The 57671-nt window shown below is 41.9% G+C and carries 47 protein-coding genes, 2 pseudogenes and 1 riboswitch (1 of these 50 only partly in view); of the genes and pseudogenes, 26 read left to right on the forward strand and 23 right to left on the reverse strand.

Features of this window, described 5'->3' with window-relative positions; all coding sequences use genetic code 11:
• On the forward strand, positions 1-182 hold a 182-nt coding region (locus RMY00_RS23630), incomplete at its 5' end, for a hypothetical protein (protein ID WP_322649870.1).
• An 83-nt stretch (positions 183-265) separates the two neighbouring features.
• Here the strand turns inward: RMY00_RS23630 and RMY00_RS23635 are convergent.
• Entirely contained in the window at positions 266-1885 is a 1620-nt protein-coding gene (locus tag RMY00_RS23635) for a glycosyltransferase family 39 protein (protein WP_322649871.1), read from the reverse strand.
• 499 nt (positions 1886-2384) lie between these two features.
• Between RMY00_RS23635 and RMY00_RS23640 the strand changes: the two genes are divergently transcribed.
• Complete coding sequence (locus RMY00_RS23640; RefSeq protein WP_322649872.1) at positions 2385-3548, forward strand: hypothetical protein; 1164 nt, start codon at positions 2385-2387, stop codon at positions 3546-3548.
• An 8-nt stretch (positions 3549-3556) separates the two neighbouring features.
• Here RMY00_RS23640 and RMY00_RS23645 read toward each other — a convergent pair whose 3' ends face one another.
• The 5 genes from RMY00_RS23645 to RMY00_RS23660 form a co-directional block, all read right to left on the reverse strand.
• The gene (locus RMY00_RS23645) at positions 3557-4873 is read right to left on the reverse strand and encodes a recombinase family protein (protein ID WP_322649873.1); all 1317 of its coding nucleotides are present in this window, start codon (positions 4871-4873) and stop codon (positions 3557-3559) included.
• Positions 4874-4959: 86 nt separating this feature from the next.
• Entirely contained in the window at positions 4960-5319 is a 360-nt protein-coding gene (locus tag RMY00_RS23650) for a VOC family protein (RefSeq protein ID WP_322649955.1), read from the reverse strand.
• A 171-nt stretch (positions 5320-5490) separates the two neighbouring features.
• Positions 5491-5751 (reverse strand): hypothetical protein, encoded by a 261-nt coding sequence (locus tag RMY00_RS36245; protein ID WP_416212096.1) that lies wholly within the window; start codon positions 5749-5751, stop codon positions 5491-5493.
• Positions 5752-5825: 74 nt separating this feature from the next.
• Positions 5826-7523 carry a tetratricopeptide repeat protein gene (locus RMY00_RS23655; RefSeq protein WP_322649874.1) on the reverse strand — a complete coding sequence of 566 codons (1698 nt, stop codon included), beginning with the start codon at positions 7521-7523 and terminating at the stop codon, positions 5826-5828.
• Positions 7474-8817 carry a P-loop NTPase fold protein gene (locus RMY00_RS23660; protein WP_322649875.1) on the reverse strand — a complete coding sequence of 448 codons (1344 nt, stop codon included), beginning with the start codon at positions 8815-8817 and terminating at the stop codon, positions 7474-7476. The genes RMY00_RS23655 and RMY00_RS23660 overlap by 50 nt, the downstream gene beginning before the upstream one ends.
• A 649-nt stretch (positions 8818-9466) precedes the next feature.
• On the opposite strand from RMY00_RS23660, the gene RMY00_RS23665 reads away from it, so the two are divergent.
• Positions 9467-11371 carry an adenylate/guanylate cyclase domain-containing protein gene (locus RMY00_RS23665; RefSeq protein ID WP_322649876.1) on the forward strand — a complete coding sequence of 635 codons (1905 nt, stop codon included), beginning with the start codon at positions 9467-9469 and terminating at the stop codon, positions 11369-11371.
• Between the two features lie 66 nt (positions 11372-11437).
• Here the strand turns inward: RMY00_RS23665 and RMY00_RS23670 are convergent, their stop codons facing one another.
• On the reverse strand, positions 11438-12610 hold the full coding sequence (locus RMY00_RS23670) for a homospermidine biosynthesis protein (RefSeq protein ID WP_322649877.1): 1173 nt from the start codon (positions 12608-12610) through the stop codon (positions 11438-11440).
• 242 nt (positions 12611-12852) lie between these two features.
• On the opposite strand from RMY00_RS23670, the gene RMY00_RS23675 reads away from it, so the two are divergent.
• Positions 12853-13737, forward strand: coding sequence for a ParA family protein (locus RMY00_RS23675; protein ID WP_322649878.1), 885 nt, complete (start codon positions 12853-12855; stop codon positions 13735-13737).
• A 282-nt stretch (positions 13738-14019) separates the two neighbouring features.
• A complete protein-coding gene (locus RMY00_RS23680; protein WP_322649879.1) occupies positions 14020-17403 on the forward strand; it encodes an amino acid permease in 3384 nt (1127 codons plus the stop codon).
• A 403-nt stretch (positions 17404-17806) separates the two neighbouring features.
• Here the strand turns inward: RMY00_RS23680 and RMY00_RS23685 are convergent, their stop codons facing one another.
• The 4 genes and pseudogenes from RMY00_RS23685 to RMY00_RS23700 form a co-directional block, all read right to left on the reverse strand.
• A complete protein-coding gene (locus RMY00_RS23685) occupies positions 17807-18955 on the reverse strand; it encodes a histidine decarboxylase (protein WP_322649880.1) in 1149 nt (382 codons plus the stop codon).
• 954 nt (positions 18956-19909) lie between these two features.
• Positions 19910-20098, reverse strand: a pseudogene (locus tag RMY00_RS23690) (HNH endonuclease); the annotation flags it as partial.
• A gap of 159 nt (positions 20099-20257) precedes the next feature.
• Positions 20258-23140 (reverse strand): isoleucine--tRNA ligase, encoded by a 2883-nt coding sequence (gene ileS / locus RMY00_RS23695; protein WP_322649881.1) that lies wholly within the window; start codon positions 23138-23140, stop codon positions 20258-20260.
• Between the two features lie 443 nt (positions 23141-23583).
• Complete coding sequence (locus RMY00_RS23700) at positions 23584-23964, reverse strand: endonuclease domain-containing protein (RefSeq protein WP_322649882.1); 381 nt, start codon at positions 23962-23964, stop codon at positions 23584-23586.
• 360 nt (positions 23965-24324) lie between these two features.
• Between RMY00_RS23700 and RMY00_RS23705 the strand changes: the two genes are divergently transcribed.
• The 7 genes from RMY00_RS23705 to RMY00_RS23735 all read left to right on the forward strand — a co-directional run bounded on the left by RMY00_RS23705 (position 24325) and on the right by RMY00_RS23735 (position 30853).
• Positions 24325-24693, forward strand: coding sequence for a Crp/Fnr family transcriptional regulator (locus tag RMY00_RS23705; RefSeq protein WP_322649883.1), 369 nt, complete (start codon positions 24325-24327; stop codon positions 24691-24693).
• Positions 24694-24831: 138 nt separating this feature from the next.
• Entirely contained in the window at positions 24832-25197 is a 366-nt protein-coding gene (locus tag RMY00_RS23710; RefSeq protein WP_322649884.1) for a Lin0512 family protein, read from the forward strand.
• Between the two features lie 612 nt (positions 25198-25809).
• Complete coding sequence (locus RMY00_RS23715) at positions 25810-27168, forward strand: Rieske 2Fe-2S domain-containing protein (RefSeq protein WP_322649885.1); 1359 nt, start codon at positions 25810-25812, stop codon at positions 27166-27168.
• A 246-nt stretch (positions 27169-27414) separates the two neighbouring features.
• Positions 27415-27753: a hypothetical protein gene (locus RMY00_RS23720; RefSeq protein ID WP_322649886.1), complete on the forward strand. Its 339-nt coding sequence runs from the start codon at positions 27415-27417 to the stop codon at positions 27751-27753.
• Positions 27754-28028: 275 nt separating this feature from the next.
• Positions 28029-29210, forward strand: a complete 1182-nt coding sequence (locus RMY00_RS23725; RefSeq protein WP_322649887.1) for an AbrB family transcriptional regulator — start codon at positions 28029-28031, stop codon at positions 29208-29210.
• 44 nt (positions 29211-29254) lie between these two features.
• Positions 29255-29947 (forward strand): phosphoribosylanthranilate isomerase, encoded by a 693-nt coding sequence (locus tag RMY00_RS23730; RefSeq protein WP_322649888.1) that lies wholly within the window; start codon positions 29255-29257, stop codon positions 29945-29947.
• 90 nt (positions 29948-30037) lie between these two features.
• On the forward strand, positions 30038-30853 hold the full coding sequence (locus RMY00_RS23735; protein WP_322649889.1) for a DUF1838 domain-containing protein: 816 nt from the start codon (positions 30038-30040) through the stop codon (positions 30851-30853).
• A gap of 3 nt (positions 30854-30856) precedes the next feature.
• On the opposite strand, the gene RMY00_RS23740 is transcribed toward RMY00_RS23735, so the two are convergent.
• Together RMY00_RS23740 and RMY00_RS23745 are read right to left on the reverse strand one after the other, a co-directional pair.
• Positions 30857-34333: a PAS domain S-box protein gene (locus tag RMY00_RS23740; protein ID WP_322649890.1), complete on the reverse strand. Its 3477-nt coding sequence runs from the start codon at positions 34331-34333 to the stop codon at positions 30857-30859.
• 129 nt (positions 34334-34462) lie between these two features.
• A complete protein-coding gene (locus RMY00_RS23745) occupies positions 34463-34780 on the reverse strand; it encodes a hypothetical protein (RefSeq protein ID WP_322649891.1) in 318 nt (105 codons plus the stop codon).
• Positions 34781-35048: 268 nt separating this feature from the next.
• On the opposite strand from RMY00_RS23745, the gene RMY00_RS23750 reads away from it, so the two are divergent.
• The gene (locus RMY00_RS23750; protein WP_322649892.1) at positions 35049-35852 is read left to right on the forward strand and encodes a nucleotidyltransferase domain-containing protein; all 804 of its coding nucleotides are present in this window, start codon (positions 35049-35051) and stop codon (positions 35850-35852) included.
• 63 nt (positions 35853-35915) lie between these two features.
• Here RMY00_RS23750 and glsA read toward each other — a convergent pair whose 3' ends face one another.
• A complete protein-coding gene (glsA, locus tag RMY00_RS23755) occupies positions 35916-36899 on the reverse strand; it encodes a glutaminase A (RefSeq protein ID WP_322649956.1) in 984 nt (327 codons plus the stop codon).
• Between the two features lie 888 nt (positions 36900-37787).
• Here glsA and RMY00_RS23760 point away from each other — a divergent pair.
• The 6 genes from RMY00_RS23760 to RMY00_RS23785 all read left to right on the forward strand — a co-directional run bounded on the left by RMY00_RS23760 (position 37788) and on the right by RMY00_RS23785 (position 44801).
• The gene (locus RMY00_RS23760) at positions 37788-38894 is read left to right on the forward strand and encodes a septal ring lytic transglycosylase RlpA family protein (RefSeq protein WP_322649893.1); all 1107 of its coding nucleotides are present in this window, start codon (positions 37788-37790) and stop codon (positions 38892-38894) included.
• A gap of 164 nt (positions 38895-39058) precedes the next feature.
• On the forward strand, positions 39059-40663 hold the full coding sequence (locus RMY00_RS23765; protein WP_322649894.1) for a bifunctional pantoate--beta-alanine ligase/(d)CMP kinase: 1605 nt from the start codon (positions 39059-39061) through the stop codon (positions 40661-40663).
• A gap of 816 nt (positions 40664-41479) precedes the next feature.
• Positions 41480-42082, forward strand: coding sequence for a superoxide dismutase (locus RMY00_RS23770; RefSeq protein ID WP_322649895.1), 603 nt, complete (start codon positions 41480-41482; stop codon positions 42080-42082).
• A gap of 138 nt (positions 42083-42220) precedes the next feature.
• Positions 42221-42427 carry a hypothetical protein gene (locus RMY00_RS23775; protein ID WP_322649896.1) on the forward strand — a complete coding sequence of 69 codons (207 nt, stop codon included), beginning with the start codon at positions 42221-42223 and terminating at the stop codon, positions 42425-42427.
• A gap of 87 nt (positions 42428-42514) precedes the next feature.
• Positions 42515-43651, forward strand: coding sequence for an AIR synthase related protein (locus RMY00_RS23780; protein ID WP_322649897.1), 1137 nt, complete (start codon positions 42515-42517; stop codon positions 43649-43651).
• A 463-nt stretch (positions 43652-44114) separates the two neighbouring features.
• On the forward strand, positions 44115-44801 hold the full coding sequence (locus RMY00_RS23785) for a PHP domain-containing protein (protein WP_322649898.1): 687 nt from the start codon (positions 44115-44117) through the stop codon (positions 44799-44801).
• Positions 44802-45048: 247 nt separating this feature from the next.
• On the opposite strand, the gene RMY00_RS23790 is transcribed toward RMY00_RS23785, so the two are convergent.
• From RMY00_RS23790 to RMY00_RS23800, 3 genes and pseudogenes are all read right to left on the reverse strand, one after another.
• Positions 45049-46512, reverse strand: coding sequence for a calcium-binding protein (locus tag RMY00_RS23790; protein WP_322649899.1), 1464 nt, complete (start codon positions 46510-46512; stop codon positions 45049-45051).
• A gap of 774 nt (positions 46513-47286) precedes the next feature.
• A pseudogene (locus tag RMY00_RS23795) lies at positions 47287-47589 on the reverse strand (ArsC family transcriptional regulator); the annotation flags it as partial.
• Positions 47590-47637: 48 nt separating this feature from the next.
• Positions 47638-48621: an AraC family transcriptional regulator gene (locus RMY00_RS23800; protein WP_322649900.1), complete on the reverse strand. Its 984-nt coding sequence runs from the start codon at positions 48619-48621 to the stop codon at positions 47638-47640.
• 209 nt (positions 48622-48830) lie between these two features.
• Here RMY00_RS23800 and RMY00_RS23805 point away from each other — a divergent pair, with 209 nt between their 5' ends.
• From RMY00_RS23805 to RMY00_RS23825, 5 genes are all read left to right on the forward strand, one after another.
• A complete protein-coding gene (locus RMY00_RS23805; RefSeq protein ID WP_322649901.1) occupies positions 48831-49232 on the forward strand; it encodes a cupin domain-containing protein in 402 nt (133 codons plus the stop codon).
• Positions 49216-49353 carry a hypothetical protein gene (locus RMY00_RS23810; protein WP_322649902.1) on the forward strand — a complete coding sequence of 46 codons (138 nt, stop codon included), beginning with the start codon at positions 49216-49218 and terminating at the stop codon, positions 49351-49353. Before RMY00_RS23805 ends, RMY00_RS23810 begins: the two co-directional genes overlap by 17 nt.
• Before the next feature lie 16 nt (positions 49354-49369).
• Positions 49370-49762, forward strand: coding sequence for a cyclophilin-like fold protein (locus RMY00_RS23815; RefSeq protein ID WP_322649903.1), 393 nt, complete (start codon positions 49370-49372; stop codon positions 49760-49762).
• A gap of 171 nt (positions 49763-49933) precedes the next feature.
• Positions 49934-50710 carry an SDR family oxidoreductase gene (locus RMY00_RS23820; protein ID WP_322649904.1) on the forward strand — a complete coding sequence of 259 codons (777 nt, stop codon included), beginning with the start codon at positions 49934-49936 and terminating at the stop codon, positions 50708-50710.
• Positions 50711-50868: 158 nt separating this feature from the next.
• Positions 50869-51876, forward strand: coding sequence for an aldo/keto reductase (locus RMY00_RS23825; RefSeq protein ID WP_322649905.1), 1008 nt, complete (start codon positions 50869-50871; stop codon positions 51874-51876).
• Between the two features lie 149 nt (positions 51877-52025).
• On the opposite strand, the gene RMY00_RS23830 is transcribed toward RMY00_RS23825, so the two are convergent.
• From RMY00_RS23830 to cobG, 3 genes are all read right to left on the reverse strand, one after another.
• Entirely contained in the window at positions 52026-52730 is a 705-nt protein-coding gene (locus RMY00_RS23830) for a precorrin-2 C(20)-methyltransferase (RefSeq protein ID WP_322649906.1), read from the reverse strand.
• A gap of 2 nt (positions 52731-52732) precedes the next feature.
• Complete coding sequence (locus RMY00_RS23835) at positions 52733-53359, reverse strand: precorrin-8X methylmutase (protein WP_322649907.1); 627 nt, start codon at positions 53357-53359, stop codon at positions 52733-52735.
• A 54-nt stretch (positions 53360-53413) separates the two neighbouring features.
• On the reverse strand, positions 53414-55018 hold the full coding sequence (gene cobG / locus RMY00_RS23840) for a precorrin-3B synthase (RefSeq protein WP_322649908.1): 1605 nt from the start codon (positions 55016-55018) through the stop codon (positions 53414-53416).
• A riboswitch (cobalamin riboswitch) is annotated at positions 54996-55120 on the reverse strand. (Overlaps the previous gene by 23 nt.)
• Before the next feature lie 162 nt (positions 55121-55282).
• Here cobG and RMY00_RS23845 point away from each other — a divergent pair.
• Both RMY00_RS23845 and RMY00_RS23850 read left to right on the forward strand, forming a co-directional pair.
• Entirely contained in the window at positions 55283-55699 is a 417-nt protein-coding gene (locus RMY00_RS23845) for a XisH family protein (protein WP_322649909.1), read from the forward strand.
• Positions 55687-56022, forward strand: coding sequence for a XisI protein (locus RMY00_RS23850; protein ID WP_322649910.1), 336 nt, complete (start codon positions 55687-55689; stop codon positions 56020-56022). The genes RMY00_RS23845 and RMY00_RS23850 overlap by 13 nt, the downstream gene beginning before the upstream one ends.
• A gap of 161 nt (positions 56023-56183) precedes the next feature.
• Here RMY00_RS23850 and RMY00_RS23855 read toward each other — a convergent pair whose 3' ends face one another.
• From RMY00_RS23855 to RMY00_RS23865, 3 genes are all read right to left on the reverse strand, one after another.
• On the reverse strand, positions 56184-56600 hold the full coding sequence (locus RMY00_RS23855; protein WP_322649911.1) for a hypothetical protein: 417 nt from the start codon (positions 56598-56600) through the stop codon (positions 56184-56186).
• Between the two features lie 18 nt (positions 56601-56618).
• Entirely contained in the window at positions 56619-57470 is an 852-nt protein-coding gene (locus RMY00_RS23860; protein ID WP_322649912.1) for an FAD-binding domain-containing protein, read from the reverse strand.
• 131 nt (positions 57471-57601) lie between these two features.
• Positions 57602-57671, reverse strand: partial view of a hypothetical protein gene (locus tag RMY00_RS23865; RefSeq protein WP_322649913.1) — the 3' end only. 326 nt of this gene lie beyond the right edge of the window; 70 of the gene's 396 nt are visible here — the last part of the coding sequence; its start codon lies beyond the right edge, outside the window — the gene reads right to left on this strand; it ends in the stop codon at positions 57602-57604.

Genomic DNA, 57671 nt, shown 5'->3' on the forward strand with positions numbered 1-57671 from the left:
CAAATGTGATCGCCCAACAAGCAAATGTGATCGCCCAACAAGCAAATGTGATCGCCCAACAAGCAAATGTGATCGCTCAACAAGCAAATGTGATCGCTCAACAAGCAAATGTGATCGCTCAACCTGACTTTTCACGGGATGTGGAAAAGGGGATAGACTTTTGCAAGAGGTCTAATATTTAATAACCAATGCCCCATACGCACTTGCCCTGAGCGAAGCCGTTCGCGTAGCGTCTCGCAGAGAAGGGATGCCCAATGCCCTACATTTACAGACGATTAATTTCTTTTGTAACTAACTTCCAGCCTTCAGCTTCGTCAATTAGCTTCATTGACTCTAGTTCGAGATTGTTGAAAGCAGATGCATGAAGGAGAAAGTAAGGTTGCCCGTTGTAGTGCCAATAATATTCGAGTTCGCCAACAGAAGCGGGAATGATGGTGCGATCGCTATAAAAATCCAACGAGGGACGATGATAAGGAAAAGATGTGTAAATTTTCCTCGTAGCTGGATTTGCCCGCACGATCATGGCGGCGACTGGTTTAACTGGATAAGCTTCAGATAATTCCCAAACCCAATAGTTAGATTTCATTAACAGTAGCAACGAAATATAACTTCCCCAAAACAAAATCTTCAGAAATTGCCCATCACCTCGTTCGGCCAAAATAGCTGCTAAAGTCATAGTTAAAGCTACTGCGGCAAAAATCAGTTGTAAGTCTGTTTTCGGTGTTGTACCCCAACTGAAATAAATACTACCAGCAGAAGCGGCTACAGCAAGTATCGCCAAACCAGCAACCCAAGCACGGGGATAAGATGAGAGTAAAGGCGAATTTTCTGTATCTGATAATTGGATACCAAAAGCTAAAGCTAAACTAGGATAAATTGGGAATAAATACCAGGGAACTTTGGTAATCATGAAAGAAATTACCAACAGATAAACCCCACTCCACGCCATTACTAGTTTTGCCCAACTAAGGTTGCGATTTTCCCAAGTTAAGCGGATAGTTTGCGGTAAGAATAATAGCCACGGCCATGTGTATTTGAGAAGTTCAATAACGTAGTACCAAGGTAGTTCAGGATTAGTTTCTACAAATGAGCCAATTCGGCCTGGTGATGGGTTTACAAGGCCAACTTGGGCGAAAGTGTAACCATAGTGAATTAATTGGGCACTATACCAAGTAGCTACAGGCAGAATACCAATTACGATTGCTATCCACAGATAGTAACAAGTGAGCAGTCGTGGCGTATCCCAAAACAAAAATATGATCGCGATCGCACCTAGTAATACGCCTAATAATCCTTGAGTAAGGCAAATTAGCCCAAAACTAATCCCAACACCAAGGCAATAGCGTAAATCTCGGCGCGATCGCAACACGCACAACATCATCACCATCAAAAAACTTACCATCGCCCCATCCAACATTGCCAACCGCCCATGACGCACCACCGGTAGCATTGTTAAATAAATCAACGCGCTATAAATAGCAGCCCAACGTTGGCGAAATATCTCACGAGCAATGCAATACAGTAAAGGTACAGATGTCGCTGTTAAAATTGCTCCAGGCAGGCGCGTTGTCAACTCATTTTCGCCTCCTAAAGAATAAGCCCAAGCAATTAGCAAATGCATCAAAGGCGGTTTGTTATGATATGGTTCACCTCCTAACGTTGGGTAAAGCCAACGCATTGATCCTGCTGGAGCATGCCAAATTTCACGAGCAACCTGTGCCACAGTCCCTTCATCCCAATCTCGCAACGGCAATCCTCCCAGATTGATGCTAAACAGTAACACTGCTGCCAATAGCAATATTATTAGCCATACCCAATCAATCCATTTGCCAACCGTGCGATGCTGTTTTTCTAGAGGACTCCAAATAAAGCTTCCTTCTTGCATATTCTATGTTAATCATTTTACTTTCTGGTTTGATTACATAGAGACATCTAGCGAATCTCCAATGTTGTCACCCAGTAACAACGTATTTATTAACAATTGCTAGTTTCCAAGATTAACTCAAGTTTCTCTAATTAGCCCTATTTTTTGAAAAATTTATATTGGTTACTTAAATAACATTTTAGCTAACAAATGATAAAAATAATACAATCAATAAATTATTTTTTACCTTTTTAACAGTCCGTAAATTAACTTGTATTTATTTGAATGTAACACTTAATTTAATTTTTATATACCTAAATTTTATCTAATTAAATTTTAATTCAGTTTAGTTAACGTTAAAACTACAAGCGTTTTTAATTAAACAATTTTCATAATTTTAAATTTAGTTAAGTAATGATGTAATTAAATTATCTATGTTATAAAATCTTATCAAAATATTTTTTAAAAGAATAAACTTCGATAAAATTATGGGAGTCTGTGAATGAATTTACCTGTAGTTGTGGATATTGCTATTGGTTTAGTTGTGATTTACTTGATTTTGAGCCTGATAGCTTCTGAAATTCAAGAGCTAATTTCTACATGTTTACAATGGAGAGCTAAACATTTAAAAAAATCAATTGAATTACTTTTAGCAGGTGGTAGCGAAACTGAAGACTCAGATATTACTAAAGCAGAAAACTTGGTAGATAAACTTTTTAATGATCCTTTAATTAATACCTTGAATCAACAAGCCAAGGGAAAAATGGAAACGCAGCTTCGGGGAATTAGCAAAAGTATCGATACAAACGGACTAGAAGAAAAACAAAGCGGCCCTTCATATCTTCCTTCAGAAACATTTGCAATTACTTTATTAGATGCCTTAAAAATTCCCCAGCTACTTAATCATGTTAAACATCCTAGTGAAGATGATAAAACTAATTTATCTATAATATTAGCATTATACAAAGAACTTAAAATAGGTGTTAATAATCAAGATAGTGAAGAATACAAAAAAATTAAAGCAATTTATGGAGATATTGATCAAAAGTTTATAGATTTTGTTAATAAAGATTTGCCGGATGATGTACCTGATAATTTAATTAAGAGTCTTAGCGTGCTTGCTCAACGGAGTAGAATAAAGATTAACGACCTCACCGAAGAGATGAATCAGTTTCAAAATGAAGTGGAAACATGGTTTGATCGCTCTATGGATCGAGCTAGTGGCGTTTATAAGCGCAATGCAAAAGGAGTTGCAATTCTAATTGGGATATCAGTTGCCATATTCACCAATACTGATACATTTCACCTAGTTAGTAGATTGTCCCAGGATTCGGCTATTCGCTCTACTATTACTCAAAGTGCAAGTCAACGAGCCGATTTTATCAATGATCCAGAAGCCAGAAGGCAAATTGAGAAACTTTTAGGAGATGCTTCTGTTCCCATTGGATGGCAGAATATCAATAAGCAGTTTGAGTTATTAGATGTTGAACACTCGAACAGCGAAAAGGTTGTCTTAATTAGAATTTGGCAGGGTTGGAAATTAATTTGCGGTTGGATTGTGAGTGGTTTAGCTATTGCGATGGGTGCGCCTTTTTGGTTTGATATCCTGAATAAACTTGTCAATGTGCGAAATGCAGGGCCAAAACCTGTTGCGTATACTAAGGATCGACCATCTCAGAAATAACGTTTCAATTAAAAAATAAAAATAACTTGGAGTTTTAATTCTTTATTCTCAACAGTAATGTTAATTTGCCTGATAAACTCTCGAAAGTAAAATCGTCGTTCTGTTTCCGATAAATCTAACCAAAATTGTGGTATAGAAACAGCTTGAGCAACAGAACGCAAGTTAACTGGGGGAAGAGTCGCTAACTTTGCTTCGAGTGCAGAAATTTCTGTGCGGAGTTTGTAAGCCCTTAACTTTGCTGTTTCAACATCTAAAATTCCAGTTTCAATTAAAGCGGGTAACTGAGCAAGTATTTCTTGCTGACGAGCGATCGCTTGTCCTAAACTATTCTTGATTGCATCCAACTGAGGAAAATTCATCCCCGCGACGGCTAAGGGTAAATCACGGCAAACGGTTTCAATTGTATGTTCTAAAACCTCTTGGTAGGGAATAGCCTTACACTTGGGGTGTTGAGGACAGCTAGTAGAACGTAAATAAAGATACTCCTTATCTTGGTTGCGTTGGGTAACACGAGTAACTGTTAGATGTGACTGACACTCAGCACAGACAACCAACCCAGCTAAAGAACGCCTAGCACTAGCAGTTCGGGGTGGTAAACGGCTGTTACGGCGTAAAAGTCGGTCAACTTGGGCAGCTTCTTCCTTAGAAATTATTGGAATATGGGTGTTAGAGATAATTTCACCATTTTGGTAAGCTGTATTGCCGCGATAAACTGGATTAGTCAGCCAGCGCCTTCCTGTGGTGACAGAGATTTTTTTGCCGTATTTTTTCGCCAAATAACGAACTGAACCGCGCAGCGAACCATAGAGTAAAAAGTGTTCAAAAAAATCTTTGACTACTGGTGAAGTACTACGATCAATAGTATATTGTCCTTTACCTCTGCGATAGCCGTAGGGAACTTTGCCCGGTGGCGGTGCAACCTCAAGACGATTACGGGCATGTCCTTGACGGATGCGACGGCTACGTTGCTGACGTTGGATTGCGTGTAGCAAATTCAGCAAGTCAGCGCCCAGAGGGTAATTTTCGGAAGTGTAGGGTTGTTCTGTGGCAATTATTGCTACTCCTATTACTTCGAGTTTATGTAAGCGATCGCTAATTTCCTCTACAGTATCCCCTAATTCTTCCAACCGACGAATCAACAGATAATCTGCTGGTTCAGTTTCGCAATCAGTAAATAATTGTTGTAATTGCGACCGCGTAGCCTGTGCAGAAGACTCTGGCTTACCCAAATCTTCATAAACCCGATCCACTTCCCATCCCCAATCACCCTGATCGGGAGCAGATTCTAGTAGCGGATTGGTGTAAGAGTAAGCAATTATTTTCATTAGTCATTAGTCATGAGTCACTTATCAGTAATTATTATTCTCTTCTGCTCCCCCTGCCTCCCCTACTCCCCACTCCCTACTCCCCTTTATTGCTGACTCAACTCGATAATATTTCCATCAGGATCTTGAATGAATAAAGCAGGGCGACCAGAAGCACTGGGTTGAATGGGATAATTATGATTGAGCAACTCTTGTTTAGCAGCGTCCAAGTTAGCGACTGAGAAAGCTACGTGAGGGTTGCGTCCCCATTTTTCGTTTGGGTTTTCGGTGGGTACAGTAGGTGCAACTATTAAGTGAATTTGATAGTTGCCGACTTGATACCATGCACCAGCGTATTTTAGGGAACGATCTATTTTGGATAATCCTAATACTTTGCCATAAAAGTGTTCAGAGCGTTCTAAGTCAGTCACGAGAATTGCTGTATGGAGACTTTGGGTAATCTGCATTGTCGGTAAGTGCGATCGCATTTATTTAAATTTTGACGTAGTTTTGGCATATACTTTGACCTCACTTCCATTCCTCTCCTAAAAGCAGAGAGGCTTTGAATCTTACTCCCCAACGCTAGTAGGGAAGGGGCCGGGGGTTAAGTCTGTATTGAATTCAACACAGAAGCGTTATTATATTGATGTGATCGCGCTGCTTGCCAATAAGTGCTGCCTTGCCGTTGAGTATTTGCATCGCCGTGTTATCTCAATGCAACCTCTTGCAATTTGATTGTATCGACTAACAATGTGATTGTATTGACTGACAATGCGATTGTTTTGGCTAACAATACGATTGTTTTGGCTAACAATACGATTGTATCGACTGACAATGCGATTGTTTTCGCTAACAATACGATTGTATCGACTGACAATGCGATTGTTTCGGCCAATAATGCGATTGTACCAACTTGCTACGCCTGCCTAATGAGTATGATATGGTCGCGCCCCTGTTAAATGCCATCACCCCATTATTCCGGTAATTTCTCTAACGCCTCCCGTGCGATCGCCCCCCAATATTCATCCTTATACTCAACATATATCTCCAACGCTGTCTGCAAATTAACCCTCGCCTCTGTGTAGTTTTCTTCTGCTTCTGCAAGCGTTCCTAAACAGTGGTAAGTGAGTGCTTGGGAATAGTGATCGCCAAATTCGATTTTGATAGCCAAAGCTTGTTGGTAATTGCGCCGCGCCTCCTCAAATTCCCGCAAATCTTGGGCAACTCTTCCCAACTGATGATAGGTACTAGCTTGGTTGTAGCGATCGCCATATTCGATTTTGATAGCCAAAGCTTGTTGGTAATTGCGCCGCGCCTCCTCAAATTCCTGCAAATTTTGGGCAACTATTCCCAAATGCTGGTACATTTTAGCTTGGTTGTAGTGATCGCCATATTCGATACAGATAGCCAAAGCTTGTTGGTAATTGCGCCGCGCCTCCTCAAATTCCCGCAAATCGTGGGCGACATATCCCAACTGGTGGTAGGTGCTGGCAGAAGAATAGCGATCGCCAAATTGGATATTGATAGCCAAAGCTTGTTGGTAATTACACCGCGCCTCTTCAAATTCCCGCAAATTTTGGGCAACCATTCCCAACTGGTGGTAGGTGGCAGCTTGAGAATACTGATCGCCGATTTGTTTCTCAATTTCTAGACGCTGTTGATAGAAAATTGTCGCCTGTGTAAATTGTCTCAAGTTTAGATAAGCACTCCCCAGTTTCAACAATGCAGCAGTTTCGCCGCGAGGACTCTGAAGTTGCTGTGAAATACTTAAAGATTTTTGATAATAAGTAATTGCTGTATCAAATTGCCTTTCCTGCCTATAAGAATCTCCTAATGTGTTGAGGACTTCAGCATGAAAGGTGGAATCTGGAAACTCATTAGCTATTTTTTCGGCTTCTTCTAAATATTCTCTAGCTTTGATAGGTTCTATCTTACTTAGATACGCAACTCCTAGCTGATGCAAAATATTACTACAGTTGCGTAGGTTTTCTCCTGTGGGATGATGTCCAGTAGGTTTATATTCCATTAGCAGGCGGTGTAATAAATCGATCCGCTCTTGCTTTTCTGGAGGTTCTAATCTGTCTATTATTATTTCAGTATTTTGAGTCTCATTAATTGCATAATCTTTAGTAATTTGAGGTGTTTTAAAACGAAACATCCCCGATTGCCAAGCCCAAAAATCAGGAGCAAACTTGGCTAACCGAGTCAGCGCATAATCTGGCAGAATAAACAGAATGGGATGAGGAACAGTTCTCTTATAAGCATCTCGGACAAAGTTGAGGTCTTGTAAAACTGGCGGATAGTCTCCATAAACGCCAATAGACTTTTCTAAACCTTGTACAACCAAGACTAATTTTTTATTAGATTCTATCTCAATAGTTGGTAATATCTTAAGAATTTCATCTTTAATAAATCGCAAATTTGCATCAGAAAAATTCAGATTCACAAATTGAATATTCCGACATTCAGGATTTGTCTTTAACGCCTCAACTAATATTTCTGCATCTGGGGGAAAATTAATTTCCACAAAACCGATGGTAAACTTTTCTGCAAAGTCTACAAAGGTAAGTAATTCAGCAAATACCTCTTGATTCAGCGCGATAAACGCCCCAATTTCTGAGCTAAGGTTGCGCTGCGAGTGCGGATTCGATAGCTTTTTGGAAGAATTCATTTTGCTTCACCACTGGATTCGGGTAATTCCATCGTTTATCGCCGTTGTATTCCAAAACTGAAGTGTTAAACAGCATTAACTGACCTATATCATCTTTGCTGACATTCTTGGTTATACACACTTGGGCTAAAAACGCATAATGTTCTTCGGGAATAAATCTTTCAAAACTAAATTGCTGTTGTTTCACAGCATAGATAATATCTTCAGCAATAATTTTGGGATGTTTACGAGTACTAGCAGTTTGGCAAGCAGTCCGCATCATCTGCATTAATTGGCGGACATGTCCTCCACTGGCTTTTGCTAAATCTAGCAATTCCTGGCGAGATTCAAATACAGCATCAATATCTACCCGCTTTTCGATAACACTGGCGACTGCTTCTAGTCCCGTTTGATTGTAGTTTAAATGGCAGCGATCGCGTTCAAATTCATAAATATTCACCATTGGGACAATATGAGGATTCCCATCAAACTGATTGAGTGGGTTTTTAGGCGAACAAAGCACAGAAATTGGAACTGTATAAATTATTGTGCAGTATAATTCTTGTAACTGAGCCGCGTAGTCAAAAAATAAATGTTCTGCGATCGTCGGTGGTACACGATCCATATTGTCAAAAATAATCAATAAACCCTTACATTCAGGGAATTTTTTTCGGAGTTTAACGTAGGCATCTCCTAATAAAAGATTAATATCTGCTTTGAGACGGGATAGGTCTTTTTCTAAAGTTTGGCGAATAGTAGTTTTTTGCTTATCAGAACCTTTAATTTGTGCCAGTAATTTGACCATCAATTTAGCAATAAATGGAGCTTCTGGTTTCAGAGTCGCTTCTCCCTGAATACTGACAGATTTTTCTACACTTTCTTCGGTTTCTTTGGTAATATCCTTAAACCAAGATTCAAAGTTTTGCAAAAGTTGAGAATCAAATTTTAAATCTAATTTACGCAACTCAAATTCTACTTGTTTTATGACGATTAAATATAAATCTGTATAATTAGCATCATTAATATCTGTTTCTTCGTTAACTTCTAAATAAATTACGTGGTATTGTTCTTCCCATTGCTTCTGAATACGTTTTAATTCTGTACTTTTGCCACAGCCACGATGTCCGGTAAACAAAATAGTGCTGAAATCTGCGGGTTCTTGAAAGTCTAAAATTGTACTAACGCTGTCTATTGCTGAAGTTTTGCGGACTGCTGATAAATCAACATAGTACCGCTCCATATCTGCACCCTCTAGCGGTTCAACATTACAAACTTGAAATGCAGCTTTGAGAGTATTAGCACGCTGTTGATTCATTGGGTTTTGACTAACTTTATAGAGGCGACTTTCTCCAGATTAAATTTTAGGCGATCGCAGTGTGACTTTACATTTAATAAAAGTTTACTTTTTAATTTATCAAGTCTTTGTAGTATATTATACTTTAACAAATCGCATAAAAATATAACTTTCAGCTTTACCCAGCACTGGATTGCACAAGAGTGATTTTGTTAAACTAGCGATCGCTTATAAACCGCACTGTTAAGTATAATTTACTAACTTGACTCAAAATTATACTTAATTGTCAATCCTCCAAAAGATAGAATACATGTTATTTACGCTTACTTGGTTAATTTTGATCGACCAAATTAAAAGGTTGCTCATGGTCATTTTCGCTCAACTACACTGGGTTATGTGAAAAAACAGCATAATTAATCAATTAATATCAATTTCAGTAAGACAATTGAGTATTAGTAACTTCTAAAAAATTTACCCAAACAAGCTTGTATATTGCTCAAACATTTGAAAGAATAACTAAAATAATCATCAATGATACTAAATTATTAATTATTATTTCTAATTTCTAAGTTATTAATTTCGATATGATGATTGCCTCATCGGCGAAAAAATTAACTTTGCTATTACTACTATTTAAAAATTATCTTTTTGAATTTAATACAAAAACTACATGGATCAAGTAATTACTGCAATGGCAGATGCTTTGTTTATAACTAATAATATAGGGAAAATAAAAAAAGTAAATCGTGCTGCTCAACAATTATTTGGTTTTAGTGAAGAAGAATTAATTAATAAACCAATATCATTAATAATTGATGAAGAGCAAGTTTTAATAGAAGCCATTCACCAGCATTCTTCTTTTCAGAAAAATCTTCAGAATTTAGAGGTAGTTTGCCGAACCAAGACTAGAGAAAAGCGGTTGATTGCTTTTTCTTGTTCAGTAATTCCGAAAAAAATAAAAGGATTAGAGGAGATTGTCTACATTGGTCGGGATATTACCGCTCGTCAGCAACGGGAACAACGGACAAGTGCCCAGTATGCTATCACTCGTGTATTATCAGAATCACAAACTGTAAAACAGGTAATTCCGAAAATTTTGCAGTCGATTTGTCAAAACTTAGGATGGGATTTAGGTGAACTTTGGGCACCAAGTCAATATATTGGTACTTCTATACAAGGAGATAGCCTTAATGCAGTATTAAGGTGTGTAGAAATTTGGTCAAGTCGAGTAATTTCTGCGCGAGAGTTTAAAGCAATCACCTGGCAAACTACATATACACCCGGTGTTGGCTTACCTGGCCGAATTTGGATCAGACGTTTGCCTTTGTGGATTCAAGATATTACAGAAGATGGAGACCAAAGGCGATCGCAACCTGCTGCTGAGGCTGGATTACATGCAGCTTTTGGCTTCCCCATCTTAGACGATAGTGAAATCTTAGGAGTGATGGTTTTCTTTAGCCGGGATGTACAACCAAAGGATAAAGAGTTATTGCAAATGGTGGGTTCTATTGGTAGTCAAATCGCCCAGTTTATCAAACGCAAACAAGCAGAAGATGCTCTTGTAGAAAGTGAAGAACGATATCGAGATTTATTTGAAAATGCTAATGATTTGATTCAATGCGTTAATGCCTATGGTCGTTTTTTGTATGTCAATCGTGCATGGCAAGAAGCTTTGGGATATAGCGAAGCTGAAATTGTGAATATGAATATTTTTGATATTATACATCCAGAGTTTAAACAAGACTGTTTGCAAAAGTTTTATCGGGTGCTGTCAGGAGAAAAGATCGGGCAAGTTAAAGCTGCATTCGTTACTAAAGACGGTCAAACAATCTTTATAGAAGGTAATATTAACTGTAAATTTGTTGAAGGTTATCCAGTTGCGACTCGCGGCATTTTTCGCAATATCACCCAGCGATTAGCAACAGAAGAAGCGCTACGCCATCAGCAGGAAGAAACCGAGCGTTTGTTGAGGAATATTTTGCCAGCAGCAATCTCCAAACCCTCGAAAGAAGTAACTAACATAGTCGAAGACGTTGCTGATGTCACAGTTTTATTTGCAGATATTGTCAGCTTTAGCGATATTGCTGCTTCTATGAGTGCAATTCAACTGCTAAACTTACTCAACTCGATTTTCTCAACTTTTGATCGCCTCACCGAACAATATGGTTTAGAGAGAATTAAAACCATTGGTGATGCTTATATGGTAGTTGGTGGTTTGCCCACACGCCGCCAGGATCATGCTCAAGCGATCGCTCAAATGGCACTCCAGATGCAAGCTGCGATCGCTCTATTTAATACTGAGAATAACCAAAACTTTAACATCCGTATCGGCATCCATACTGGTTCCGTAGCTACAAGAGTAATTGAATCTAAAGAAATTACGTATAATCTCTGGGGAGATACAGTAAACATCGCCCAATACATGGAATACCAAGGTATTGCTGGTAAAATACAAGTTACAGAAGATACTTATAAATTTTTGCGTAATGAATTTGTATTTGAAAAGCGAGGCGAAATCGAAGTTCAAGGCAAAGGGAAAATAACCACTTATTTGTTGATTGCACACAAGGGATGAGGGGCATTTGAAAGAGGTAATTTTTTATTCTCCCCCTTGCCCCCTGCCTCCCCTACTCCCCACTCCCTACGTATTCGGAATCAACCGCCCACAAGGATAAGTTGCTGTTTGCTTTTGGGCACTTTCAGCCACTGCTGTTGGAATTTGATCCGATGATTGGGTTTTGGCTGCTAGATAGTCTTTTTGCAGTTTATCCAAAATGGCTTCTCGCTTGTCGTATACACGCTTCAGTGGACGAGGTTCGCACTTGTTCAAGACGTATGCTGTCACCAATGGTAGAGCGATCGTGCTATCGGTATAACAAACAATTGTGTTAGGTAACTCTTCCGGGTCAATCTTACCCCAACTGACAGCTTCCGATGGAGTTGCTCCAGACAAACCGCCTGTATCGGGACGCGCATCGGTAAACTGCACAAAGTAATCGTGTCCTCGTTCTTCTAGCCCCAATACCTCGTGAAGTTGCGGTTGGGTTTGGAGCAAAAAGTTTTTGGGACTACCGCCACCAAGAATTACAGCTGCACTTTTACCTCCAGATTCACGGGCATTATATGCGATCGCAGCCGTTTCATTGACATCAATTGATGGATCTAACACCAACTGCGAACCTTCCAAAGCCAAAGCCGCCACATTCATCCCAATAGAGCTATCTCCTGGAGAAGACGTATATATAGGCACGCCATACTCATAAGCTGTAGCAAGCAAGCAGGAATTCTGTACACCCAACTGCTTTTCTACTTCCCGAACATACTTACCTAGTAAATGGTGAAACTCAGCAGTTCCCATCCGCTTCTGAAATGCTTCCCCTTGCAAAATTTTGCGGATGAAAGCATCAGTTTCTAGTAGCACATCGTAACCAAAGATAATGTCATAAATGCGAATAGTGCCTTCCTGGCGCAGTTTCACATCATCCAAAAACGGATTACCAGCAAAAAGTTCAAAACCCAAACCGTAGTGCATATCGTGGTAAAGATTTGCACCAGTGCTAATCATCCAGTCAATAAAGCCATTGCGAATTAAGGGTGCAAGTGCTGAAACCCCAAATCCTGCTGGCGTCATCGCACCGGAAAGGCTAACTCCCACCGTCACACCTTCTGTTAGCACATCACGACTCAATAATTGGCAGATTTCCCGCAATCGTGCTGAGTTGTAAGCGGTAAAGTATTGATCAATCAAATCCACCACATTGATATCATTTGATATAGGTGTAGGTGCGATTTTTTGACCCAGCTGTTTAGACATTTTGGCACTCCCGAACAGTAAACACGCCGAATCTAATAGTATCTAGCTTTCAACCAAAGTTACAGCAATTTTACTAGTGTAATACCGCGTAAATCCACCCACGGCACGAAGAAGAGGTCATTTCCCTCTGCCCTCTGCTTCTTCGTTGAGATTTTAAAAATATTAAATTTAATAAAAGATTTAATAGATCGAGACAGGTATACGCTACCTACATGGAAATGCGTCAACAGAGGACTCAACCAATGGGATATGTAATTGCTACTGCAAATATGAAAGGTGGCGTTGGTAAAACCACCCTCACTGTCAACTTAGCTACCTGTTTAGCTAAAAATCATGGTAAACGGGTGCTTGTCCTGGATTTAGACAGCCAAATTAGCGCCACACTCAGTTTGATGTCGCCTCTAGATTTTGCCAAGCGTCGTAAACAAAGTAAGACATTTAGGTATCTGATTGACCAAGTTATCAATCCAGAACCAGAAGCAAAATTGACAATTCAAGATATCATTCAATCCCAGGTTTGTAATCTTGCTGGACTTGATTTATTACCAGGAGATATCGACTTATATGATGAATTTGTTGTGTCAGAAATGCTACATCAACAAGCAACTGCTTTGGGTGAACAAGACTTTGAAACAATTTGGAATCGTTTTGAAAGAGTCTTGATAAATAATATTTTAAAATCTGTACGTCAAGAATATGATTTTATTCTCTTGGATTGTGCGCCTGGATATAATTTATTGACTCGTAGCGCTTTAGCTGCAAGTGATTTTTACATACTTCCTGCTAAACCAGAACCTTTATCAGTGGTGGGTATTCAACTGTTAGAAAGACGCATTGCCCAATTAAAAGACAGTCACGGAAATGAAACCAAAATAGATATAAAAATGCTAGGAATTGTATTCAGTATGTCTAGCGCTAACCTTCTCACTGGCAGATACTATAAACAAGTGATGCACCGCGTTGTTGAAGATTTCGGTGTAGAAAAAATTTGTAAGGTACAAATACCAGTTGATGTCAACGTTGCGAAGGCTGTTGATAGTTTTATGCCAGCTGTTTTAAATGCTCCCCAATCAGCTGGTTCAAAAGCGTTCTTTCAATTAACTCAGGAGTTGTTGCAAAAGCTATAGTTATAGCTCCAGAACTGATGATTTCAACGAAGAGGCAGGGAGCAGGGGAATGACTTTTGACTTCGCTGTACCCCTTCGGGGAAGCAAGCTACGTACAGCGTCCCGTAGGCAAAGGGCTGGCCCCATAATAACCCTATTAAAGGCTGCATGCCTCCTGCCTTCCTCGATATATAGTGGTAATAATTAAGTAGTTTTTCTGATAAGTCCAGCGTTTATACTGAAGCTATCTACAGTAATATTCGGCTATTGAGTGAAGAGGCCAGTAAATCTAGTTAAGAAACAATGCTTACTAAAAATTCTCTACAGGCAGAGAAAAGTCAACACTCGGTAATGCCTTTACCACAAACTCTGAGTTATCTCGAAACCTGGGGCTTTGGTTTAACGGGTCATGTGGGGTGGATTGGTACTGCCCCCATTATTCATGCAGCGTTAGGGCCTAGAGCTATCTTAGTTTGGTTCTTTGGCACGATCATTTCTTTTTTACTCAACTTGCAGGTACAAAGTTTAGGTAGACATTGGCCAGATGTCGCTGGAGGAACACCAAACTATACCACAAGGCTACTAAAGAACTTTCCTAGCTTAGGCCGTTACGTAGCATTAGGATACTTTTTTAGCTGGGCAGCAGCACCAGCACTATATGCAATTATTCTTACAGACCTAATTAAAGTCAATTTTGAAACATTAGATATTTCTTGTCCAGAAACTTTTTTAAAAGTTCTTTTTACAGTAATTCCTTTTATTTTGGCTTTCAGTGGCACTCGTGCTTTAGCACTCCTGCATTTATTTTTTGTATTCCCAGCCATTTTATTACTACTTTTGTTTTGTTTTCAAGGCGTAGTATGGTCAGCCTTTTCAACCACTAGTTTTAAACTTATCCTAAGTAACACAGAGAGCCTGAGCTTTGAAGAATGGGCAAAGTGCTTTTTTCTAGCTAGCTATTCAATTTATGCTTGTGAAACCACTTCTTCTTTTGTTGCTGATAGCCGCCACCCGTATAAAACTTTGCAGTTCTTAACCGTAGCTGCTTGGCTCATTCCTGCGGTGTTTTTAGGTGCTTCTTGGGTATTAATGTGTTCGTCTCCAGACCCAACAATAGGTAGCGATGTATTCTTAAATCTGGTGGCAGCTTCTAAGCCTTTTTGGGGTGAATCTGCCTCTTTTATAGTTACACTTCTCATTACTGTATCCTGCCTTTTAAGTGCTGCTACGGCAGTTTCCAACTCTCCTCGGATATTATATCAACTTGCTTTAGACGATCAGCTTTCTCCTCTATTTGCATTAGTTTCCCCCGAAGGTGTCCTTGGGCCCGCTATCTTAGTTACCTTTCTACTCAGTCTGCTTTGTCTAAATTTGGGAAATGTAGCTCAACTTGTCACGGTAGCAGGCACCTGTTATCTCGTGTCTATTATGGGTCTACATCTGGGATTATGGCTGTGTCGGGGCAAACCGCAGGTGTTATGGCCTTGGTGGTCACTTAGTTTTTTCTGTATAGAAGCAGTAGTTTTAATAGTAGGAGGTTTAGCTTGGAATTGGAGAGATTTTTTAGTGGGTTTATTATTACCTATTATTCTGATGATAGGAGATGTCGCGCTACGTCGCTCAAATTTAGAACCATTACATCTAAAATGGTGGAGACAGCATTACAGCGTTAGGTCTAGTAGAAACAACCAGGATTTTGTCGTACTACAGGTGATTGTTCTAGTATCATTAATTTGTATTACTGCTACAACCAGTTGGCTTCTCCGCGATTTATTAGACAAAAATTATCATTACATTCATAATTCTTTGCTAGCTATTCTGTTAGTGACGCTTTCTGTTGCAGGGGTTGCGATCGCTTGCTGGACTACTTTACCACAAATCGTTGCTATTGATAATGCACGCAAACAAGCAAAAAGTCTGTTTATTACTACTCTCGATACCGTCCCCGATACTGTTTTAGTCTTAGATGAGAACGGTAGAATTTGCCAGACAAATGCTGCTGCTGAAGAATTATTTCAAACAACTATTCAGCAGCTAATTGGCAAAAAATTGAATCAACTTTTAATCAACTATCGCGGCAAACCAGAGCAATGGTCTATTAGAAGTGAGCAAACCTTAAAAATCAACCAAGGTCTACTAATTGTCGAATCGACTATTTCACAGCCATTTAATTCCCAGTTACGAGAATATGTTGTTATTATCCGTGATATTACTAAGCGTAAATTAGTAGAAAAAGAATTAGTTCAGTATCGTCATAAGCTTGAGCAGATGGTTCTAGAACGCACCGTTGAACTTATTAGAGTGAATCAACAACTTGAGCAAGACATTATCAAGCGTCAACAAGCACAAGAGCAATTACTGCACAATAGTCTTCATGATGGGCTAACCGGATTACCTAATCAACGATTATTTTTGGAGCGAGTACAGGGAGCAATAGAACGTAATAAACAACAAAATAAATATTTATTTGCCGTACTCTTCTTAGACTTAGACCGCTTTAAAGTTGTTAATGACAGCCTTGGACATCTACTTGGAAATCAACTTCTAATTGAAATTTCTCATCGGCTAAAATCAGTTCTGCGAGTTGGAGATATAGTTGCCCGTTTTGGTGGAGATGAATTCACAATATTAATTGAGGAAGTTGAGGATATTAGCACCGCCATACAGGTAGCCGAGCGAATTAAAAAAGTTCTAGCTATACCATTTCAATTAAATGAGCATAGGGTATTTACTAATGCTAGTATTGGCATCGCTTTAAGTAAAGCAGATTATGAACAAGCAGCGCAGATTCTACGCGATGCTGATGTGGCAATGTACTGCGCCAAATCACTTGGTAAGGCACGCTATGAGGTCTTTGACCGAAAAATGCACGAGGGTGCATCTTTGCTTTTGGAGTTAGAAACTGCTCTGCGAAATGCACTACTCAAACCAGAAGAATTTTGTCTTGATTACCAGCCAATTATTTCACTGACAACTGGTAAAATTATTGGATTTGAGGCACTGATACGTTGGCATCATCCAGAACGAGGGCTTATTTGCCCTCAAGATTTTATTCCCTTAGCAGAAGAAACTGGAATGATTCTTAATATCGGGCAATGGGTGCTTTATGAAGCCTGTAATCAAATGCACAAATGGCATAAACAATTTCCTAGCTCATTACCTTTGACAGTTAGCGTTAATTTTTCTGGGAAACAAATCACCCAACCTGATGTATTTAAACAAGTTAAAGATATTTTAGAGGAGACTGGGCTGAACCCATGCAGTTTGAAATTGGAGATTACCGAAACCTTATTGATGGATAATTTTGAATTAGCTACTACCGTACTTTCCCAGTTAACAGCGCTGAATGTCGAGTTGCACATGGATGATTTTGGTACTGGCTATTCATCTCTGAATTATCTGCATCGCCTACCAATCAAAACCCTTAAAATTGACCGTTCTTTTGTCAGTAATATAGGTAGTCGAGGAGAAAATTTAGAAATTGTTCGAGCTATTGTGACATTAGCTCATAATTTAAATATGTCTGTAACAGCAGAAGGGATAGAAACTGTAGAGCAATTAGCACAACTGAAGGCTTTACAATGTGATTATGGACAAGGATATTTTTTCTTACCAGCTATGGAAAGTGCAGAAATAGAAATATTACTTGCTGGTAACTTGTGTTATAAAAACTTTTTAAAGAAATAAAACAGGAGTCAGAATTCAGGAGTCAGTATTCAGAATACTCTACCCATAAAAGAATAAAGTTTTAATACCATTTCACTAAAATCCTGATACAAATTCTTTCCCCTCTGCTCCCCTGCTTGCCTAAATGTATCAACCTTAAAGTGAAACGGTATAAGGGGAAAATTTTTAATAGTAGTTGCTTCTATCAGAAGCAAAGGTGCGTGGCGGGAAGTTTGCGGTAGCTTCTCGTAGAGAAGTATGGTTTTAAACCAATATTTAGAACCTAGTCGTACAGAATTAATACTGAATTCTCGTCTCCGGCTCCGCTCCTAAGTTATGAATTATTTTCATAAAATATTGGAATCAAATTCTCTTTAGAGAAATCTCGTAAAATTGGGCGATTAAGATAGCTTGATAACCTAAATTAGTTTAGTACTGGCTGTAGCTGGAAATCCTCGGCGTTATCAAATAACTCTTCTTGCAAAAGTTCATTAATAAAAATATCAATTTTCTTCCGATTAATATTCTGCATGACTATAATATGTGCCCAATCTTCAAAAACTGCTAACTGCCACTTTTTAATTAACCTTTGAGAAGGTTTTTGAAATACTACGGTATTAGAAAAATTATTTAACATGCATGGATATTCTCTTATTTGAAGTTGTTGTAAAAGATATTGAGCATTATCAACACAAGTATTTGCTTCTCTAGCTAATCCATCATAACCTCTTGTTTGCACTGCATACCAGAGAATTAGGGGAGTGTGACCATTTCTAGAACCTAGAATTGTTGTGTCTGTTGAACCAATATATTCAATTGCTGTTTCAACTTTTTCTACCCATTTTTTCTTGGTTAAAACTACACCGCAAGGTAACGGAGAACCAATGAATTTAGCAGAAATAGCTATGCTATCTATGGGTTTTTGAAAGTTAACTTGGGGAGCGTCATCTAAAAACGGTAATATTAATCCTGAAAGTGCAGCATCACAATGAATGTAGTAATCTTTAATCTGATTGCGCTCTAAAATTTTTAGAACTTTGTCTAGGTTATCAATTGCACCTTTGACGGTAGTCCCAATATTTAAATTTATGATGGCTGGATAACTACGATTTTCACTAAGTAGTTGTTCAAAATGGTTATAATCCATTTCTCCATTAATTTGCGAATTAACAACATTATGTTGAATGCGGAATAATTTAGCTGCTTTAGGAATTGAGTAATGAGAGTCTTGTGATGAGTAAAGAATCCCATTCGGGTAGATTTCCCTTGCTAAGAACATTCCATATAAATTACCTTCAGTTCCGCCAGCAGTAACATAACCCCAAAACTGATCTTCTGGAATCTTGTAGAGGTTAGCAAAAAAAGATAATACTTCTTGCTCGAAATTCCGAGAATGAAGACCAAAATCTGGCTCTATGTATGGATCTCCAGCATTATTTAATAAATAATTGAAAAACTTTGAGATCGCACTGTAATCACAACTTAAATTATATGGATACCCTGCATGAAACTGCGATCGCTGTTCTATTTGTACCAAAAAATCTGCCAAGTCTTTAGCAACTTTATTTGACATATCTTTGTGTCTCTTAAATTTTGATTGGCTTAATACATGTTTTAATCTAAGTTGTACGTATTAATCAATACCTTTATATTTTCTTAATAATCTCTATATAAGGCTATTTTATCAGTATTTCTACGTGAAAATGCTTATTTACTTCAGTAATACTACCCAAATTTTTTGCGAGAAAGTCTATTGTACTTAGAACTTACGTACTGAATAAAATAACCGTAATGTGTATTAGGCAATTACGCAAAATATTAGACTTCTTGCATAAGTCGGGAAAAGGGGAAGGTGGGGCCCCCTCTGAGGATAAGGCTATGCATTACCCACATCTTTCTTTACAATCTCGAAACGCTTGTTTTGTAGGCATCTTAAACACTGAGGTGTGAGTCATACTTGACAAATTGGCTCTTAATATTCTCACTAAAATTAGGTTTTTATTGAGAATTAACGACAGACGTATCAGGGTTGTAAGAAACGTGAGTGAATACTCTCGCAATTGTTGAGAAAGATCCGGGTAATGGATAGGGGGATAAGGGGCGGGGGGAAGGGGAAAAACTTCTGTATCGTCCTTTTCCCCTTTAACCTTTACCCTTTTCCCTTTCTTGCAAAAAGCACAAATGCCAAGAGGTCTATTTCAGGCGGTGACTGAAACCTGATTTAACGTGAATTCCACAGATGATGTATTGTCTATCTAATTAGCTGAATGAAAAGACTACTAATACCAATTCGCACTCTTGCTAACGCCCCGCTTTGCTGTTTTCATGCCCGCAGGGCTGTACGCAATTAAGAAACTTAGATACAGCAATGCTTTCAAGGTTTGCATCTGTATCAGATTTTTCGTGAAATGGTATAAGAGGTTTTACTAGCCAAAAAATTCGCTTGAGTCGATGGGGAGTATTATCTCCCGCACCTCTCAGTTAAATCTGGGCGTGCAATTTTCACCGCACCCAGCTTCCGATGTTCTTAGCTTGCGCTTTTGCTCATGTGTTTGTAATCGTGGCAACTCTCATGAATTGCTTCAAGATTATTTTTCTTCCAGTTGGCGTGATTTCCATCGATGTGATGCAGATGTATCTGTTCTTCATCGATGAACTTTAAGCCGCAGGATGCACATTTATAGTTTTGCTTCATGAGAGCTTTAGAGGTTTCGCCTTTTGGTGACAGTAATCTGCTGTCAGGCTGGATTAGTTATTTACGGGCTGGATACCGTGATTCACTAATCAACGAATCGCAACCTCTCCGAGTCAGAGAGGGAAAAACTTGAACTTTAGTTCAAAGCAGGGAGAGGTTTGTTGAACTAACGTATATTTACTAGAACTTTCCGGCTAAGGCTGCAACGCATCGTTCGCAAATTAAGGGATGTTCTGCTGATTCTCCCACATGAGTAGAGTAGTTCCAACAGCGATCGCACTTTTCTCCATCTGCTTTCACCACACCAATTCCCCAGTTTTCCGTCTGCGCTGTATATTCTAATCCTTGCAACCCTTCAGCAGAATCTAATAATTCCACCTGGGAAGTCAGCAATAGATATCGCAGTTCGTCAATACCGTTACCTTTAACTGGGTTAAAGGCTTTGATAGCATCGCCTAACTGTTTGTGAGGTATATGAATCAAAGCTTTGGCTTCCAAAGAAGAACCAATCATTTTTTCAATCCTGGCTTGTTCCAACACCTTGTTAACATCGGTGCGGAGTTGTCGCAGGGTTTCCCAAAATTCCGCTAACTCTGGATTACGCCATTTGTCCTCAACCTGTACCCAACCGGCTTCAAATACCGATTTGTAAGGTGTTTTGTAGGGGAGATATTGCCAAATATCTTCGGCAGTGTGGGATAGTACTGGTGCGATCGCTCGTGCTAAATTATCTAAAGCTATTTTCAGCACCGTTTGACAACTGCGGCGGCGGAAAGCATCTTTTGCACTGATGTACAGCCTATCTTTGGCAACATCTAAATAAAAGTTAGATAAATCTACCACGCAGAAATTCTGCACTGTTTGGAAAAAGCGGAAGAATTGGAAACTTTCAAAGGCTTCTGTAACTTCTTCAAACACTTCGGTGATGCGGTGCAGCATATAACGGTCAAGTTCTGGCAATTCCTCAAAAGGAACTGTATTTTTTTCCGGGTCAAAATCATCCAAGCTACCCAATAAAAACCGCGCCGTATTGCGGATTTTGCCTCTAACATCATTCATTTGCTTAATGATGTTTTTGCCAATGCGGACATCACCAGAGTAGTCTACCGATGATACCCACAATCGCAACACATCTGCACCGTAAGGCGGTTCTACTTTTTGATTTTTTCCGCCTTCAATGATTGTATTTGGGTCAACCACATTTCCTTCTGACTTACTCATCTTTCGCCCTTGTTCATCCAAAGCGAAGCCATGAGTTAGCACAGTTTTATAAGGCGCAATGTCATTTACCGCTACACTGGTGAGCAAACTTGACTGGAACCAACCGCGATGTTGGTCGGAACCTTCTAAATATATATCAGCCGGGTAGCGTAACTCTGGACGCTGTTGGACGACAGATGCCCAAGATGAGCCAGAATCAAACCATACATCCATTGTGTCTGTACCTCTGCGGTAAGACTTACCATTTTGACGATAGGATTCGGGTAATAACTCCTCTACTGAAAGTTCCCACCACGCATCAGAACCTTTTTCTGCGATAATTCCTTGAACGTGGTTGATAATTTCTTCATTCAGCAGTACTTCCCCTGTGGCTTCATCGTAGAAAACGGGAATGGGTACACCCCAACTGCGTTGACGAGAAATACACCAATCGGAACGTTCTGCGACCATTGGCGTGATGCGATTTTCACCTTGGGCTGGAATCCATTTTACAGTGGCGATCGCCTTTAATGCTTCTTCTCTAAATCCTTCCACCGAAGCAAACCATTGTTCAGTGGCGCGGAAAATCGTTGGTTTCTTCGTCCGCCAATCATAAGGATATTTGTGGGGATATGGTTCTTCCTTCAACAAGGAACCAGCCGCAGCCAGTGCATCAATTACCGCTTGATTTCCATCACCCAGCACATTCAACCCAGCAAATTGTCCCGCTTCTTCGGTAAAATTGCCATTGTCATCCACTGGTGCAAGGATAGGTAAACCATAACGTTGACCAACAATGTAATCTTCTTGACCATGACCGGGTGCAGTATGTACCAATCCAGTACCCGACTCAGTAGTGATATAATCACCGCCCACAACAATTGGACTTTCCCGGTCAAATAGAGGATGACGGTAAGTAGTATGTTCTAAATCATTCCCTTTAAAGGTGGCTTTTACAGTTAACTCAACTCCCAACGTTGAAGATAAACGTTCTACTAAATCAGCAGCAACAATTAGGTATTTGAAATTACTCTGCGCCTGTGCTTTTGAAGGTGAAACTTCCACCACTGCATAATTCAAATCTGCATTCACCGCTACAGCCAAATTCCCCGGAATTGTCCAAGGTGTAGTTGTCCAGATAGCCACACCCAAATCTGACAAATATTCTGCCAACAGTGGTTTTACAGTTTCTGCCAAACTTGTAACTGCAAAAGCTGCATAGATACTGCGGGAAACGTGACCTTCTGGATATTCCAACTCAGCTTCAGCCAAAGCGGTTTTAGAACTGGGACTCCAGTGAACAGGTTTCAAACCGCGATAGATGTAGCCTTTTAAGAACATCTGACCAAACACGCCGATTTGAGCCGCTTCATAAGCCGGCTTCAAAGTTAGATAAGGGTGGTTCCAATCACCCCAAATACCGTAGCGTTGAAAATTTTGGCGCTGGTCGTTTACTGTAGTTAGAGCAAATTCTTCCGCTTTCTGCCGCAGTTGTAAAGATGTTAAGTTTTGCCGTTCTGCTGACTTCATGTTCTGCAAAACTTTTAACTCAATTGGTAAACCGTGACAATCCCAACCAGGAACGTAGCGAACTTTACGCCCTTTTAGCAGTTGGTAGCGATTAATAATATCTTTGAGAATTTTATTTAAGGCATGACCAATATGGAGTGAGCCATTAGCGTAGGGAGGCCCATCGTGCAGTATAAATAATTCGCCAGGGTTATTTTCGGAGAGGCGATCGTAAATTTTATTTTCTTCCCAAAATTTTTGGATTTCAGGCTCACGCTTGATGGCGTTTGCCCGCATATCAAAATTAGTCTTGGGTAGGTTTACTGTATCTTTGTAACTTCCTGATTCGGTCACAGTCTCATGCCTAGAATTAGGTGTGCAGGTTTTATTAATTATAGAAGATGACATCAAAACCAAAATTTGCTATCTGAACGTGAGTTTGATAAACCTCTCCCTACCTTGAATTTTCGTTAATAAAAAAGATAGGATTCCACAAAGGCGACGTTGATAGCGAGTCTTCTCCCTACAGCCCTTCGGGCATCCTACGGCAGGCGCTAGCCTCTCCCTTTGGGAGAAGGGGAGACGCCAAGGGCGATAGCGCAGCGTTAGCGATCGCGAGCGTCATAGCCCGTCGTAGACATGATTAATTACCCCCCTTAATCCCCCCTTGGAAAGGGGGGAAAAAGAAATCTATCTAGTTCCCTCCCCTTTATAAGGGGAGGGTTAGGGTGGGGTAATTCGAGGACTGGTAGTGATTGGATAACTTATGTGTACACCGTAGCTTTATAAGGGGAGGGTTAGGGTGGGGTAACTTCTCTCAACCGACAAATAACTTCCCTAATCTTCTCCACCACACCATCAATATCTTGATAAACTTCTTGATTCGTAAATCTCAAAAAACTCGTACCTTTTGATTCCAAAAATGCTTGGCGATCGCGGTCATATTCTGCAACTCCATCTTGATAGTGACTATCACCATCAATTTCTATGGCAAGTCTCAACTCCGAAGAATAAAAATCCACTACAAATCTATCAATACTGTATTGTCTGCGAAATTTACAGCTTTCAATTTGTTGATTTCTAAGTTTTGCCCAAACTATTTTTTCACATGGGGGCATATTGTTTCTGAGAGTTTGCCGTTTTTGCTTTTCTGAGGTTTGGTTATACAGCTTTGTCATCAGCGTTTTCATATTCCTGGACTGTGCTTATTATTCCCAGGATTACCCCCCTTAATCCCCCCTTATAAAGGGGGGAAATAGAAAATCAGTGTCCCCTCCCCTTTATAAGGGGAGGGTTAGGGTGGGGTAAAACCTTGATTAATCAGCTATTTCAGACTTGTGTATACACCGTAGCTCCGACTCAGAAAAAAACGGTTTTACCTAGTAAAACCTTCTTAGAGGTTTCTAGGCGATTAGGAGATAATCAGAAATTTTGCGGTGGTTGAGAGTTAATCAACAGAAAGTAGTATACTTTTGTGGGTTCGCGTAAAGCTATCTAAAAGTTTCGTCTAAAAACCAATAATTTTGGGGTTGCTCTAAATGCTAAGTCCTGTAATAACAGTCAGTATCTTTCAAAAACAACCCGACCCTCAAGCATTTTCAGCAGGCGAAGTCATATTTGAAGAAGGACAGTCTGGCGATCGCATGTATGGGATTCTGGAAGGAGAGGTAGATATATTAGTCAATGGCAAGGTTGTAGAAACCATTGACACGGGCGAAATTTTTGGTGCTGGGGTACTTGTAGGAGTAAAAAATAGAACTTACACGGCTATTGCCAAAGTGGATACCAAACTTGCTTCTGTTGATGAGAAAAGGTTTCTCTTTGCCGTTCAAGAAACACCCATGTTTGCCCTACAGGTGATGAAAAGTTACTCAGAGCGTCTAAGTCGGGTGCAGCGTATGCTGTGAGGTAAGAGGCAGGGGCAGGGGGATGCAATGAGTATGTCTGGTTATCATTGCAGGACTCTAAAAGATGCAGTATTGCAAGTGAGCCTATAGCCCTCTGCTTTTGTTAGTTGAAAGGTGCAGAATTTACCGGAGATAGTAATGGTACGTAAACGGTTGATTATCGAGATGGGGATGGGAATAGATCAGCATGGACAAGAACCGACAGTAGCAGCATCTAGAGCAGTACGAAATGCGATCGCTCATAATGCTTTACCTGGTGTTTGGGAAGTCGCAGGTTTGAGTCACCCCAATGAAATGATTATAGAGGTTCAGGTAGCAGTTCCATACCCCGAACAAGTTAGGGAAGAAGAAGTACTCGCTGTACTCCCATTTGGTCGGAAAACCCTTACCGTAGAATCTGGGGGGATGGTAGTTCAAGGGCGAGCGATTCCCGAACTCAATGATAAAAATGACGAAATGTTGATTGCGATCGCTGCTGTTACAGTTCTGATCGAAGATGAGTAGCTAAGGTAATTCCTCTATAAACAAATTACTAAATTGAAAGTTATAGAGAAATCGCGCGATCCTTGAAAATTAAGTTATATACAGCAGTTTTCCAGTAAGATTCCATTTGTACAGGCGTGATTTTTAATCGTTAAGTATATTTGCTGATTACTTTATCAAAAAGCCTTATTGCTTTATAAAAATACCTATTTAATTTATTAAAATACTTAAATTGCTTTCTCAAAATGAGGTTTGACTTACTTAAACCCCAGTTTGCTTTCTCATTATTAGTGTTTTCCGCAAGCAAAAGCAGCTTTTACTTAATCAAAAGCTGTGTTTGCTTTCTCATTTTGGTGTTTTCCGCAAGCAAAATGAACTTTGACTTACTCAAAAGCTGTGTTTGCTTTCTCATTTCAGTGTTTTCCGCAAGCAAAAGCAGCTTTTACTTACTCAAACTCCAGTTTGCTTTCTCATTTTGGTTTTTTTCGTAAGCAAAATGAGCTTTGACTTACTCAAACCCCAGTTTGGTTTCTTCTTGTTAATTTTTAAAGTTTCACCCTAGAAATGTTCTATCTCTAGGACTAAAGATTTGCTAATCCAAAGGTCTAAAATTATAGAAACCTGGAAAAAACTATGTCATTAGAAACAGAGCCACTACAGGCGACACCACCAACTTCTACCTTTGAGACGCTTGAGGAGAAGCAAGAATTTAACTGGAGGCAATACTGGTATCCCGTCACTTTTGTACAAGACTTACCTACCGACCGTCCTCATAGCTTTTCCTTGTACGATGAACCTTTGGTCTTATTCAAAAACAAAGATGGACAGTTTATCTGTTTAACAGATCGTTGCCCTCACCGTGCAGCCAAACTTTCTGAAGGACAAATTATTGACGGTAAAATAGAGTGTTTATATCACGGTTGGCAGTTTGGCAATGATGGTCAATGTTTGCACATTCCCCAATTATCAGCAGATGCAAAAATTCCAGCTAATGCTTGCGTACCATCTTTTAAGGTTGTGGAACGTCAAGGCATGATTTGGGTCTGGGCTGGTGAAAAAGAAGCTGCTGTTGATGAAAATATCCCAATTTTGCCGGATTTAGATAAGCCAGGATTTGTGTGTTCAGACTTTATATTGGATCTGCCTTATGACCAAACATATCTAATAGAGAACGTTACCGATCCGGCTCATGTTGCTATTAGCCATCATGGTACTAGAGGGGGTGGTAATCGCAAAAAGGCCCAACCGCTAGAAATGGAAGTGCTAGAGAGTTCAGTTCAGGGTGTTCGAGGTAGGTGGCGGGGAATTAATAAATCAAATGAAGCTTGGAAGTATATTGATTTTGTTGCTCCAAATCTTGTGCTGAACAATGCTTATATTGAAGACCGAGGCTGGACATTTGGACTAGCTTTATATGCGGTTCCTTTAGGTAAAGGGCGATGTCGTCTTTTAGCTAGAGGTTATCGTAATTTCATGACTTGGGGAGTCAAGCTAAGACCACGTTGGCTAGATCACTTAAATACCAACAAAATATTAGAGCAAGATTTACCTCTTATCGTGGGGCAACAGTCAGAAATTGAGCGCTTAAAAACAAGTCTCAAAGAAGTATATTTACCTTTAAAAACATCTGACACATTAGTAGTTGAGTACCGCAAATGGCTAGATAAATTTGGGTCATCTTTGCCTTTTTATCAAGGCTATTCCACATGGAAAAATTTTGATAATAGTGAGTTGAATACAAAGGCAATTTTGTTAGATAGATTCTCACGCCACACACTTATTTGTAGCTCCTGTAATCGAGCTTATCAAGTTACAAATAGGGTTAAGCAAAGTTGTATAGGGATAGCGATCGCTCTAGCTGCTGTAGCGATACTTGCAGATGATTCTAGAATTAAAGTTGCCGCAATATCGCTTTCTTTAGCAGCAGTTGTAATGTCTGTTATGGCTCAAACACTCAAAACTCACTTTGAGCGTTCCTACACTCGTCATTAAAATCGAGAAGTTCGTAGTAAGGACTTTAGTCCTGATTCTCTATGGACTAAAGTGCCTACTACAAACCTTTTTGCACTAGCTTAGACATGGTATCAAAAGTTTGTTTACCTTAAACAATTTGCTCAAATTCTTTGTGTGGTTAAGTTATGCTCAAGTTAGTGGCTCTGCGCTAAAGTAAAAATATTGGGATAAAAATCTCTGGCAGTAAGTTCAACTGAATCATTAATCTTTACCACTGCGGCGATAATGTCTCAAGAGCATAACGAATCACTCCAAATTCAGGAGATCACCAAACTAAAACCGAAACACTTTGCTGATTTAATCAGGTCAGCACAATTGATTTTTGACCCCACAGCCGGAGTTTCGGGAAGACACATAACAGTTAATTGGGAACAATTCGGAATTCCGGGTGATGTGGCAGAAAATCTTAAATCACTTGGTCAGCAGTACCAATATGCATCTCCACACATCCCTGTTGAAGACATTTGGAGTAAATTAACTCCAGAAACTCGTATTTGGTTCGTTGAAAATAAAGATAGGTTATGGCAGCTTGAAGAAGCTTTCCCAGCCCTTGACGAAGATTAAACGGCTGAATCATTGAAAGGAATATAAATTATTTGTAGGGGTACAACGATCATTGTGCCCCTATCCTCTCTCTATAGGCATTTTTATTTGAATGCAACACGCGCTAAGTTTAGACCTAGTACCGCAAGGCAAAAGTCAAAAGTCAAAATGAATACAGCGTAAGAGTTTTATTGATTTGGAATAGGTGGTTTATTTACGCCGCGCTGTACTAGTTGTTTTATGCGATCGCTCTAGCTTAAGTACATAAGTTAAATTAATAAAAAAGCCCATTATAGATGAATCAAAGCCTAAGTGTTGCTCCTAACCTGCAAGAACACACTCATGAAAATCCCGTTGTTAGTAAACAACAGCTTACGAAGCAATTAATTGTCCTTGTTTTGGAAATGCTTCTGGCATTACCTCTAGGTTTACTTCTGGCAAAGTTCCAAATTGGTAGAGTTGCCTGGATATTTGGTGGGATTGCTGCTGGTACAGTGGTTCTTCAAGGATGTCGAATTTTTTATCAATATTCTCCCCAACCTAACCGCACTGCGAGAAAAGTGGGAATGGCACTTGTAGGCTTAACTGTTGGTGCTTCCAATGCTCATGGGAATTTAGCTAGTGTTGCTTCTGGTATTCCTATATTTATTTTTCTTACCTTGTTCCTGCTGCTGAGTGGAACCTGTATTGGTTATATTTACTCGCGCCTTAGCAAAACCAACCTGTTAACAGCAATGCTGGCTACAGTTCCTGGTGGTGTAGGAATTATGGCAGCGATCGCCGCCGATTACAACAAAAATGTTAGTTTGGTTGCCTTAGTTCAAGCGATTCGCGTCACCTCAGTAGTTATTCTAATTCCCTTCATTGCAAAGACATCAACTGGTAATTACTTTCCCCAAACACTCCCAATTAACCCTACTTGGCTCAATTTTGATCCATTTCAACTAGAATTACTCTTGTTAGTACTGCTAATTACTGGATTAGTAGTTTATCCAGCTATATTATTTAAAATTCCGGCTGGCGATTTCTTTAGTGCATTGTTGATTGGTATCGGGTTTAATCCTTTGCTACATTGGCTACCTTTTGTAGGTGATATTAGCTTTAGTCCGCCACCAATAATTAACCTATTGGGTCAAATGCTCTTAGGAATTACTATTGGTGAATATTGGGGAGACAAACCCAACTTTAGAAAGCGGACTGTCGTTTATGCCTTAATGTCTGTGGGAATGACCCTAATAGCGGGAGCGATCGCTGCTATACTGGCAATGCAATTAACCTCTTGGGACTGGTTAACCTGTCTTTTAGTCACAGCACCAGGAGGATCGGCAGAAATGATCCTAGTTTCTCTAGCATTGAATCATAATGTTGAAATTGTCACAACAGGCCATTTAGTGCGACTAATTGCAATTAATAGTTCTCTACCGCTTTGGCTGTTTTTGTTTCGCCGTTTAGATGAGCAACTTTCTGAACCAGTTTAATTGATAAAGGGATTGGGGATTGGCGCTTTCGGAGTTAGTAAAAAATGGAAAAAACAGCAAACCCAAGAGTCAAAATTTGCTGTATCAGCAGCATAGAAGAAGCGTGGATTGCTATTCGTTGCGGCGCATCTGCCCTCGGTTTGGTTTCTCAAATGCCAAGTGGCCCCGGTGTTATCTCTGAGGAATTAATTGCGAAAATTGCTGCTTGTGTACCACCCCCAATCGCCACTTTTTTACTTACTTCAAGCCAAGATGCTCAAGAGATTATTCAGCAGGTAAAACGCTGTCGGACAAATACTGTGCAAATCTGCGATCGCTTAGAATCAGGAAGCTATCAAGATATCCGAGATGCCTTACCTGGAATCTCCATTGTTCAAGTCATTCACGTAATTACAGAAAAATCCATAGACGAAACAATCAACGTAGCGCCCTACGTAGATGCAATTCTACTGGACTCTGGCAATCAATCACTGCTGATTAAAGAGTTAGGCGGTACAGGACGCTTACACGACTGGAACTTGAGCGCCCAAATCCGTGAGCAAGTAAACGTACCAATTTTCTTAGCTGGAGGACTGAAATCTGAGAATGTTGCAATCGCAGTCAAACAAGTTGCTCCTTTCGGACTAGATTTGTGTAGCGCCGTTCGCAGCAATGGCAAATTAGATGAGAACAAGCTCAAGCTTTTCTTCGAACAATTGAAATATTGCACAGAAGAGCTTTCACCAGAATTTAATTAAACTGGGCATGGGGTATTGGGAAAGAATGACAAATGACTAATGACTAAATTAGCTTATTCTTTTGTTATCAAAATACTAAGGATGCTTTAGATGGTTGCCCAAATCCAAGAACTTGAAGCACAGCACTGGGTTAAAACTCGTTCTTCTCTCGACCCTAACGAATCTACTTTCCTGATTTGGAAAGGTAAAATTTACGCCTTTATCCCCGGTGAGAAAAAACAACTCCTGTTTAAGATGCTGGGATTGAGTGTTAGCAGATGTATTCTCACAGATGAGGGTAGCTGGGATTTTACTTCTAGAGAATTAACTTACTACCTTAATCCACAAACAGATGAAGTCTTAAGCAAATGGGAGAATCCTTGGACAGGTGAGACAGTTCCAGTAATCCACGTTGCTAATAATCCGGTGCAGGGCAAGTTTAAGGGAAATTTCCCCGCACAAGTAGATGATGAAAGTACAACCTTTGTTTTTGATATATTTCCCTATTACCCCAATCCCTTAGCAGACGACCCCAAATTTGCCGAATACAGCCCAAATCCAATTTATCATGCGGCGGAATTGTTTAAATTAACAGTACCAACGGCAGATTTATTCAACACAGCCCTCTCCTCAGTTTCTCAACTTAAACTGAGTTGGGATCGGATTGGTCAATGGCTTCCTTGGATGAAAATGGGCGATCGCCCCGGTCAACTTATCTACAGTGCTGTTGGCAGCAAAGTCAATGGTTTAGCAGAACTGCCTTCACTGTTGCAAGACGAAATTAATAACCGTATTCCTCTATATAAAAAAGCCCCAAAAGCATTGATAGATGGGGAAGATATGACTTCCTGGTTATACTTCCAAAAGCACTTTCAAGCTTACTTGGCTGGTGAAACTTTCCCGCTTCCCCAAGCAGAAGAATTTTGACCGTTAAGTAGACCGAACCAGGCTAGAGATTGCTTGCACTAACATCATTGGCTCTATTGGCTTAGAGATATGCTTGTGAAAACCTGCTTTTAGTGCCTGTTGCTGATTCATCTCCCCGGCGTAGGCTGTCAGGGCGATCGCTTTTATCTGATCGCCTTGGGCAAACAAGCTTCTGACATACTGTATCAACATATAACCGTCTACATCGGGCATCCCAATATCACTAAGTAGCACATCAGGCTTGGACTGGGTAAGAACCAAGAATGCCTCGGTAGCTGAAGACACGGCTGTAACAATTGCCCCATACTGCTCTAGCACAAAAGCAGTCAATTCCCGTGTGTCGGTATCATCATCCACCACTAAAACATTAATACCAGTTAAATCTAAAAAAGGAGGAAGTAGCTTACTGTCTTGATTTGTTGCTGGCTGAGTAGACATTAGCGGTAGCCGGATTGTAAAGGTTGCTCCTTGCCCAATACCTGGACTTTCTGCCTCAACTGTGCCACCATGCAGTTCGACTAAGTGACGGGCGATCGCCAACCCTAATCCCAATCCACCGAACTTTCTTGTAGTAGTACCATCTGCTTGGCGAAAATAATCAAACACGTAGGGAAGAAAATCAGGATGAATACCTTTGCCTGTATCGCTGACGGTAATTTGGGCAACAGAGCCAAGTTGCTCTAAACAAATATTTACCTGTCCGCCTTCAGGCGTGAACTTAATCGCGTTTGAGAGCAGATTCCAAATCACTTGTTGCAAACGAGTTGAATCACCCAAAACTTTACCAACGTTGGGTTCGAGGACTGTCTGCACTGAAATTGACTTAGCTTGGGCTGCTAGTCGCACGGTTTCCATCCCCGCTTGAATCGTTGCAGCAAGATCGACTGAAGCAACATTCAGGCTGAGTTTGCCCCGGAGAATGCGGGAAACATCCAAAAGATCCTCAATCAATTCTGATTGCAATTTGGCATTGCGTTGAATAGCTGCTAGAGCTTGCGTTGTCTTGGCTTCATCAAGCTTATGGCTCTGAAGTAGATTAGACCAACCGAGAATTGGATTGAGAGGCGATCGCAACTCGTGTGACAGCACCGCCAAAAACTCGTCTTTAACCCGGTTTGCAGCTTCGGCTTCTTCCCGTGATGCTTCTGCTGCTAACCGTGCTTGCTGTTCTGCTTCATATAATCGGGCATTTTCAACTGCGATCGATGCCATTTGCGCTAACTGCACCAGTATGGCTTCGTCTGCTTCGGTGAAATCACCTTCATATTTGTCTGAAAGCTGAATCAACCCGATATTATTTCCGTCTCGTCCTATTAAAGGTGCTGCAAGCCAGCCCCGTATCGGAGGGTGGTTTTTTACCTCGTTGCCAAAGCCTCGCCAACGGGGATGATTTTCAAGTTCGGCTTGTGTCATCCGCATTGAGTGATTCAGGTGACATACAAAAGCGTAAATTCCAGACCCATTTGGCTGTTGCTCGTAGTCTCGCCACTGGGCATACTTATCCGATAGGTGAACGGCGTTAATTGCCTGTGACCAATTTTGGTTAATGGTCATGCTGGTGACGGACTGGTGGGCAGCAATAATCGATGCTGCCTGCTCGGTAATTACTTGTAGCACTTCTTCAACCGACAGGGCAGAATTAATTGCCAGCGCTGCTGTTGTCAATCCCTGCAATTGGTTGGCATAGTGTTGTTCGCGGGCCAGGAGTTGTTCGCGCTCGGCTTGGGCTTGTTTACGATTAGTGATGTCAATTATAAATTCTACGCCATCTTCTTCATTAAGACGCTTGGCAGAGAACAATGCCCACCAGCGTGAGCCGTCCTTGCGGATGTATTGCTTTTCGTAGGGAGTAGTGCTGCCAGTTGCTTTAAACTCTTCGATTGCTCTGAGGGAGTGCGGCATCCACTCTGGTGGTGTCATTTCGTCCCACCGCATCAATCCTTGCTCAATATCCTCACGGCTGTAGCCGCTCATTTGCAGGAAAGCATCGTTGGTTTCGGTGATACTACCGTTAGTTTTGAAGAAAATGACACCAACCGTTTCGATGGTGATCGCCCGGCGCAGACGCTCTTCGGATTCGCGCAACGCTGCTTCGGCTTGTCTGCGAGCGGTGATATCACGAGAGATGCATAACAACCGTTCGACTTGCCCATCGACTCCTTTAATCGGACTAACTTTATTATCCCACCACTTCGGTTCACCTGTTTGAGTTGTAAGATAGCCTTGAAAAGTGCTGATTATGCCTGATTTTGCAAGATCGATTGCATTCAGTGCGGCTTGTCTATCGGCTCCTTGCCAGAACTCGACCCATGAAGAGTTGAGGAACGGTCTAACATCACTGATGTTGAGCGCCGCCTGTCCGCCTGGACTCATATAGACGATTAGCCCTGACAAATCCAATACTTTGATGCAGTCGTCGCTACTGTCAAGGATCTGCCGATTGAACTCTTCACTTTGGCGCAACGCCCCTTCTGCTCGTTTGTGATTTGTAACGTCAATCAGTAACCCATCCCACACGTATCCTTCTGCCGTTTGCACAGCGCGGGAACTACCCTGAACCCATTTGAGTTTACCCGATGGTGTAACGATCCGCCCTTCCCAACACCAGGGTAAGAGGTTCTCAACAGCTTGAGCAACGGACGTTTCAAATGACGCCAAATCCTCTGAATAAATTAATTTTACAAAGGAATTAGCATCTTGAAGAATTGTTTCTGGCTCCAATTCCAACAGTTCACGGGAGCCAGAATTTACAAAGGTAAATCGATGAGGGCCATCTGTGCAAGGCAAGTAGCAGTAAACCATACCTGGCACGTTCGCAACTAGTGCCTCGAACTGCATTTGGCTGTGATGGAGTGCTGCACGAGTCCCTTGCTCGTGGCGTACAGCTTCAACAGCTGCCTGATGTGCCCGATGGATGCTTTGTAGAGCAGAGGCAGTAAAACCTGCCAAACTCGTCATCAGCCGATGATCTTCAGCATCTAACTGTCGCGCCTCATGGTGTGACACAATCCAAAGAGTGCCTAATGGTTGATTGTTTACACTTAGCGGAATTAGCAATGCCTCAACAATAGGAAACTGCGGATGGTGCAGATAGGTGAAATAACGTTCAGGATAGGCATACAGTTGCGGCTGCCCAGATTGAAGTGTGGTGCTACAGGGACTAAAATTACTTGGGGTGGTGGTTTGTTCTAAAAATTTTAATGCGCCTGCGATCGCTACCCAGTGAAATCTAGATTCACCATTAGGATCTGTTTCCAGTAAACTGATTCCAACAGTATCGGCTCGACATAAATCGATGGCCATCTCAACCAGGGTTTTGAGTGTGGATTGCGGATCGTTGATGAGTTGTTGACCGAGGATGTGGAGCGCTCGGTTTTCAGCCGCTAAATCTGGCTGTCTTGCTGGACGGCTAGCCAGTGCCTCTGTAATCAAGACATCCGCTTCTGTGACTGCCGGAGTATCGTTTGGGGATAAACACATCACTATATATAGACAAATCGATTGTGTTTAACTGAAATGAAAAGACTCAAGTAGTTATTAGACTTATAACAAGCTCAATAATACACCCAGTTAAAAGCAAATGAATTTAATATTTAATCAATATCTCATTTAAGCTGGCGGCTCTATCTTTTGAAATTCTTTAATTGCTTCGATATGGGCTTGATTTACCTTTATATGCTCCTTTACTGCTTCTGCAAATATATCTGTTGAAGGATCTTCTATTAGCCTGTGCGCCAATTCTTGAAATTTCTGCGCGTGTTCTTGCATGGTTTCTCCAAAGCCTTCGATACGTTCTTTTTGTTCCGGCTCGATTTGGTCATCTGTTTGTAAACTCTTAGCCAATTCTTGCACTTCTTGACTATGCTCGATTGATTTTTGAGCATGTTTCTGTGCTGCCTCTATAGTCTGCTTTGAAATTTCATGCATAATCTTAATCTCGGCTATTGCCTTAAAAAACTATAAAATAGAAGCTATCTCGCTTATCTATAACAGTTAGTGAAAAACTTACTAGTATAAAAATTTAATGTTCAAATAACATTTTATATGCTGTTGAAAACTTAGCTAACTAGCTCAAGATGGATGAAGTTGGCGTTTAAACTAATCCTTCAGACTGTTGTGTAGACGTAGCCAGCACTTCGGTAAGCTCAGTGACCACCGTAGGCATCGCTATTGAAATTTCAAAAATTGGAGATGTATGCCTGTTCCCGAACCACAACGAGAGCTTTTAGAACAGATTTTAGCAAAATTGCAGACGGATAACCGTTTACTGGGTGTAGCGATCGGTGGTTCTTATTTGAGCAGAAAAATGGATGAGTATTCCGACCTGGATCTCATTATTGTTGTAGATGATGTTCATTATCAGCAAGTTTTAAAAGAGCGTCAGCTTTTAGCTAGCAAATTAGGAAAACTGCTAGCAGCTTTTACCGGCGAACACGTTGGCGAACCCCGATTATTAATCTGTCTCTATGACAGTCCTCTTGTACACGTCGATTTAAAGTTTTTGCTTTTACAAGATTTTCAAACAGACCGCATAGAAAATCCTATTATTCTATGGGAGCAGGGAAATCTACTAACCTTAGCTGTTTCAGATAATCCACGGAATTATCCACCTTTTGACCCACAGTGGATTGAAGACCGCTTCTGGGTGTGGGTACACTATGCTGCAACTAAATTAGGAAGAGGTGAACTCTTTGAAGTTATTGATTTTCTTTCTTTTCTGCGTGGGCAAGTTCTAGCGCCATTAGCCAAGGTGCAAGCTGGCCTGCTTCCACGCGGTGTAAGAAATCTGGAAACAGAAATTCCGTTTTATTTGAATGATTTTCGTCAAACTATTCCCGCTAAACATGATCAAGAGGAAATTGGGCGATCGCTTCAACACACCATTCGTTTTTACTGCCAACTCCGCTCTAAATTAACAATACCAGACTTGACTATCCACTCTCAAGCCGAAGCTGCCTCTACAAAATATCTACAATCAGTAATAGATAAATTCAAATAGCGATAATAAAACTCACGGTTAATCTCCAACAAATATAGAACCTCTTCTGCCCCTTTGCTTCCTTCAACTAAATTTCGCCTCTTGGCCTGAACAATCAAATAAATGTAAACCCAACCGTTGGGAAAGTTCTTCACACACCTTTACCCCTCGCACACTGTTACCACGCATATCCAACAGAGGCGAAAAAACTCCAATGCCCATCTTATTGGGTACAACGGCGATGATCCCGCCAGTAACACCGCTTTTCGCCGGAATCCCAATTTTATAAGCCCACTCACCTGCAAAGTTGTACATACCACAGGTGTACATAACACTAAGAATATCTTTGATGTAACGCTTATCTACTGCCGATTCTTTGGTGATGGGATTAATACCTTTGTTAGCAAGGGTAGCTGCCATCACTGCTAAGTCCTGGCAATTCACGATCACAGCACACTGCTGGAAATAAAGATCCAGTGCCTCTTCAATGTTCCGGTCAATCATGCCAAAGTTGAGCATAAGATGCGCCATTGCCCGGTTGCGATGTCCTGTACTGCGTTCTGAGGTAAAAACTGAAATGTCAACGAACACGTCACGCCCAATATATCGCCGAAACATATCCAGTATTCGGTTGAGGCGTTCAGTGGGGCCGGAACCTTTAATTAAGCTGGTGGTTGCGATCGCACCTGCATTTACCATTGGATTATAAGGCCGCTTCGATTGCTCATCCAAAACAATCGCGTTAAATGCATCCCCCGTCGGTTCCACGCCAACTCTAGTCAAAACGTAATCCTGTCCATGATCTTCTAAGGCAAGTCCATAAGCAAATACCTTGGAAATTGACTGAATGGTAAAGAGTTGGTCGTAGTCTCCAACCTTGTAAACCTGACCATCTACTGTCACAATGCAAATGCTGAACAAGTCCGGGTTTACCTTTGCCAGTTCTGGAATGTATTTCGCTACTGCGCCCTCCCCCAGTAACTTGTACTCGGAATGCAAATCCTTAAGAACAGCCAATAATGGCGATGGATTTATTTCTAAATCTCCTTGATATGTTTGGTTTGCGATCACGCTGATATCATTCCCCAAAATACTCACTATATATAGTAGGGGTACAGCTGTACATCCCTACAGCCGCAAAGATTTTCTTGCTTTAATAAAGCATATTTGAGCAAGTACTTAGGTCAAAAAAAGTCTATTGTGCTTTATGATACCTTAAAATTTTAATCTACAAGCGATCACAAAGATTTATTAATTTTTTTATCATTCATCCTGAAAAATATTAAATTGAGTATCTTACTTTTTTTTATACTCAGTATTACTGGAGTGTCAAGTTACATATATCACTATTTTTAGCCTAGTCATGTGAAGTAAAAGTCATGATTAATTTAAGTGGAAAAAACTTTGAAAAAAGATATTAAACCCAAATTAATTTACATAATTATTTAAGATGTAACTCGTATCATGGCTTATTCGTAGAAAAATCTAAAGATTTTGTGAAATAAGTTATTTTGAGTATTTATGCCGATGCCATTCAATTAAAGTTATATTAGCTTCTAGTTGGAAATAGTCCAAACAAATGTAACATAAAATACACGGATAGCTACGAGCCTTTAGAACAGATGTGAATAGGGTATCGTCGCTTTAGCGTGCAATAAGCGTAAAGTTTTTTTAATAATTTTTGGACTTGTCAAAAAAAGCGTTACATAGCCAAAGTCCGCATTTGAGAAAGGTTTCGCCCTGAAAATTGGAATTTAAATTGAGAAAGTTGCCAAGAATTACGCTAAAACCCTGATCCCCAAGCCAAAAGGTTCGTGCTAGTCTGTTGCAGTTATAAACAACAAAGTGGAAACGGAACGAGTTCGAGTTTTTCAATAGGTGAAGTCACTGTTACAAAGTGAAGAATCCCGCGAATTATAAAACTTAAATTCTACAGTCGCTTTAAAAAACGGACGCATGAATCAAAGACATTTGTGGATTATTGTTGCCCTGTCTATGGCTGCTTTGGGCATACCCTCAGTTGGTTGCACTCAAACCACCAAGGGAAATGCGCTAGCTTCCCAAAACTCACCCGCCCCTGATGTGGTGAAGGTGGGAGAATATCAATCCACAGCAGGGAAACAAACCTTGGATGCTGTGATTACAGAAATTCATCCTCACAACGTTGGAGGACGTAAGGCGGCAACCCTTTTTATCCGAAATATACCTGTTCTCACCTTTTTGAGTTCTGTATCAAATACGAATCCTGAAACTAAAAAAGTTGGTGCAATTGGAAATTCTGGGGGCGTACAAAAGTACGCCCTTATTGCTAGCAATTCATCAAAGGAACTGGATACTGGCAGCTTAACAGATGTAAGTAACCAGATTAGCTCCGCTGACAATGACCCGGTTCAGATCGCTGGTGTAATAGCAGCAAAAATCAACCAGTTGAATCGGGAAAATGTGGACGGGAGTAAGATTACCGTAAGTTGGAAAGCAGGGGAAAAATCGACTGACAATCAAGCGCAAAACAAAAGCGCCCCAGTCCAACCAAATGGCGATTATGTAATCAAAGTTAATGGCGAGGAATTGGTCGAAATCAACGAAGGTACGCGACTAGCAGATACCACCAATAATCTAGCGCAAGATGCATTGCAAGCAACCAATCGCCTGCGGAGGCTTCTAGGCAATGCATCTCCCTTAAAAGAGATTGCTAATTTACCACCAGTGCGTCTGCCAGCATCAATACAAAAGCTGCCTCAAGAGGCAGTTGGAATAGTGCGAGCCACCTTGAGAGGTATGGCTTCTTATTACGGCTATGACGGTTCTGGTAATCGTACTGCTAGCGGACAGAGATTCAACCCAGAAGGAATGACTGCCGCTCATCGCAGCTTACCTTTTGGTACAAAAGTCCGGGTAACCAACACCCGCAACGGTCGTTCTGTAGTGGTGCGGATTAATGACCGAGGCCCATTCATTCGGGGTCGAGTCATAGACCTGTCTGCTGGCGCAGCTCGGGTCTTGGGAATGATGGGCAGTGGTGTAGCACCAGTGCATATTGAAGTTTTGGGGAGTAGGGAATAGGGAATAGGGAATAGGGAATAGGAAAGAAAATTAATTACTTACTCCCCATTCCCCACTCCCCACTCCCTACCCTCCATAACAATTCCCCTAGTTCAATCATCTCTTCCCTCTCTTTCAGATATAAACTAACGGGGGAGGGATCGATAAGAACTAGGGGTATTTTTGTGCGCCTGCTGACAACAGTCGCAGCTTTACGCTGCTATTTAACTAAACGCTGCTCAGAAAACAAGCTAATTGCGGTTACTGAGGATCTAAAACTAGATGAGATGACTAGCTGGTATAAGACGGCAGTCGGTCTGGTGCCAACGATGGGAAATTTGCATCAAGGTCATTTAAACTTAATTCAACGGGCGCGGCAAGAAAATTCTACGGTAATTGTAAGTATTTTCGTCAATCCCCTGCAATTTGCTCCCAATGAGGATTATCAACGCTATCCTCGCACTTTAGAGCAAGACCAACAATTTTGCGAACAAGCTGGGGTAGATGCAATTTTTGCGCCAACTCCGGAAGAAATGGCAGTTCCCCAGAAGAGTATACAAGAATCAAAGGTTACACAAGTTATCCCCCCATCTGCTATGATAACAGGCTTGTGTGGTCGTTCTCGGCAAGGTCACTTTCAGGGTGTCGCTACGATTGTGACCAAACTTTTCAACTTGGTACAGCCTGACCGTGCCTACTTTGGTCAAAAGGATGGTCAGCAACTGGCAATTATTAAACGCTTAGTAGCTGACTTAAATTTGCCAGTAGAAATTGTTGGTTGTCCAACAGTGCGGGAAGCTTCGGGTCTTGCCTTCAGTTCTCGTAATCAATATTTGACTGCAACGGCAAAAGAGCAAGCGGCGGCATTATATCGCGGCTTGCAACGCGCTGAAGCTGCTTTCATTGCAGGCGATCGCAATAGTAACAGGTTGATAGCATTGGTACAGCAAGAAGTGGCAATAGTCAATACGATTTTAGTGGAATATATTGAATTGGTTGAACCGACTACGTTAATGTCTTTAGAAAAAGTTCAGGAGGAAGGAATGTTGGCGATCGCAGCTCGTCTTGGGTCTACACGTTTGATTGACAATATTATATTGCGCGATCGTCAACCCATTATCGCCATTGATGGCCCAGCCGGGGCTGGAAAATCCACAGTGGCGCGTCAAGTCGCAGCAAATCTAAATCTAGTGTATTTAGATACAGGAGCGATGTACCGGGCTGTGACTTGGTTAGTTCTGCAAAAGGGGATTGCCATTGATGATGAGTGTGCGATCGCAGAATTAACTAGCCAGTGTAAAATTGAACTTACCCCTACCCAGGATTTACAATCGTCGGTGCAGGTTTGGATTGACGGTATTGATGTTACCCAGGCAATTCGCACGATTGAGGTTACATCTCAAGTATCTGCGATCGCTGCACAAAGCTATGTCCGTCAAGCACTGGTTAAACAGCAGCAAAACTGGGGAAAGAAAGGCGGTTTAGTTGCCGAAGGTCGAGACATCGGCACTCATGTATTCCCCGATGCCGAAGTGAAAATCTTCTTAACCGCTTCTGTGAGTGAACGCGCCCGTCGCCGCCAGGAAGACTTTAACAAACAGGGTCAACCTGAAATCAGTTTAGAGCAACTGGAGCGGGACATTGCTGAACGCGATTGGAAAGATAGTACACGCAAAGTTTCTCCTTTGCAAAAAGCAGCAGATGCAGTTGAAGTTCAAACCGATGGTCTAAATATTTCTGAAGTCACGGCAAAAATTGTGAACTACTACCAGCAGCGTTTATCTCAGTAGTAATCATCACTAAGCTAACGCGCCTACATATTGCACTATTTCCCGTGTATACCGTCATTAGTCACTAGTCAAAAGTGTTTACCAATTGGACTTGGACAAATGATAAAGAACAACCTCACTAGTGGATGTGCATTGTTTATTTGCGTAACAGCTTATTTGCTCTTAGTTTTTCAGTTCAAAAGGGTGGTGGGTGAGTGATTATCCACTTACCATCCTCAAAACTGTATTTACTAGAAACAGTCTAGATACAAAATAAATAATTTTAAAATTTTAGTCTGGTATTATAGACACTAGCTTTTTTTTAACTACTAAATCATCACGCTTTCGACTGATTTTTCACATCACAATTAATCCTGCCACAGATAGAAGCCTGAAAGCTTTAATTGTTAAATGCTAGGTAAAAGGCAGTTTAGGCTGAAGACAAAAAGACGGCAGTCGTTCCATTTGGGGAAACCCCTTTGCCTAGCGTCTCCTAGAGAAGACGGCACCACCTCTATAAGAAAAAACCTACTCAGTAAGCTGATTTTACTGGATGGCATTTTACGTTTAATTATGCCAATCTACTTAATTACTTATTAGCTTTTAACTAGGAAATATTAGCCATTTTTATTTATAGTCATTATTTCCTAGTGATTTGACTTATTTTACTTATTAGACAAGTACTTTGTTTTTATCTTCACTTTGGTAGTAAAATGACGATGTTAAGTTTTATGTTTCATCATTAAAGACATAAAACCTTAAAAATAAAAGCTGTTAATTTCCTAAGCTTCTGTAATAGCTTAAAACTGGAAACCGGTAAAGAGAGGATTTGACACGATGGCATTTGTACAAGACCCATTACCCTTCGATATTAATGCTTTAGAGCCTTATGGCATGAAAGCTGAAACTTTTGAGTATCACTATGGCAAGCATCACAAAGCTTATGTAGACAACCTCAACAAGCTCACTGAAGGTACAGAACTTGCTAATAAGTCTCTGGAAGAGGTGATCAAAACTTCCTTCAATGACTCCTCGAAATCAGGAATCTTCAACAACGCTGCCCAAGTTTGGAACCACACCTTCTTTTGGAATTCCTTGAAACCAGCAGGTGGCGGCGCACCCACTGGCGATCTCGCAGCCAGAATCGATAAAGATTTTGGTAGCTTTGACAAATTCAAAGAAGAGTTCTCAAACGCAGCTGCAACCCAATTTGGCAGTGGCTGGTCTTGGCTCATTGATGATGGTGGTACGCTGAAGGTGATCAAAACACCAAATGCAGAAAACCCTCTAGCTCATGGTAAGAAAGCACTCCTAACCTTAGATGTTTGGGAACACGCCTACTACATTGACTTTAGAAACGCCCGTCCGGCGTTCATCAAGAATTTCCTAGATAACTTGGTCAATTGGGACTTTGCTGCTGAAAACTTGGCCAAAGCTTAATTAGCTGTCAGTTTTAAACTGGTTCCACTAAGAAAAGGGAGAAATTAAAAAGAATTTCTCCCTTTTCTGTTATTAAGTGGTGGGACGGGCAGTAGCTTGAATAAAAGTACTGGCATGAAAATTAAAATATAAAACATTATGGATAGCAAAGAACTAGCGCAATACATAGAAGCAACTAATAGCATTACTAAACCTTGGCTATTGGTACAACTGCGCCTTAAGAAATTACAAGAGCGCCGAGCCACCCTTACAGACGATGTTTACAACAAAGAATTAAAGGATATTTACCAAGACATGATGAATTTGGGGGAATGGTGGCGTGGTATTGAAGATGAGGTATTTTAAAGTTAGGAGTTATAAATTTTTCTGACTTTTAACTCCTGCACAGACGTGATTAATTGCGTCTCTACTCCTAAATTAAAACGCAACCTGATGGCTCAAGCTCTCGATCAAGTCGATTACGATACTCTCGATGCCGCAAAACGACGCTTCATTGATGCCGCAAAACGCACCCTTGGCTTTGCAAGTGCCTATGGTATTGTGCCCGCATCGGGTCTTGGAGCAAGTGCTAACGCTTTCAGCTTCAATCTCGCTCCATTTCTAGAGGCGGGGGCTAGAGAACTTTCGATGACACTTGTCCCGGAAGGACTGGGTACAGCAGACGATACTCGACCTGACGATCTTTCCGAAGAAGAACTTCGCCGATTTTGGTGGAATATCGGTATCAAGATCATCTCGTGTCTTACGAATGATGCCGCAACATCAGGTATGCAGACTATACTTCTCGGTTTATATCTGCCGTCGAGTACTCCTGAAACTATCTTTACTCCCACGTTCCTTGATGGATTTCTTGATGGAGTGGTTGAGGGATGTAAACAAGTGGGGTGTGTCTACCTCTCAGGGGAAACTCCTCAATTAAAAACGAAGATGATTCCAGGTCGGCTCGACATTGCAGGCTCGGTTTTTGGAGTCATGCCGACTGGTGTCGCTCCCATTGATAGTTCGCGTCTGGATGCCGGAAATACCATTGTTCTGGTCGAGAGTTCGGGGCCCCATGAGAACGGCTTTACCCCACTGCGAAAGCTTGCCGAGTCGCTCCCTGATGGCTACAGAACAAAACTTCCGAGTGGGCAGGAGTTCTGGGAAGCGATGAATGCCGCTTCGTATCTTTATACGCCACTTGTGCAAGCGGTGCTTGGTGAGGGGATTCGTCCTACCGCGATGGAGAATATCACTGGACATGGATGGCAAAAGCTGATGCGCTCAGTGAAGCCGCTCCGGTATGTTATTGAAACAATGCTCCCAGTGCCAGAGATATTTACGTTTGTCGAGGGTCATCTTGAGGGTGGGGCAACGACGATGCTTTCTGTTTTCAATTACGGTGCAGGATTTGCATTCTATACTGAGTCAAAGCAGGATGCAGAGAGAATCGTCATCCTCGCAAGAGAACATAAGCTTACGGCTGTGATTGCCGGAAGGGTTGAAGCATCTCATAGCCGCGAGGTGGTAATAGAACCGCTTGGAGTCACCTTAAAGGGAGATTCTTTTGGAATTGCGCGAGGAGTATAGTGATTCAGGAAAGATCGCTACTTTTCTTGAATGTTATTTTAGGCTGACTCATCCAATGCCTGCGGCGGGCTATGCCTACGCTAAAATCATTACTAGTTCTCTACAGTAGTGTAATTACTGGGAAAAATTATATTTTATTACACGTAATATATAGTTGAATTGCAGGCTTATCAAAGAAAATTACTCTCTTAAATCTTTAACGGTAAGTCTTGTAGCATAGATGCTATAAACATATTTGTATGAATCTCTATGCAATATTTTTTACTACTCATATTTAAAGTAGTCCAAACTACCCATGACTACTGAGGTTAAGATTTGCTAACGTAGTCTTAACATATTGAAAAATTTGCTGAGAAGGCTGAGAAAGTAGCAGCGAACACTAATTTAGAGTGCTGAGTCTTTCTCATCTCTAGATGTGCCGTTTTAGTGTGTTAAAAAGATATATTTTTGTTCAGAGGGGGTTATGGTTGTAAATTTGGCCCGAACTACTGCTTCCACAGAACTTTTGAAGCAAGTCTTCCAAAACATTGATGCACAAAGTTGTCCAAGGTTATTCAACTTTCACATGCACACCGTCTACTCTGATGGTAGGTTGCAGCCAAGTGTATTGATGGAACAGGCGATCGCTATTGGGTTAAAAGGGTTAGCCATCACCGATCATCATGGTATTATGGGCTATCAAGCGGCAGTTGCTTGGTTAGAAGACTGGAAGTGGAATAATCCTGGTGCAAGCACTCCCTACCTGTGGAGTGGTGTAGAAATTAATGCCAGCCTTTTGGATATAGAAGTTCACATTTTGGCTTACGCTTTTACACCAGAACACCCTAGTATAAAGCCTTATCTCCAAAGAAGGCCGACTACAGGGCTAGAATATCAGGCAAGTAACGTGATTGCTGCTATTCATGAAGCTGGGGGATTGGCAGTTTTGGCTCATCCGGCTCGTTACAAGCGATCGCTTTTTGACTTAATTCCAGCTGCGTCTGAAAAGGGCATTGATGGTGTGGAAACTTTCTACGCCTACAATAATCCTAACCCCTGGAAACCCAGCGTAGTCGAATCAGAACAAGTACAAAAGTTGGCTGATAAATACTTTCTTTTCAATACTTGTGGTACTGATACCCACGGTTTGAGCCTGCTACAACGCTTGTAAAGATGAATCAATTTTTTTGAACTCTCCTGGTTAAATCTGCCAGGAGGTTATTCTATTTTGGATTTTCAATAATCAAGCCTGATATTAAATAATTCGTAATTCGTAATTCGTAATTCGTAAATTTTGTTTTGCAATGGGGATTTTAACCCCACCACAAAACTTGCCGCTTGATAGAAGCTATGCAACTTAAACCCACGGAATTTGTTAACCTACATTCGGCAGGTTAGTTTGAAAATCATCATGCTAACTAAGCAAAGAAACTGCTCACTGTAATATTTCCCAACGCAGGTAAAGTACCGGTTATTCCTGTTAAATTGACTAACAAATCACTATTCGCCTGAAAACCAGCAGTGCTATTATTTATAGCCAGGTAAGTTCCAGCGATCGCTCCACTTGTTACTCTGACTAAGGCTGCACCATTCACGCCTAAAGCTTGATTTCCAGCTACGGCTCCATTCGCATCAGTAAATACCTGATTGGCTAAATTTAGTAAAATGGTAGCAGTGTTATCGGCAGCACGGGTAAAACTGCTAGGTGTAATCACGGTTGAGCCGTCTGAACTGAATAAACCAATTGCATCTGTGCCAATGGTGAAATCTGTAATGCGATCGGTTGCTGATACTGTTGATTGTCCAAACTGGAAGCCAAATAAATCTGCGCCTTGTCCGCCAGTTAAAGTATCAGCACCAGCACCACCATTCAAACCATCATTTCCATTGTCGCCATTAAGAACATTGGCTCCAGAGTTACCGAAGAGGATATCATCAAAAATCGAGCCTTTTACGTTTTCAACGTTGAAAATAGAGTCAGTTCCTGCACCACCAATAGCGAATCCAGAAGCAAGATTTACGATAACCCTAGAACCGACAAAACCGTACTCAACGGTATCAATGCCACCCCCACCATCGATAGAATCATCACCAAATCCCCCTAAGAAAGATTCATTGGCATTAGAACCAATCAGCACGTCACTAAAACGAGATCCCAACACCCGCTCAATGGAAACTAAAGTATCATTACCACTACCACCAACAACAACTCCAGAGGACAAATCAACACCGACTCCTGAGCTAGCATCGAAATAGACAGCAGTATCAAATCCTGCACCGCCATCAATTCTATCAGCGCCGCCAAACCCTTGGATCTGGTTATTTCCAGAGTTCCCAGTCAGTATATCGCCGAATGCTGACCCCTCGATATCTTCGATGTTGGAAATAACCGATGTGCCAAAAGAAGTAATTGCTTGCCCTGTTGAGAGATTAACAATTACTCCCTCACTAAATTTTTGGAAACTTAAGACATCAATACCCGCCCCACCATTGAAGGTGTCGTTCCCCTTGGAGCCTTCAAAGCTATCATCCTCAGCAGATCCGAGGATACTGTCATTACCTCGATAAACATATTGACGATACTCGTATCCTGACGTGCCGACAGATAAAAGGCTATTTCTTGTCGCAACATCAATATTTAGATTTGTGTCCTGTCCTGTGATTTGACCGTTACTTCCGAAGGAAAATTGAGAAGTGATGGTTCCAGAATTAAAGAATCCGTTTGAACCATAGGTGAAATTGACACCTACAAAACTAGTTCGCAGAACGCCACTGCTCTCGAGTACTTCAAAATTGGTGGAAGTTTGCGCCCCAAAGAATTCGGCAAGAAAAGTAGTATCCGCAATGTACCTGTTACCTTGAAATAGTATAGTATCAGCCATAAAACTTTCTCTCCTGATTAAACGTTTGGTGTGAATTTATCTTCAGTTAAGATGTCATTAAGGATTTCCAAAAAATAAATTATCTAATCTTATAGCGTGGGCATTTTACCCGCACCAAAAAGCAGGCGAGAGAGAAGCCTACGCCACAAATTGATTTTGTACGGTATCTGGAAAACCTCTCTTCTATTTCTCTCTTCCGTTAAGGAGAGAGACTTTGAATTTTCCCCCTTTCCGCGTCGGGAAGGGGGTTAGGGGGTTAGCTTTTTTGTGGGATTTTCCAGATTACGTGAAAAATTAACCCGTACAAGAAGTAGTTGGTATTTTTTATTTGGAAATCCTTTAGCGTTGTAGCACGCTATGCCAGATAATACCATTCTTTCTTAGAAAAATATCACTAAACCATCTATTTTTGTATTTAAAAAATAATTTATATAGTGATTTACCGGACAAATTGGGCTTATATAAATGGCTCTTTTTATATCTCTGATTAGAGAAAAATAACATGCTGACTTTAAATCTTTTTCAAAGTCTCGATTTATCAGCAAATCTAAAAAATTTTTGTTTGGAACCAAGCACGGAGATACAAGGTTTTACAGCAGTTTTGATAATATTTGAGCCACATCTGTCTAGAGGTAAAGCGTATTGCTAAATCTCTACCGCGTGGTCTATTTACCTGAAAATCACTGTAAATATTCTCTAATGAGAGTTAAAAATTCCGTTTACAAATGTTTTGAATTATTAAGTCTATGAATAGAAAAAAATAATATGCAAACTTTACACTGTAGGCTCTTCGAGAGGTGTAAATTCTTTATTTACAGATTCAATCAATTGAGTCACCCGTTCTTTAATCTGATCGCGGACTCTAAGAAAAATTTCTGGTTGTTCTGCTGGATCATCTAATTGCCAGTCTTCAAATACTTCTCGCATAACCCACTCTGGCGGTAAATTCACGCCACAGCCACACAAAGAAATTACTACATCAAAGTCTTGCCCTTGAAAATCACTCAGAGGTTTGGAGTGTTGATCGGTAATATCGATACCAATTTCTTTCATGGTTGCGATCGCTTCTGGTCTAACAATATCTCTGTTCTTACTCGTGTTTTGGTTAAGGTATTGTTGAGAAGTTCATATTGAACTAGCAGTTTCCCTAACAGTTTCTCGCAGCCGCTCCACATCGCGCATTGGTGGTACACCAAAGAGCCGCTTGTACTCACGGTTGAAGTGCGAGGCATCGTCGTACCCCACGCGGTAGCCAGCGCTAGCAGCGTCAAGGTTCTCGCCGAGCATCAGACGGCGAGCCTCCTGGAGCCGCAGTTGCTTCTGGAACTGCAAGGGACTCATTGCCGTGACAGACTTGAAATGATGGTGAAAGCCCGAAACACTCATTCCCATCTCTTGTGCGATGCTCTCAATCTTGATCGGCTGGTCAAAGTCTTTACGAAGTCGCTCGACGGCTCTGGCGATGTGGTGGGTGTAGCCACCCAGAACTGCAATATGACGGAGCCGATTACCTTGCTCTCCTATCATGAGTCGGTAAATGATTTCTCGCTTAATCAGTGGTGCGAGAACATGAGCTTCAGCAGGAGAATCTAGAAGCCTGACAAGCCGCACCACAGCGTCCAAAAGATTTGCATTCAATGGACTTACGTCAATCGCTTTCACATCAGCACGGCTGCGCGATGAGGGATACCCTGCCTCGACCATGACTGAGCCAACAAGAGTAGGATCGAGATCGAGACGAAGGCTAAGGTATGGTTGCTCCTTGGACGCTTCCAGAATTTGGCTGACAATTGGCAGTTCGGCCGTAGCAAGCAGATAATGCATCGGGTCGTACTGATAGCGATCGCTACCCAAAAGAACTTCTTTGCTGCCCTGAGCGATCGCACAAAACGCAGGGATAGAGACACTATGAAGGCATTCCGAAGGCGAGGAGGCGCGGTTGAAGTGCAAACCTTTGAGCGGCTCAATCGTCCCATCATGAGAAATAGCCTGGGCAATCCGTTCAGTCAGTTCGTCTCTGTTGGCTTGCGCTCTGTCTACCTCGCGCTTTGCCTGCGGGTCGTTCATTAAATTGCGATCGGATTTTTCACTCGTTTTGGCAGCGTTCATTTCTAAGTTTGCAGAATTGTACAACGATCTTAGACGATCATTCTATTACTTGTTCTTCAAGATTCCTAGAATGAAGCTAAAGCAATGAAAAATGATTTCGGCTTCTTATAAGCATTCTAGATTTTTATTCAAGAGAAAACTCAGTTTTGATTGGGCAAGAGACTTGCCTGCTAGCCACCAAAATGGCATCAAGTAAAGGAATTAAGAAAATGGACATCAAAAGAAGTGGCTCACAGCCTTCCGCCAAAGGATCGGCTGATTATTTTACCGGCACTGTCCGCATTGACCCCCTGTTCGAGGCACATGAACCAGCCCGCACGTCTGGCGCTAGCGTCACGTTTGAACCTGGTGCTAGGACAGCATGGCATACCCACCCGTTGGGGCAAACCCTGATCGTGACGGCGGGCTGTGGCCTCGTACAACGCTGGGGTGGAGCGATCAAGGAAATTCGACCGGGGGACACAATCTGGATCTCGCCAGGTGAGAAGCATTGGCACGGTGCTACAGCAACCACAGCCATGACGCACATCGCTATTCAGGAATGGCTCGACGGCAAGCCTGTGGACTGGCTCGAAAAAGTCAGCGACGAGCAGTATGAAGGAATATCTTAATGCTTTTGAGATGGTTTTCTATCAAGGGGAAAAACTGCCAGCAGAGAATGCTGATTTTGGTTCTCGCCCTAGTAATATCTCTGAGTTACTCAGCCTGCCGTGCCGACAACAGTATGACTAGCAGTACCTCGTTGAAGATGCCGACTGAAATATCAACCAAGCTGGCAGACAGTATGAAAATAAACATCAAGATCAAAGACAAAGTGGTTACAGCCACATTGATCGACAGCAAAACCACTCAGGATTTTATTTCCCTGTTGCCATTAACGCTGACATTAGAAGATTACGCGAGAACTGAAAAAAACAGCGATCTGCCAAAAAGATTATCTACAGAAGATGTACCCCCAGGCAGCGATCCTGCTGTTGGAGATATTGCTTATTACGCTCCCTGGGGGAATTTGGCGATATATTATCGAGATTTTGGATATTCAAACGGACTCGTTATCCTCGGAAAAACAGATGATGGCATTGAGGCATTGAATGTGCCTGGCTCTGTAGAAGTGACAATCGAGCTTGTTCAATCGCAATAAAGAGGGCGATTTCCCTGTTGCCCTCCTGAGGCGATAGGTCATGCAACTGGGAATATTTCGCCTCGTACCCAATGCAAGTGATATCCAGGTCAGTCCATCTTCCCTAGAGATTGTTTAGTAAAACCTGATGGTTTTAAGACCTTATTAGGTGAAAAATTCAAGGAGTAAAAAATGACAACGAACGAGAATGGAAACTACACAGGAAAGGTTGCGTTTGTGACCGGAGCCGCGAGCGGTATCGGTCGAGCTACGGCGCTGGCGTTTGCCCGTGAGGGTTCCAGCGTGGTGGTTGCTGATGTTTCAGAACAGGGCAATCAAGAAACGGGCCGCATGATCGAGGAACTCGGCGGTCGGGCGATCGCTCTCAAGTGCGACGTGACGCGATCTGAGGACGTGAAGGCCGCTCTGGACAAGACCATCGAGACCTTCGGGCGGCTGGACTTCGCCTTCAACAACGCGGGCATCGAGCCGAGGAATGCGGCTCCAACCGCAGAGTACGAGGAGGAGGAATGGAACCGGATTATCGACATCAACCTCCGTGGCGTTTTCCTGTGCATGAAGCATGAGATTCCCCTGATTCTCAAGCAGGGACGTGGCGCGATCGTCAATACGTCATCAGGCGCGGGAATCATCGGCATAAAGGGCAGCCCCGCGTATACCGCCGCGAAACATGGCGTGATCGGACTGACCAAGGCAGCAGCCCTCGACTACGCCGCGCAGAACATCCGCGTCAACGCCGTCTGTCCCGGCTACATCGACACCCCGATGATGGGTCGCTTCACCGGTGGCACGGACGAAGGGCGTGCGAAAGTGATTGCGGAAGAGCCGGTCGGACGGATGGGCAAGCCTGAGGAGATCGCTGCGGCCGTCGTCTGGCTGTGCTCGGACGCGGCTGCCTTCGTCATTGGGCACGCTATGGTCATCGATGGCGGCCAAACGGTGCAGTGATGTTCGTCGCCAACACGATCAAACCCTAAACGCACCCTATCCAGAAAATCAACGAAGCCTACAATCGCCTGCTCAAGTCTGATGTGAAGTACCGCTTTGTGATTGATATGGCATCCCTGAAATCTACATAACCGAGGTGGAACCTCGAAGGAATAACAATGCAAAAGCGCAAACTTGGAAACAGCAACTTAGAAGTCTCGGCCATCGGGCTGGGCTGTATGGGAATGAGCTTTTCCTATGGCCCGCCCAAAGACACGCAGGAGATGATCGCTCTTCTCCGGGCCGCTGTCGAACGCGGCGTTACATTCTTTGACACCGCCGAGGTCTACGGCCCGTTCTTAAACGAAGAGCTAGTGGGCGAAGCCCTCGCTCCCTTCCGCGATCAAGTGGTCATAGCTACCAAATTCGGATTTGACATCAGTCCGAATTCTGATCCTCGTGGGATGAAGGGTTCACCCGGATTGAATAGCCGACCGGAGCATATTAAGGAAGTCGTTGAGGGTTCGCTCAAGCGACTCAACATCGAGACAATCGACTTGCTCTATCAGCACCGGGTTGACCCGAACGTACCGATCGAAGACGTTGCAGGAGCAGTGAAGGAACTGATTCAGGAGGGTAAGGTGAAGCACTTTGGACTCTCGGAAGCAGGCGTGCAAACGATTCGTCGCGCTCACGCAGTTCAACCTGTAACAGCACTTCAGAGTGAATACTCGCTGTGGTGGAGAAAACCTGAAGCGGAAGTTATACCGACCCTTGAGGAACTCGGAATCGGCTTTGTCCCGTACAGCCCACTGGGCAAGGGCTTTCTCACTGGCAAGATCGATGAAAGCACGACTTTCGACAGTTCCGACTTCCGCAGCACCCTGCCTCGCTTCACGCCAGAGGCTCTTAAGGCGAATCAGGCTCTGATTAATCTGCTTGGCAGCATTGCCGAACAGAAGCAGGCTACACCTGCTCAGATTGCGATCGCCTGGCTGCTGGCTCAAAAGCCGTGGATTGTTCCAATCCCAGGCACCACAAAGTTGCATCGCTTGGACGAAAACATCGGGGCTGTCTCAGTCGAACTCACGCCCGACGATCTGCGTAACATCGATGATGCTGCTTCCAAGATCACGGTGCAAGGCGCTCGGTATCCTGAAAAGCTGGAGCAAATGACCGGTCGTTGAGCGGCAAAAAATGTGTTCTCTGGTTCAATTGTCGCATCATTGTAGCATCTCGTATTGCCCTGTCCTTCTTTGTCCGTTTGAATTGGGGCGGAGTACAAGCTCCGTCTCAGTTTTTCCCGCCTCCTGCCCCCTTGCCTCTTTTGACAGGTTTATAGTCGATTCTTAGTTGGAATTACAATCATCGAGAAATAAGGTACTTCATCTGGATCAACTTCATCCAAAGGTATGATGCGTTGCTGTGATGTTGATGCTCGCTCAATATATCTTGCCCGTGATGCTAGCCCTAATTTATGCAGGATATCTCGTACTTTGGTAAAGTGACGACCTAGCTTCATAATTGCGGCTGCGTCGGTCATCAGCAGATGTGTAGTTAGTTCTTCTGCTGGCAATGGCGCGGGTAAGACTGTGAGAATATCGGTGTAGTAGGTGAAAGGTACACCCAATGCTACCGGACAAGCCATCAGCGAGGAAACCCCGGGTACAACTTCTGTTTCATACTGGTCACATAACCGAGTGAACACGTACATGAATGAGCCATAGAAAAATGGATCTCCCTCACACAGTACTACAACATCTCGACCGGCCGCTAAATGGTCGGCGATTGGTTCAATTTCCTTGTCATAAATAGACTTTGCCTTTTCTGGCTCCAAAGCGCGGGGGAGGTGAAATAACACCTCTATTTGATTCCCAGGAAGATACTGCGCGACGATCGCTCTGGCAATACTTTCTTTATCTGTGGCTGATTGATAAGCTACCACAGGAGCCGCACGTAATAACCGCAGTGCTTTCAGAGTCAATAGTTCGGGATCGCCTGGCCCGACACCAATTCCATAAAGACGACCTTTATTTTCCATATTCATTCTTCCTCCGTTGCCAGGGCGTTAACTGCTGCGGCTGCGATCGCACTTCCACCGCGCCGACCGTGTAAGGTCAAAAATGGTACATTCCTGCTGTCTGCTGCCAATGCGGCTTTCGATTCGGCTGCACCGACAAACCCCACTGGAAAGCCTAAAATTATAGCAGGTTTCGGCACTCCTTCATCGAGCATTTCTAATAGGCGGAATAGTGCTGTGGGCGCATTACCGATTGCAATCACCGATCCTTCCAGGTGCGATCGCCATAATTCTAGGGCTGCCGCCGACCTTGTAGTACCCAGACGCTGGGCAATTTCTGGCACTTCCGGTTCGTTGAGAGTACAAATCACTTGATTATTTGCAGACAACCGTCGCCTGGTAACGCCATCGGCAACCATCCGGCAATCGCACAGAATTGGCGCTCCTGTGGCTAGTGCTACCCTTGCAGATTGTACTGCTGTTGGTGAATATCCCAAGTCAGTGACAATATCCGTCATTCCACAGGCATGAATGAGACGTACAGCAACTTTTGCTACATTTGGCGGTAGCACATCTAGGTTCGCTTCTGACCGGATGATTGCAAAAGAATTGCGGTAAATTTCGTTGGCATCTCGGATGTAGTCGGGCATTCGATTTGGGATTTTAGATTTTGGATTTTGGATTGACAAATAAAATCGAAAGGCTTAGATTGCCGACTTCTCTAGAAAGTTGGGAATCTTCTTATTTACAAATGATTTAGGAATAATATTAAATAACTGCTGTAATTGGGCGATCGCATATCGATTAGCAAATTCCCCAAAGGACTCATCAGAATTTAGACGTTGAATTTTATATACACATAGCATCCGCTCTATTAATGCCGGTAGTTCGGCAAAAGTTACATTTTGATATAGTTCACGTCCGAATTTCTCCTTGCTGTCACCAACATAAACGTGATAGCCTTCCAGAGTTCCATTGTCAGCTTCAATGCTGACACCAAGCAGAGTAATATCACTCTTGCTATGCTGGGCGCAGGATTTTTCGCAACCGCTAAAGTGGATATTAACTGGGCAATCCAGAGTAACGCGAGTTTCAAGATATTCTGCTAATCCTAATGCATGATCTTTGGTATCTGTGGCAGAAGCGGCGCAACCTTTTTTTCCAGAACAGGCAACTAATGCACTCTTGATGTTGGTTGCTGAAGAATCTAATCCTAAGAAAGCAATTTCAGTTTGGACATCGCTAACCCATTGCTGAGGAATATCAGTTAACAGTAGATTTTGCCAGGGGGTTAATCGAAGAGTGCCGCTACCGTATTTCGTTGCTAAATCTGCTAAACCTCGCATTTGGTTACTCTCCAATCGTCCAAGGGGTAAGACGACACCAATGTAAAATAAGCCTTGCTGACGTTGGGGATGGAGTCCAATATGCTGATACTTTCCCTCTCCTTGCACAAGAGTAGAGAATTCCTCCTCCTTCCTTAATAAGTTGGGGGTTAGGTCACTGCATAAAAGAGAAAAAGGTAAACGCTGCTGAACTTCCTGGAGATAATTTTCACAACCCAAAGTATTTAATAACTCTAATAGCCGTAGCCGACGTTTACTTGTAGTATTACTATGAGCTAGATAGACCTCTGCCAAAGCTCCCAAGACGGGTAAACATTGCTCTGGTGATAACAAAATTCCCATATCGCTGGGCGGTTGACCCTTTGCGCCTACACTGAGATGAAGGCGAAAATAAACATTACCATCAACTAAGACAGCAGCAAATAGGATATCATTCAAGCGATCGCACACCCGAATTATCCCACCACCATCAAAGCAAACGCTAAATTTTGCCGACAGTCCCGAAAGCGCCGGATGTGCAGCAATATAATCATCCCAACTTTGGACAAAAGGGCGAGTGTCGATTAATTCTAGCGAGTCGATACCAGCAGTCGGGCTGGTCATAATATTACGAATGTGGTCTACAACAGGATTGCGAGAACCCAGTCTCATATCCTGTAAATGTTTCAGAACCTCAGCATTTATCCCCGTGCGGATTTCGCGGACTTGTAGATTAGCTCGATTAGTCACATCTACATAGCCGCCACCGTACTGTTCTGCTATATCTGCGATCGCACGGCACTGCTGACTATTAATAATTCCACCTGGTATTCTAATGCGAGATAATATACCATCGGCGGCGGGTGTAGCATAAAACAAGCCAGGACAAGTGGCAAATCCAGAAAGCAAACTTGGAACTCCTTCCCCGTGCAACGCAGGGAGTAGACGGTGAGTGTGTCTTGACGACATCTTGAGAGTTGGCATTCTGACTTGGGTGATCCCATCACAGCTGCGGCACAGTCCCGGAATTTCACCGGAGTTTCCCAACTCCAAGCTTTAATAATTTAGCACGAGAAGGTAGTTAGAAAATTTAATGCTTCATATTTTTAACGGATTGCGGAAAGTCAATCAATCGCAAGGGCTTTGACTTTTTATATCCAGTGCTATATTTAAAAGCAATACCAATTCGTAATCCCCTGCGGGAAGCCGCACTTCATTCATCTACATATTTAAGAAAGTTATATTTGAATGGCTGCAAGAGATATTTTTCATAATGCTGTTAGAAAAGGACTAGAAAAAGAAGGTTGGGTGATTACAGATGATCCTCTAGAAATTGAAGTCGGTGGGGTTGAAATGTACATTGATTTGGGTGCAGAACCGATATTAGCAGCTGAGAGAGCCGGAGAGAAAATAGCGGTTGAGATTAAAAGTTTTCTTGGTGCATCAAATATTTACGAATTTCATACAGCATTAGGTCAATGTTTCAATTATAAAATTGCTCTAGAGATTCAAGAACCAGAACGAGTTTTATACTTAGCTGTTCCTTTAGGAACTTATAGCAGCTTCTTTGCATTGCAATTCATTCAAATTGTTATTCAACGCTCTCAACTAAAGCTAATCGTTTACGATCCTGTGAATGAGGTGATTGTAGGATGGAAAAATTAGAACAATATCGAGCTTATATTCAACAATTACTGACAGCTTATGCTAGTCGAGGTTCGTCAAAGAGTGAAATAGAAAAACAAGTTATTTTTGATTCTATTAACGATCACTATCAATTAGTGTACGTAGGCTGGAAGAGGCGACGACGGCAATATGGGTGTGTTTTGCATCTCGATATCAAAGATGAGAAGATTTGGATACAATACGACGGTACCGAGATTGGTATTGCCAATGACTTAGTAAAGTTAGGAATCCCAAAGGAAGATATTGTTTTGGCATTTCATGAACCATTAGTAAGGCAATACACGGGGTTTGGTGTGGGTTAAAAAAGCTATGTCATTGGGAGGAATTTCAAGTATAGAATATCCCAATACTTATTGTAGGATGTGCCAAAAATCCTAAACTTTTAACAGAAGTGGAGAATCTGAGCCTTTAGCGATGCCTGCGGCGGGCTACGCCTACGCAAACTATAATATTTACAATTCCCCTACTCAAAAACATAATTTTGAGCCACTTTCCAATAGCGCGAAAACCGCTTGAGGTCAATATAGCCATCATAGTCAAAAAATGGTTCCACCTCTAGCACCTCCACTTCTATAGAACCTTCCATTTGATTGCAGATATCATCAAATCGGGGACTCGGACTGTCGGCTGTGACGACTAAATTCGCATCATGTTCTTGAGCAAAAACTAAAATTTCTTGTGCCACATCGCCACGACGGATAACAACAGGTAACTCCAGCAAGCATTCGTAAATAAACGTGAGGCGTTTAAGACTCAGTTGCCATTCCTCTATCAAAGCCTCATCCCAAACCCAGATAGCTGGCGCATCGGGATATTTTTGTAATACAGGGTTGTATGGACTGAGGCAATCTCCATGTATCCAAACAATTGGTTTATTCATCTTTTTTGGTCTTTTATCTTACTTTTTACCTTTCTTTCCACGCTGCCAACTTTGGCTATTGGCTTGTTTGCTAAATTCCCCTTTGGGAAAAAGTCGCTGTTCTAATTCTTCATAGCTGCCTTCAAAATCACAATGACCGTAAAGGGGACATTTCTGGCAATAAATGCTTTTGGTGTAGCGTTCTAAGTTCTCACGATTGAAAAAATACGGTTTTTGACTAAAGGTGCTGGCAACCCATTGCCATGACATATTATTACTAGCAGGATCTCCATCTAAAAGGTGTTCGAGAAACCATTTGGCTCCTGCTTGCCAACGAATACGCAGCCAATGGACAATGTAAGCCGCTAGCCACATTCGGGCGTGGTTATGTAAATAGCCAGTTTCTCTCAAGTCATGGCTAAAACTATCGATGCAAACCCTACCTGTGGTTCCTTGTCTGATATCTTGCGGCAATTCGGGTGCATATTCAGCCACAGTGTAACCAGTTTTGTACTCTTCCTGGTCTTTCCAGATTCCATTTCCTAATTTGACATATAACCGTTGCCAATAGTCGCGCCAACCTAATTCGTTAATTAATTTCGTAGCATCGTTTTGTTGTACCCGTTCAAGGACATAATCTCGAATTTCTCGCAAACTCAAAACGCCATAACGGATGTAAGGCGAAAGTCGCGTGACTGCACCTGCGAAAAAATTACGTGTTTGGGCGTAGCTTACTGCATCGATTTTTTGCAGCGCTTTTTGTGCAGCTTTTCGTCCCCCAACGGTTTCACTGATGTGGTCATCGCGTTGTGCCGCATCTGGGAATTGTTCACGCAGGTAGGCTACCAACTTATCGCGGTTGGTAAATTCGCGTTGCATATCTTTAGACATTTGAACTTTGAAGGGTGAGAATAAATAAACAAAAACATTTGTAGGCTAAGTCATTATTATTGCGGATAAATATAAGCGATCGCTCTCAACCTGATGGGAGAACTTTAAATGTGCATGATTTGTTTGTGGATTCACTGCCGAAATTGGCTTCTGATAAAGAGTTGTTCTGCACTGAGCAAGATAATTGGTAGCCCTATAGAT

Source organism: Nostoc sp. ChiVER01, from assembly GCF_034531155.1.
Taxonomy (GTDB): domain Bacteria; phylum Cyanobacteriota; class Cyanobacteriia; order Cyanobacteriales; family Nostocaceae; genus Nostoc.

What these genes read in the sequence shown, in the direction of transcription:
- RMY00_RS23635 (WP_322649871.1), bottom strand. Translation starts at nt 1,885, where the DNA reads ATGCAAGAAGGAAGCTTTATTTGGAGTCCTCTAGAAAAACAGCATCGC.
- RMY00_RS23645 (WP_322649873.1), bottom strand. Translation starts at nt 4,873, where the DNA reads ATGAAAATAATTGCTTACTCTTACACCAATCCGCTACTAGAATCTGCT.
- RMY00_RS23650 (WP_322649955.1), bottom strand. Translation starts at nt 5,319, where the DNA reads ATGCAGATTACCCAAAGTCTCCATACAGCAATTCTCGTGACTGACTTA.
- RMY00_RS23655 (WP_322649874.1), bottom strand. Translation starts at nt 7,523, where the DNA reads ATGAATTCTTCCAAAAAGCTATCGAATCCGCACTCGCAGCGCAACCTT.
- RMY00_RS23660 (WP_322649875.1), bottom strand. Translation starts at nt 8,817, where the DNA reads ATGAATCAACAGCGTGCTAATACTCTCAAAGCTGCATTTCAAGTTTGT.
- RMY00_RS23665 (WP_322649876.1), top strand. Translation starts at nt 9,467, where the DNA reads ATGGATCAAGTAATTACTGCAATGGCAGATGCTTTGTTTATAACTAAT.
- RMY00_RS23670 (WP_322649877.1), bottom strand. Translation starts at nt 12,610, where the DNA reads ATGTCTAAACAGCTGGGTCAAAAAATCGCACCTACACCTATATCAAAT.
- RMY00_RS23675 (WP_322649878.1), top strand. Translation starts at nt 12,853, where the DNA reads ATGGGATATGTAATTGCTACTGCAAATATGAAAGGTGGCGTTGGTAAA.
- RMY00_RS23680 (WP_322649879.1), top strand. Translation starts at nt 14,020, where the DNA reads ATGCTTACTAAAAATTCTCTACAGGCAGAGAAAAGTCAACACTCGGTA.
- RMY00_RS23685 (WP_322649880.1), bottom strand. Translation starts at nt 18,955, where the DNA reads ATGTCAAATAAAGTTGCTAAAGACTTGGCAGATTTTTTGGTACAAATA.
- RMY00_RS23700 (WP_322649882.1), bottom strand. Translation starts at nt 23,964, where the DNA reads ATGACAAAGCTGTATAACCAAACCTCAGAAAAGCAAAAACGGCAAACT.
- RMY00_RS23705 (WP_322649883.1), top strand. Translation starts at nt 24,325, where the DNA reads ATGCTAAGTCCTGTAATAACAGTCAGTATCTTTCAAAAACAACCCGAC.
- RMY00_RS23710 (WP_322649884.1), top strand. Translation starts at nt 24,832, where the DNA reads ATGGTACGTAAACGGTTGATTATCGAGATGGGGATGGGAATAGATCAG.
- RMY00_RS23715 (WP_322649885.1), top strand. Translation starts at nt 25,810, where the DNA reads ATGTCATTAGAAACAGAGCCACTACAGGCGACACCACCAACTTCTACC.
- RMY00_RS23720 (WP_322649886.1), top strand. Translation starts at nt 27,415, where the DNA reads ATGTCTCAAGAGCATAACGAATCACTCCAAATTCAGGAGATCACCAAA.
- RMY00_RS23725 (WP_322649887.1), top strand. Translation starts at nt 28,029, where the DNA reads ATGAATCAAAGCCTAAGTGTTGCTCCTAACCTGCAAGAACACACTCAT.
- RMY00_RS23730 (WP_322649888.1), top strand. Translation starts at nt 29,255, where the DNA reads ATGGAAAAAACAGCAAACCCAAGAGTCAAAATTTGCTGTATCAGCAGC.
- RMY00_RS23735 (WP_322649889.1), top strand. Translation starts at nt 30,038, where the DNA reads ATGGTTGCCCAAATCCAAGAACTTGAAGCACAGCACTGGGTTAAAACT.
- RMY00_RS23740 (WP_322649890.1), bottom strand. Translation starts at nt 34,333, where the DNA reads ATGTGTTTATCCCCAAACGATACTCCGGCAGTCACAGAAGCGGATGTC.
- RMY00_RS23745 (WP_322649891.1), bottom strand. Translation starts at nt 34,780, where the DNA reads ATGCATGAAATTTCAAAGCAGACTATAGAGGCAGCACAGAAACATGCT.
- RMY00_RS23750 (WP_322649892.1), top strand. Translation starts at nt 35,049, where the DNA reads ATGCCTGTTCCCGAACCACAACGAGAGCTTTTAGAACAGATTTTAGCA.
- RMY00_RS23760 (WP_322649893.1), top strand. Translation starts at nt 37,788, where the DNA reads ATGAATCAAAGACATTTGTGGATTATTGTTGCCCTGTCTATGGCTGCT.
- RMY00_RS23770 (WP_322649895.1), top strand. Translation starts at nt 41,480, where the DNA reads ATGGCATTTGTACAAGACCCATTACCCTTCGATATTAATGCTTTAGAG.
- RMY00_RS23775 (WP_322649896.1), top strand. Translation starts at nt 42,221, where the DNA reads ATGGATAGCAAAGAACTAGCGCAATACATAGAAGCAACTAATAGCATT.
- RMY00_RS23780 (WP_322649897.1), top strand. Translation starts at nt 42,515, where the DNA reads ATGGCTCAAGCTCTCGATCAAGTCGATTACGATACTCTCGATGCCGCA.
- RMY00_RS23785 (WP_322649898.1), top strand. Translation starts at nt 44,115, where the DNA reads ATGGTTGTAAATTTGGCCCGAACTACTGCTTCCACAGAACTTTTGAAG.
- RMY00_RS23790 (WP_322649899.1), bottom strand. Translation starts at nt 46,512, where the DNA reads ATGGCTGATACTATACTATTTCAAGGTAACAGGTACATTGCGGATACT.
- RMY00_RS23800 (WP_322649900.1), bottom strand. Translation starts at nt 48,621, where the DNA reads ATGAACGCTGCCAAAACGAGTGAAAAATCCGATCGCAATTTAATGAAC.
- RMY00_RS23805 (WP_322649901.1), top strand. Translation starts at nt 48,831, where the DNA reads ATGGACATCAAAAGAAGTGGCTCACAGCCTTCCGCCAAAGGATCGGCT.
- RMY00_RS23810 (WP_322649902.1), top strand. Translation starts at nt 49,216, where the DNA reads ATGAAGGAATATCTTAATGCTTTTGAGATGGTTTTCTATCAAGGGGAA.
- RMY00_RS23815 (WP_322649903.1), top strand. Translation starts at nt 49,370, where the DNA reads ATGCCGACTGAAATATCAACCAAGCTGGCAGACAGTATGAAAATAAAC.
- RMY00_RS23820 (WP_322649904.1), top strand. Translation starts at nt 49,934, where the DNA reads ATGACAACGAACGAGAATGGAAACTACACAGGAAAGGTTGCGTTTGTG.
- RMY00_RS23825 (WP_322649905.1), top strand. Translation starts at nt 50,869, where the DNA reads ATGCAAAAGCGCAAACTTGGAAACAGCAACTTAGAAGTCTCGGCCATC.
- RMY00_RS23830 (WP_322649906.1), bottom strand. Translation starts at nt 52,730, where the DNA reads ATGGAAAATAAAGGTCGTCTTTATGGAATTGGTGTCGGGCCAGGCGAT.
- RMY00_RS23835 (WP_322649907.1), bottom strand. Translation starts at nt 53,359, where the DNA reads ATGCCCGACTACATCCGAGATGCCAACGAAATTTACCGCAATTCTTTT.
- cobG (WP_322649908.1), bottom strand. Translation starts at nt 55,018, where the DNA reads ATGCCAACTCTCAAGATGTCGTCAAGACACACTCACCGTCTACTCCCT.
- RMY00_RS23845 (WP_322649909.1), top strand. Translation starts at nt 55,283, where the DNA reads ATGGCTGCAAGAGATATTTTTCATAATGCTGTTAGAAAAGGACTAGAA.
- RMY00_RS23850 (WP_322649910.1), top strand. Translation starts at nt 55,687, where the DNA reads ATGGAAAAATTAGAACAATATCGAGCTTATATTCAACAATTACTGACA.
- RMY00_RS23855 (WP_322649911.1), bottom strand. Translation starts at nt 56,600, where the DNA reads ATGAATAAACCAATTGTTTGGATACATGGAGATTGCCTCAGTCCATAC.
- RMY00_RS23860 (WP_322649912.1), bottom strand. Translation starts at nt 57,470, where the DNA reads ATGTCTAAAGATATGCAACGCGAATTTACCAACCGCGATAAGTTGGTA.